The sequence below is a fragment of the Microcoleus sp. F10-B2 genome (assembly GCF_036704965.1).
In the GTDB taxonomy this organism is placed as follows: Bacteria; Cyanobacteriota; Cyanobacteriia; order Cyanobacteriales; family Microcoleaceae; genus Microcoleus.
In genome coordinates, this window is record NZ_JAUBTB010000006.1 from 57,672 (window position 1) to 115,342 (window position 57,671).

Genomic DNA, 57,671 nt, shown 5'->3' on the forward strand with positions numbered 1-57,671 from the left:
AGATCGCACTCTCCGCATAACAATCAGGCTAGAAACCCCAAGTGCGATCGCGCGCCGGTAATTTTGAAGTATTCGGTAGGGCGATCGAGTGTGGGAAACTACAATTCATCAAATGAATGATTGCATATTACTTTGTAGTTTGGGGCAACAATTGATTTAGTGCGCCGCACAAGTATCCCTTCACCGTGTCTTTACTTGCACCCACCCCACTCGGAAGGGTAAAGATCATTTCAACATTTAATAGATTGCCCTCCATTGAGGCAAATACGTCAATTGGCAAAGCACGCTGAAATGCTGTTGCGGGATTTTCGGCTTTCATTACACCTAAGTTCACATCCGTGCTGAGAGTCTTGATGCCCTCGCGCGCCAAAATTGGTCGTAATTGGGAAAATGCTCTCTCTATCGATAACCCCTCAACCTGAACACGTGCAGAAAAGGCGGCACCATTCAAAAAGTCCCCCTTTTTTTGAAAGCTTTCCTCGCAGGTTGTGGCAAAAGCGGGGGTGGCTAAACACATGAGACCTAGACTCAAGACAAGCGATCGCATATTAACTGAGTTATAAGAATGAAACAATCATCAAGATCATGATGAACAATCATAGGATTATTTGGCAAGTGATGCAAATGCCTTCGACGGTTTTTAGTATGAGTTGCAGTCCGGTTAGTATTCGATTTTATTCTAGCAAGTATAGAAACTATAAAAATTAAGGGTAAAGACTAAAAGGGCGATCGCACCGAATAGAATAGCGATCGCTCTACTGGTATTTTTAAAGTATTCGGTATTGCGATCGCGATCGCTAGCTAACGGCACATTAAACAAAGTGAAAAGACTCTATTGAGTCCGTTTCAACTGAGATATTGCACTTTTCTCGCTTAACAGGCTTTTCGACCTGTTCTACAAAAAGTAAGTGAATTTTATTGTGGGGTGGACAGGAGCGCCCTTCGAGTGAAAGGCTGATTGCAACTGGTGCAAGATATCAGTTCCAACGAGTTGTTTTGCTCAAGAGTGCGATCGCTAATAACCTCAACTGATTGCGCCTCAATCTTCCACCGCTACATTAGATCGAGCTGAAACTTTTCATCCCTAGAAGGAAACACTAGGTATTTGTTCTTTTTCTTGATTGTGGCAATTACACTTGGATCACAATAAGATTACTCCTATCTGCTTGTTATGGAAATAGATCGCGTGCCATTTCTGAATCGCCTCCGGCGCACCATGTCCTCTGCGGAAGCTTGGGGGTTTAGTGTGGTTGGATATCTGATGTGGTTTACCTTAGCGCCGTCGATGCAAGCAGAAATTGGCTCCGCATCGCTGTTGGTCTGGATTCCTGGTGCGATCGTCGGAATTCTGTTTAACCTTCAAGTTCAGAGTTTGGGTGAGAAATATCCAGATGTATCTGGGGGAACACCAAATTACATCACGCGACTGCTGCATCGTTACCCTGCCCTTTCCCGTTACTTGGGGATTGCCTACTACTTGGGGTGGGTTTCTTTTCCGGCCATTAATGCGATCGTCATCACAGATTTGATCCAATTCCATTTAGAACCGATGGGGCTGAATGTTCCAGAAAAAGTGTTTGAGATCGGTTTTACAGCGATCGCTTACTTTGTAGCATTCAGTGGCACCCGCGCCGTCGCCATTCTGCACCTGTTTTTTGTCTTTCCTTCGATCGGCTTTTTACTCCTCTTCTGCGTTCAGGGTTTAGGCTGGCTTGCCTTGGAGCCCCAAAGCCCCGGACTCTTGCCCAGCAGCATTGATGCCATCAGTGTCCGGGACTGGCTGAAATGGTACTTGTTTGCCGCTTATAGCTTCTGTGGCTGCGACACAGCTTCATCCTTTGTCGCAGACAGTCTCCACCCAAAAAACACCATCAAGGCGCTGTCTTGGGTTGCCTGGTTCATGCCTCTGGTGTTTGTCGGTGGCAGTTTAGTGTTGTTGCAGTTGGCAACAGATCCCGGTTTAGAAGGCAATTTGTACGGCAATTTCCTGGCGGCTGCCAAGCCTTTCTGGGGAGACGCGGCCCCTGTCACAGTCACATTGCTGGTTGCCGCTAGCTGTTTGTTGGGATCTGCGACTAGCGTTTGCAATACGCCCCGCATCCTTTTCCAACTCGCGCAGGATGGGCTGTTGTCTCCAGTGTTTGGCGCAGCGTCCCGTCGGGGTTCCCTAGAACCCGCGCTGCTGCTAACCTTTATCTGTAGTTTAGGATTTTTAGTCTGGGGCAACACCACTCGAATTGTCGTGGTGTCAGGGGTGAGTTTTTTCATTTCTATCATGGGGTTGCACTTGGGGCTGTGGATGCAGCGCCACGATCCAGTCGTGCGTTGGGGGCGACTATCCTTAGCATTGCTGGTGGTGGAGTTCATTTCCCTGGTGGTGGGTGGTGTTGCCTGGGGATGGATGGATTTTGGCCTCGGGTTGCTGTTGCCGTTAGCAGCGATCGCGATCGACGCTGCAATTCGGCGGATTCCTTGGGCACCTTTGCACTTACCGTGGTGGGATCGACTCCATGCCAAGCCGCTGAACCATCCTGAAAACGAAGATTTTGTAGTGCTTCAGATCGGAGTTTTGATTGCGCTGATTTGCAGTGCAGCGACAATCAGTTGGCTGATCAGATCCTGGCTGCGGGTAGAAGTCGGAACCAACAATCCCTATCTGATGATTATTGTGTTGATGACGCTGGCATTTGTGGGAGTAGCGATTGCTTGCTGGACAACTCTGCCCCAGGTTGCTGCGATCGAAGAACTAGCAATTTCCTCAACCGCGCAAGCTAAAGAATTGGAGAGGACTCTAAACGAACTGCAAAAAGCCCAGATGCAAGTTATCCAAAGCGAAAAAATGTCTAGCTTGGGACAGTTGGTGGCGGGAATTGCCCATGAAATCAATAACCCGGTCAACTTCATCCACGGTAATCTCACGCACCTGGACGAATACACCCAAAATCTGCTGCGGATGATCGAACTCTATCAACAGCGCCATCCCAGCAACGATCCAGACGTGCAAGCAATGGCAGAGGAAATCGACTTGGAATTCCTCACTGAAGATATCCAAAAAATCGTGTCCTCTATGAAGGTAGGCACCGATCGAATTCGCGATATTGTCGTCTCGTTGCGAAATTTTTCTCGCATGGATGAAGCAGACTTCAAAGATGTTGATATCCATGAGGGAATTGAGAGCACTTTGCTGATTTTGCAACACCGGCTCAAAGATCGATCGGATTGTCCAGCCGTGGTAGTAATCAAAGACTATGACACATTGCCCAAGGTGGAATGTTTCCCCGGACAACTCAATCAGGTATTCATGAATATTTTGGTCAATGCTTTGGATGCCCTGGACGATATGAATGCCAAACGCTCCTATCAGGAGCTTAAAGCCACCCCGAACCAGATTACGATTCGGACTTCTGCGATCGACGATCGATGGGTGGAGGTGGCGATCGCTGACAACGGAATTGGTATGCCAGACACAGTGAAGCAGCGCATTTTTGACCCCTTTTTCACCACCAAACCCATCGGTAAAGGTACGGGTTTGGGGATGTCAATTAGTTATCAAATCATCACTGAAAAACATGGCGGTAAAATTAAGTGTTTTTCTACACCTGGCTCAGGTACTGAGTTTGTGATTCAGATCCCCATTCGGCAACAAACAATTTCAGCATTCCCCATCGCTGCTGAATCTTAACCACTTCGCGTTCAGTGCAGCCCTCAAACAATCTGAGGCGGTACAAGAATCGATCGGAGTGTCAATTACCCCCAACTGCTCGATCTGAAGCCGTAAGAATCTTAGAAGCGCGATCGCCCGAGTCCAAAGATCGCACTCTCCGTATAACAATAAGGATAGAAACCCGCAAGTGCGATCGCCATACCGAAATGAAGAGCGATCGACCCACGGTAATAGCGTACCTACGTGCCAAAGTGGATAATGGCTGCGCGGATCGCGATGAACCACACCGCGAGCGTGGCAAATAGGTAGAGGTAGAACCGAAGTATGATGAGATTGAATGTGCAATGAACAGCACTATGCAATGTACGAAACACCACGAAGACCCACGCGGCGTTCACATACACTGTATCCACCTGCTTTGTGATGAACAGATATAGGACAAGCGCATAGAAAAGTATCGGAATCTCGAACAGGTTCTTGAGGTTGTCCGATGGATTGGATACGCTTGGTGGCGAGATTTGCGCCAGTGTACCCGGTACAGCAAGTTCATTCGGGCTGAGCTTTATACTGGTGATAAAACTGATACGGCGGATGTACATATACGCCCAGACTAAGAATGTTAGAAACACTGTTGCAAAGAAGGGACTGAAGATTGCATCTTGCGTCATTTCTACCTCTCAAATTTGATTATTTTGATAGTTGCTGGACGATAAAGTACGCGATATGTGATGTACAAGGCTGGAAGAAACATAGAGCAACGCAAATCCAATCAGAGGATGAAGTACCTCTAAGTGAAGAGGAGTTTTGAGATGAATGCTGGAAAATTGTAGTCCAAGCAGCACTGGCAAACTTGTGGCGAGATGTCGTATTCTGCGTGAGAATGGGGCGAGAAACGACCATCCCAGTAATACTAATGACAGCCCACTGTACCCTCGCACTAGCCAAACATGAATATCCCACCATGCAGGATTATTGAAGTAAGCAACTCCAACAGTTAATAACTGAGCAATCAAGCAGACATTAAAGATGATTGAAGTCACATAAAAGCCGCTCGGCATCCAAGGTGTAGGATCGCTGTCGAGTTCCAAATCTGTGGTCATGTCAAGTTGTTGTTGAGATTATAAGGGTAATATAAACTGAGTATTGCAATGCTTCCAGACCTCGATCGGGTACTCTTTTTGACAATCAAGCAATTTGGTTACAAGGCCCCGGATTGATCCGTGGGGTCAATTCTAAAATCTAAAATCTAAAATCTAAAATCTAAAATCGGTTGACACCATGACCATGACAAGTCCCTTGCAGCTTTTATTTGAAGCGATCGACCAGGTGAAGGACGAACAAGAGCTGCGATCGCAAATCGTGCCCAAAATCGGTGAGTATTTTGCAGCTAAACGATCGGGAATCTTTTTCTTCGATCGACTTCCTTTAGCAGATAGCAATTTTCAGAAAACATTGAAAGTTGCGCTATCGATCGAACACAATCCTGTTGCACGTTATTTAGTGGAGCGCCATGCTCCTGTCCATGAAGCATTAGTGACATCATCACCCAAGGTTTGGACAATAATTTGTCCCCGACCCGATCATTGGCACGTGATGGCGGGGCCGATCGTCAGTCGCGGTCAATTAATGGGTGTAGTGGGTTGCACCCGCGATCAGTCAATGCCCGCCTTCGATACAGAAAATCTAGCCGATTTGAGTGCGATCTGTTTGCATTTGTCTGTTTGGGCTGCAACAGTACGCGCAGCGAAGCTATCCCGTAGGGAATCGCAGCACCAACCTTTCAATACCTCACGCCTAACGCCTCGTGAATTGCAAATTGCCGAATTGGTTGCTTTGGGGCGAACCAACGCAGGAATCGGGAGGGAACTTTGGATTACTGAGAATTCGGTGAAGCAAGCTTTGAAGCGAATGTTCCGTAAGCTTGAGGTTTCGTCTCGTGCAGAAATGGTTGCACAGCTTTCGGCGACCAAATATAATTTGCCAAGTGTAAAAATGTCTCCATCCAACTTGATGCAGAATACCCACCAATAAACTTAACGCTAGAAACCCCAAGAGCGATCCTCTTCGAGGGCAACGCTTACGCACCGAATTGAAGGGCGATCGACCAAATGGTAATTTTGAAGTATTGAGTAGGGCGATCGCTTACCGTCGCAACTCCTTCAGTCAATCAAGGCTCGTTTACAAACATCAACTCCTTGAGTTAAGCATTGTTCTCGCCATTTTCGAGATATGGGTGCAAACATTTCTACCAACTGGTCTTTTGTCCATTCATATTTCTGATGTGACTTACCCCACCAGTAAGCACGATTCTCCGCCCGCAATGCCTTCAAGACTTGAATCGTCGAGTAAGTACCGAATTCTGCTGTTAGTAAATCATAGCGACACTTTGGTAGAAGAGCTTGGCACCAAGTTTTTAATCCACCGCGAATGGGATATGACACACCTTCTGTGCTGTTCGCTTCTATTGTTTCCGCTCCAAATCGTTGAGCTAGTCTTGAACAAGATTCTGATGTTGCAGATGCGTCAAGCAAAAGCTTATAAGTTCCCGATCGTCCTAAACCTGTGTGGAAATCAATATGCAGTACCTCTGAAGCATTAGCAATCCATTGGGGCAAATTGCTAGCTAGAATCTCTTGAGTTTTGGATGCAGCATGACCACCAAAAAAAAGTCCCTTTGGAAAATCGTATTGCCCTACAGGAAAAGTGTTTCTCAAACTGGTCATTCCATATCTCAATATTAGCCATATAGCTTGAATAATATAAGGTTCAAAGCGTGATGGAGGTGAAGTTGGATTGAGAAAGTAATTGAATTTAGGATAATCCTTTGGGCTGCCATCAAAAACTTCTTCAGACAATAAAAAGTTACGGTTTAAGTCTATGTTATTTTCATTCCAACGTCGTCGCCATGCAAAACCATAAGGATTCAGAGCATGAATAAGTACAACCTTAATATCCGGTGACAACGATGTGAGAAGTTGCTGCTTTTCTAACAACGTAAGTTGGATTGCCGAACCCAAAAAGCCTTCTACTCCATGCAAGCCACTAGAAATGACTACACATCGTCGTGGGTTGGAAGAACCACCGATAGCCACATCAATAGTTAATTCTTCACCAGTTGGACTAACCTGATCAATTGGATAGGCTGTGTGCTGATAACCCAAAGATGAAGATGCTGCTCGAAATCGCTCTCGTGCAGTAATGTAGTTGGGTGAAAATGCTTCTGAATCGCTCATAAATATTCGTTACCCACCAGCAATCTTACAACTATGCCTCAAAAGACAACTCACACGGCATAACGATTCATTATACTGTAGTTGCTTGCGGTCTAACACTTCGATCGCCCTTGACAAATATCGCACTTTCCGTAGAACAATAACGCTCAACTACCTCGAAAACGGCCACCATTGCTTAGATTTTAGATCTTGAGCCTTCTGTGCTTGGCTGAATTTATTGATTAACTCTTGCAATTTTAACTCGGATTCGCGATCGCCAATATCTCGATAAATATCTAAAGCTTGTTGAATATTTTCAAGAACGCGATTGTATTCATTCATCGCAACATAGTACATCCCAAGGTTATATAAACAATTCGCTTCACCTCTCCGTTCTCCTAACGAGCGATAAATCGGTAGTGCTTTTTGATAGCACTCATAGGCTTGAGCAGACTGGTTGAGGCGTGAGTAACTTACACCGAGAGACAGAAACATTCCTGCCTCTGATTGTAAATTTCCTTCCGTCTGGGCAAAACTGAGTAACTGTTGGTAAATCTCGATCGCCTTTGGGTATTGTGCTGCTGCAAAGTATGCTTCTGCTAGGCGATACGAGCAATCCAATTGAGCCTGATGATTCCCATTCTCCTGGGCAATCGCTATTGCCTGTTGAAAAACTGCGATCGCCTGTGAGTGTTGTCCCAGTTGAGTATAAGCCGTACCCAAATCTGCCAGTATGGTGGTTTCTGGAGCTTGCTCACCTGACTCACGCCAGACTGCAAGAGCTTGCTGAAAAAAATTAACACTCAACTGAATTTGATTGTGTTTGTAGTGTAATTCCCCCAGCGCATAAAGCGTTTTGGCTTCCTCTCGCAAATTACCGATTTGCCTAGCCAACATCAAAGCCTGCTCACAAGACGCATTGGCTTGAGGATAATCTCCTTGATTACTGTAAATAGCTGCTAAATTTCTGAGTGGCATGAGTTGCGCATCTGCGCTGCCAAGTTTTTTAGCCACTTCAATTGCCCGTTCATAATTCAAGGCTGCTTCTTCCAGTTTACCGGACATCACATACGTCACACCCAGACGGTTGAGAACATTGCATTCTCGATCTGCATCAAACACGTGATACACATCAGCAGCCTGAGTCAGGTACTCAATTGCTTGCTGATATTGCTGTAAGTCTGAATGGAGTGAGGCTAGGGTTTCCAGTGATTTTGCTTCATCTTCCCGATGATGAATTTCTTGGTAGATGGCGATCGCCTCTTGTATGTAAGCGATCGCATCTTGATGCTGTCCTAATCTTTGATATGAAAAGTGAAGATTATACAGAGCATCTGCTTCACCTTTGCGACTTTCCTGGGGAAATTCCTTGCGAACATCTACCTCCCGATAAAGCATTAATGCTCGTTGTAAAGAATTGAGGCTATGTTGCGTTGAGCTTGTGGACTGAAATGAACGAAAAAATGGGCTAGAACTGAAAAACCCCTGTGAGAGCAACTTATCTGCCTCGGTTTTTTTCGCTGCCGTTTTATCAGACATGACACTTCCTCTCGCTGATAGAAGTATGGATTTGCAGTAATATCTTTATTCTACTTCCTTGACCGCATACCCGCTTTGTCGATCAAACCCAACTCCAGATTACTTGAGAACCCAAGTTTCCCGGATTTGTCTATCAACAAAAACAGAAAACCCCCAAACCCTATTTCTAAAATGGTTTGGGGGTTTTCTTCCTAAATCCAGTTCAAATTACAACTTACTCGGCTCGATCGCCGGAGCACGCAGAGACACAGTTTTATCCGCAGCAGCCTTCGCCACAAGCGACGGCACAGAATCGCGCAACTTTGCAGTCAACTGTAGAGTAGTCGCATCATAAACCTGAGTCAGCATCTTCGGATACAAACCAATGCCAATAATCGGCACTAATAGAGCCGCAATAATAAACACTTCTCGCGGTTCCGCATCCACCAATTCTTCGTGTTCCGCCAATTCCTTATTCTCAGGGCCGTAGAAGATTTCACGCAGCATAGACAGCAGGTAAATCGGAGTCAAAATCACCCCGACAGCAGCTAGAAATACCACGCAAACCTTAAACACGGGATTGTAAGCATCGCTCGTTGCAAAACCCACAAACACCATCAATTCTGCTACAAAACCGCTCATTCCCGGCAAAGCTAAGGAAGCCATAGAACAAGCAGTCCACATTGCAAAAACCTTACGCATTTTCTTCCCGACACCGCCCATTTCGTCCAGCATGAGCGTGTGAGTGCGATCGTAAGTGCATCCTACCATGAAGAACAAACTCGCCCCGATTAAACCGTGCGAAACCATTTGCAGCATTGCACCGCTAATTCCCAAATCGGTAAACGAAGCTATCCCGATCAGCACAAACCCCATGTGCGAAATCGAAGAATAAGCAATTTTCCGCTTCAAATTGCGCTGAGCAAAAGAAGTTAAGGCGGCGTAAACAATATTTACCACACCCAAAATTACCAAGATGGGTGCAAAGACAGCGTGAGCATCGGGGAGCATTCCCGCATTCATCCGCAGCAAAGCATAGCCGCCCATTTTCAGGAGAATTCCTGCTAGCAACATGTGGGCGGGTGCGGTTGCTTCGCCGTGAGCGTCAGGGAGCCAAGTGTGCAGTGGAAAAATTGGCAGCTTGACGCCGTAAGCTATTAAGAAACCTGTGTACAGTAGCAATTGTATATTGGTGCTGTAATCTTTAGCTGCGATCGCCCGCATATCGAAAGTCACAGTATCGCCGTAAAACGCCATCGTCAGCCCGCCCAGCAAAATAAACAGCGAACCGCCTGCGGTGTATAAGATAAACTTAGTTGCTGCGTAGAGGCGCTTCTTGCCGCCCCAGATTGACAAAATCAGATAAATCGGGACTAATTCCAGTTCCCAAACCAGGAAAAAGAGCAACATATCCTGCACGGCAAAAACTGCGATTTGGCCGCCGTACATTACCAACATCAAAAAGTAAAAAAGCTTCGGTTTAAATGTGACCGGCCAAGCTGCTAAAGTAGCCAGCGTAGTAATAAAACCTGTCAGCAAAATCAGGGGCATCGATAAACCGTCAGCACCCACCGACCACTTCAAATCGAGTTGCTGCACCCAAGTATAGCTTTCTACCAGTTGCAAATCTGGATTGCTGAAGTCGTAATGAGTGTAAAAAGCGTAAACAAGTAGGGCAAAATCGATCAAACCCACAATTAGGGCATACCACCGCACCGTCTTGCCATCCTTATCGGGAATTAAAGGAATCAGCAAGGACGCAGCAATGGGAAACAGAATTGTTGTTGTTAACCAAGGAAAGTTAGCTGTATCCATTGCGTTTTAAAATGATCCATCAGTTATTAGGTTTAAACACCTTTTTGCAATTTTAGCCTAAATTTTATACTTTCTTTATACGGAACAAATTTTTTTGCTATTCTTTGGACAAATTATCCGATCGCAACAGTGAATTTTAATAAAAGATTTATTTCTATTTGCTAATTGTCTAGGGTGAGTTATTGAGCTAATACCATTTCTTCAAATATCTCCTAGTGGGGATACGGCAATGCCCAAAGCGTGTAAAATTGATCCCAACATCTGCAAGTCCGCCAGTCCGCCAGAGGTTGAAACCCCTGGCTAATAGCGAAAGTCCTCTCAACAGGACTAATAGATATCTCCAAAAAAGCCAGTATTGAACAGGCTTTCGGGCCTGTTCCACAATCAGAGGTTTAAGGAGTTCTTCAGTCCTCATAGCGAGGACTTTAGCTTTGAGACAGGGAATGAATTTCCTGTCGGACTATGGGTTTTACCTGTTTGTTGACACTAAAAGACACTCCCGTTTCCCTACAGATTTAACCGACTCCAGAAACGATCGCAAAACCCAGAACAGCCACAAACACAATCAGGGCATAAAATTGAGCGCGACCGCTCTCAAAGTATTTCAAACCTTCGCCGGTAATTAGCGTGACCAAACCGGTCAGGTTGACTGCACCATCGACAACCCGCAAATCAACTTCCATGACTTGCCGCGCCAAACGGCGGCTGCCTTTGACGAAGAGAAAATCGTTGATATCGTCGAGATACCACTTGTTGAGGGAGAACTCGTAAAGCGGTTTGATTTTTTGGGCGATCGCACTTGCGTCAATTTTACGGCTCAAATACATCAGAGAAGCCAAAGTAATGCCCAGCAAAGCAATACCTACAGAGCTCCCGCCCATGATTAGAAATTCCGTCAAATTGAACTCAGCAGCGTGTTCCAAAACTTCTTCGAGAGACTCGCCCGGAGCGCGAACAAACTGCTCGAAATAATTGGCAAACGGCGTACCGAGAAAACCGATAAACACAGAAGGTACTGCCAGCAACACTAACGGCAGAGCCATTGTCAGAGGAGATTCGTGAGGCAAATGGTCGTGCTCATCGTGACTGTCGCCAGTTGATGCCAATTCCTTAACGTTCATCGCTCCCGGGCCAAAAACAACCCCGGGTTGCAGGAGTTGCCGCTTGATGGCGCTGTCATTGCCCCGGAATTCGCCCTCAAAGGTGCTGAAATACATTCGGAACATATAAAACGCGGTCATCCCGGCCGTCAGCCAGCTAACAGCCCACAAAGCGGGATTTGCTGCGAAGGCGCTGGCGAGGATTTCGTCTTTTGACCAAAAACCGGCAAACGGCGGAATTCCGCAGATTGCCAAATTTCCGATTAAGAAGCAAGAAGCGGTAATCGGCATATATTTCCGCAACCCGCCCATGACTCGCATATCTTGAGCGAGTGCGGGGTTGTGGCCTACAACTGCTTCCATCCCGTGAATGACTGAACCTGAACACAGGAACAGCATCGCTTTGAAATAAGCGTGAGTCATCAAGTGGAAAAGTCCGGCACTGTAAGCGCCGACGCCCATTGCCATCACCATGTAGCCGAGTTGGGAGATGGTTGAGTAGGCGAGGCCTTTTTTGATGTCATTTTGGGTAATCGCGATCGAAGCACCCATAAATGCCGTAAAACAGCCGGTGCAGGCGATCAAATTCATGACTGCCGGCAGCCCTTCAAACACTGGGTACATCCGAGCGATCAGAAATACGCCGGCGGCTACCATTGTCGCGGCGTGGATTAAGGCCGAAATCGGTGTCGGGCCTTCCATGGCGTCTGGCAGCCAGACATGGAGGGGGAATTGAGCGGATTTGGCTGCTGGCCCTAAAAATATGAGGACGCCGAAGATTGTCGCCAGAGTTGCGCTGAGGGCGCCGGATTCGACTAAGGAGTGCAGGCGTTCGCCCATCACGCTAAATTCAAAGCTGCCCGTGGCCCAGTAAATGCCGAGGATGCCCAGCAGCAGGCCGAAGTCGCCGACGCGGTTGGTGACAAAAGCTTTTTGGCAAGCGTCAGCAGCGGGTTTGCGATCGTACCAAAATCCGACTAGCAGGTACGAACACATACCTACGAGTTCCCAAAAAATGTAAATCTGAACGATGTTCGGACTGACTACGAGACCCAACATCGAGGCGCTGAAGATGCTCAGGTAGGCGTAAAAGCGCACGTACCCGTCATCGTGAGCCATGTAGCCGTCGGTGTAAATCATCACCAAAAAGGCGACCGTGGTGACGATCGCCAGCATTACCGCCGTCAGCGGGTCGATAATATAGCCCATATTCAGCGAGAAGTCGCCTGCAGAAGCCCACTGAATAGTGCGGGTGTAGGGTGCGTGGCCCTGTAGTTGACTCCACAGCAATGCGAAAGAGAGTACCATTGACCCTCCGAGCGCGGAGACGATTAATATCGCATTCGCTTGTCGGAGTTTGTTGGTTGCCTGGTTAAAGGTGATCAAGCCTAGACCTACTAGCATTGCGCCTGCCAGCGGCAGGACTGGAATCAGCCAAGCGTATTGATAAAGCAGTTCCATGACTGATAGGTAGTTTAAAGTTTCTACTAGATATTGCCAAAACTGTAAACAATTGTGACACACGCCTGCGCGACTGGGCAGAAATACTTGTTGTAATTCTCAAGCATTGTCGATCGACAATGCTTGAGACCTACTGAATATTTTCCCGATCGAGCCGATCGATCTAGTTCCCCTTAAATTTCTACCAAAATATAGATTCACAAATCCAGACTGTCTTGGACGGACAGGAATCAAGAAACCGGGTTTTTTAACCTATACTCTCGCGCTGCACCTAATATTTTTGTAAAAAACTGTTTCTGCGTTCAGGACTGCGAGATTTGGCCCTGGTGGTGGCCGATCGACAAATCAGGAATTGCTTCTGCTTTCTACCTAAAAGCCGAATAACTTGCAGCCGTTACCTGTTAACTGCTTCCGGTTGCAGGCGTTGAGCTCGGGAAGAAAGTTGAGTCACCAGCATCCAGGAATCGAGAGTCCGCCGCAGTTCCTCGCGTCCTTGGTAGTCTTCCAATCTAAATCGAACTTTATCGCCTTCAAACAAAATCAGTGTGGGCAGACTTGTCAGCCGATAAGTGTGGGCCAACTTGAAACATTGATCGGCATTCACCCCAACCAGCTTGACTTTTTCTGCCCACTGTGCCTCAAAAGTCTTAAGCGTGGGGTCGATCGCGCGGCACAAACCGCACCAAGGAGCCGAAAAGTGGACTAAAACGGGGGTAGAGGCTTGAAACACCTCTTGTGCAAAAGTGCGTTCGCTAACCGACAACACCATGATCCCTCAAAATTTAATAATTTTTTTTCTATCCTAGGGATCATGCTACCAGTATATGTTCTTAGTTACACGCATCAAAAAAGGATGAATTTCCCACAGCAGGCCCGTAAAAATGACTACACCTACGTAGGAAGGGCGCAAAAACTCAAGCAAATCAAGGGTTTGACGCTTTTGTAGGATTGCCGAAAATGGAATTATTGAGGTTCGAGATTTGATGGTTTCAAAGGATTCTCCAAAACGAGCTTGAAGTCGTCTGTCGCCGTGCCACACTCCGAACAGGTGGTGAAGTACCAAACCGATGGAAGTGACGAGGGTAAAGCTAGTGCCAATCCACAGGGTGTGGGCAATGCACCAAATCACCTGTCCCACCATTTGCGGGTGACGGGTGATGCGAATGATGCCAGTTTCGTAGAGGTGAACTTGGGGCTTTTGGACGGCGGCAATTTCTAGGAGGTTGAAAGTTGCTGGGTACAGAAACAGGAAGGAAATTGCCGAAAGTATCCAAACTGCGGGTTTAACTCCGGGTACTCCCTGTACTTGCCAAAGCTGCAGGCCGTCGTAGCGGTGGTTGAAAAAGTAGACAATCAGAATGACGGCTAGCGGCAAACTGACAAGGGCAAACAAAACCCGGTAAAGTCTCGGCCCGATCAGCTTTTCACCTTTGGGCCGGAGGGCTGCTAAACCGCTGTGGGCGATCGCAAAAACCAGTAACAGGCCCAGAATAACTAAGTGGGAGTCGAGCGCCAAATCGATCGTCATTGCAAATATTAAGAAAAGTTATTGATTCTCGGCCAATTTGTGTCACAAAGTATCTATGGGAGCATTCAGCGGTTATCAGTCAGTTAACTGTTCACTGTTCGCTGTTGACTGTTGACTGTTCGCTGTTCGCTGTTGACTGTTCGCTGTTGACTGTTCGCTGTTTGCTGTTCGCTGCCTACAGTCAACAGTCAACAGTCAACTGACAACTGACAACTGACAACTGACAACTGAAAATTTAGATATATGTCTGACCTTCCTTTCACTTTAGACCAGTTACGCATTCTCAAGGCGATCGCCTCTGAAGGAAGCTTCAAACGCGCCGCGGACAGCCTCTATGTATCCCAGCCAGCAGTTAGCTTGCAGGTGCAAAACTTAGAGAGACAGTTGGACGTGCCGCTGTTTGACCGGGGGGGGCGGCGGGCGCAACTGACCGAAGCCGGACACCTGCTGCTGAGTTACGGCGAGAAAATTTTATCGCTTTGCCAGGAAACTTGTCGAGCTCTAGAAGACTTGCAAAATCTCCAAGGCGGTACTTTGATTGTCGGCGCTTCTCAAACAACCGGGACGTATTTGCTGCCCCGGATGATCGGGATGTTTCGGCAAAAGTACCCGGATGTAGCAGTACAGCTTCACGTTCACTCGACTCGCCGCACGGCGTGGAGTGTGGCCAACGGGCAAATCGATTTGGCAATTGTTGGCGGAGAAATTCCTACCGAACTTGTAGAAGCTTTAGAAATTGTTCCTTACGCTGAGGACGAACTGGCTCTGATTCTCCCTCCATCTCACCCGATGGTAGAACAAGAAACTATCCAAAAAGAAGACCTTTACAAATTGCAGTTTATATCCCTCGATTCGCAGTCTACTATCCGTAAAGTAATCGATCAGGTACTGACTCGCTGCGGCATTGACACGCGCCGCTTGAAAATCGAGATGGAACTAAATTCGATCGAAGCAATTAAAAATGCCGTTCAGTCGGGGCTGGGAGCTGCTTTTGTCTCGGTTTCGGCGATCGAAAAAGAGTTGCTCATGGGTGTTTTGCACAAATCTCAAATGGATGAAGTTGTAGTAACTCGGATTTTGTCGCTAATTTACAACCCCAACCGCTACCGTTCTAAAGCTGCCGAGGCTTTCAGTAATGAAATTTTGCCTTCCTTTGCTACTTATTCCACCATTATGGAGAAGAAAGAACCTCCGGCGCTCGATTTGGGATTCATAGAAATAGCAACTCCCAACTCGGCGGGAAATTAATCTATTAGGTCGCCTGTTGTTAGCAGTTCGCGGTTAGTTGAGAAATTGGAATCTGATTTAACAATCGCTTTTTCTTCCCTCTTCCCTCTTCCCTCTTCCCTCTTCCCTCTTCCCTCTTCTTAGCAAACAAAAATGGAAGTTTACTGCACCCGCCCGGGCTGCCCGCGCCCTCAAAATTATTTTCCCGACCTCGATGACAGTTCGCTGCTCAAAACGGTGCAGCAAAAATTTTGCACGACTTGCGGGATGCCCCTGATTTTGAGCGGGCGCTATTTGCCCGTGAGGTTGTTGGGTCAAGGCGGTTTTGGGGCGGCATTTTTGGCTAGAGACCGTTATACTCCGGCGATGCGGCAGTGCGTTGCTAAACTTTTGCAGCCGTCGGCAAGTCTGACTCCGCCACAGCTAAAAATCGCTCAAACTCTGTTTGAACGGGAAGCGGCGGTGCTGGAAGAACTGGGAAACGAACATTCGCAAATTCCGAGTTTGCTGGCTTTTTTTGAGCTGACTGTTGCGAGTTTGCAGCCGGGAAAAAACGATCAGTTGTTCTATTTGGTTCAAGAATTTATTGACGGTGAAAATTTGGAGGATGAACTAGCTGTTAAAGGCAAGTTTTCGGAGACCCAGACGGTGGAGGTGCTGCGGGAAATTTTGAAGGTTCTCGATTTTGTGCACTCTCGCGGTTCGATTCACCGGGATATTAAACCTGCTAATATTATGCGGGGTAAAAACGGTCGGCTTTATTTATTAGATTTTGGGGCTGTTAAACAAGTAACACAAAGTGTTGGGAGTGCAAAAGCTTCGACTGGGATTTATTCTTTGGGTTATGCTCCGCCAGAACAGATGAGCGGGCAAGAAGTTTATCCGGCAACGGATTTGTATGCTTTGGCTGTGACTTGCATTACTTTGCTCAGCGGTTTGCAGCCGGCGGAGTTGTTTGATAGTTACAGAAATGAGTGGAATTGGCATTCGCGGGTGCAGGTAAGTTCGCGTTTGGCTCACGTTCTCGATCGAATGTTATTATCCGCTCCCAGCCAGCGCTTTCAATCGGCAGCGGAGGTGGAAGCGGCTCTGAAATACAATTCTCAACAGCCTACGAGGGTCGTGACACCGCCGACAGTCAGGACTCCGACTCCCCTACCGACTCAGCAGCTACCGCCGACTCAGCAGCCTCCTGTGCCTGTTCCTGCAACTCCTCCGTCTGGCCTGCAACCTTCGCCGAGAAGGGCTTTTTCTATTTGGGAGGTTTTGGGAGGGGCGGCGTTTACGGGTTTTGAGGGTGGGTTGCTGGCGATCGCCCTGACGAGTTTGCTGCCGTCTCCAGGCTTGAGTGTGGGATTGTTGGGTACGATCGTGGCGGGTTTGATTTACGGCCAGTACCGCAGGGCGATCGAACAAACTGAGATGTTGATTATTGGTGCAGGTACTCTGGCTTTGCTGTGGTTTTTCCCGGCTTTGCAGACGGCGGCAGTTGCGATTTATCCTAATTCTCCGATCACTGGCGTGTTGTTTGTGGGATGGTTGGGTGCTTTGGGGGCGATCGCTGCAACAGCTATTTTTCGGTTGATTTATAAGTTACTTTATAATATTTTTTAAGCCGATAGTTAATGACTAATAACCACATTTATGGAGTCAGAACCCGTATTACAGCGTATTCCACGTTTGTGAAGTGTAGGGACTAAGGCCAAGCCGTGTCCCTACCACAATTAATTGTAGGGACTAAGGCACTCGCCGTGTCCTGACTGTGGGTAATATTAATTCCGATGCTACCGGAGTTGATATGACCGATGACTAATGGCTTTTTCAGTCTTGCTGGGTGGTAAACTGGCGGGCACCGATTAAAGAAAAGGCGATCGCAGCCACTAACAAAATGGGGATGCTGTACCAAGGAAACTTGGCCAGATCGTAAGCAGCGGCTCTCAATCCAATGCTGGCATAAGTCAGCGGCAACAGATAAACTATTCCTTTTAGGGCTACCGGCAGCGTTGTTGGGTCGAAAAATGTTGCTCCTAAAAATGACATCGGAGTTATCAGAAAATTGTTGTACAATCCGACTGATTCGATAGATTTTACGGTTAAACCTACTATCACTCCCATGCCCGCAAATACAGCAGAGTTGAGAATTATTACTAACAAAAATAGTGGATTCAGAAAGACTAGCTTTTGAGTAAACAAAACTGCTACTAAAATTACCGAAACAGAAGTCAGCATTCCCCGCAATATTCCTGCTAGCATTTTGCCCGCGTGCAAAGCGAGGGGGTGTACTGGCAGCAGCAGCAATTCCTCAAATGTTTTAGTATAAAGGCGTTCGCCGCAAATCGAAAATACTGTGCCGGTAAAACTTACTGTCATCGATGAGAGTGCTACCATTCCCGGCAGCATAAATTCTAGATAATTGCCGCCAATTGCAGGTTTAGGCAAGGAACTTCCCAACCCGAAACCAAAAGCTAAAATGTAAATTATTGGGGATACTAAACCAGCGGCGGCAACTGGCACGATTCTGACTCGCAAATCTAACCATTCTCCCCAAAACACGGTGATTGTGTCTGTTAATATAGTTGTCAGCGATGTTTTTTTCATGGTTGGGCGAGGTAATTTGAATAATTGATATCAAATCCTGTCAATTAACCATCCGGTTTGGGGCAGGGCGGGTTTACAAATATCCAGGATGTGAATCATAGATATTGGTGAACCCGCCCCTACAGGAATTACAGTCAATCATTACGGTGAATTTACGGGACTTAATATGACATCTTTATAATTATCAAGTTAAAAGGTTAAATAATCAAGGCTGCTGCACTGTTCTATTTTCGTTTCAGTTAAAGGCAATTTACCTAATTCTACTTTTTCCGGTTCTCGGTTCAACCAAATTGCTTTTAATCCAGCGGCTTTAGCGCCGCAATAATCTGCTTTGAAGCTGTCGCCGATATGCAACACATTCTCTGCAAGGCAGTTGTGCTTTTGCAAAGCAGCGGTAAAAATTTGAGAGTCGGGTTTTGCTGCACCAACTTCGGTGGAAATTGTCACTGATGTGAAATATTCAGCTAAATTTAGTGCTTTTAATACTGGATAAATTCTGGAATCGAAATTCGATACTACTGCTAATTCAATTCCTTGTTGCTGCCACTTATTTAATGCTGGGAATACGTCGGGATAGACGAACCAAGGTTCGGCGCTGGCAAAATGAGCGTAGAGTTCGGCAAAGAATTTGGGAAAGTCTGAAAATTGGTTGAAAACGCCTGCTATTTGAAAAGCTTTGGCGGCAACTGCTTGCCACCATTCAAATTCTAGCTGGGGAATTTTTGCTAATTCTATCCCTGGAAATGCCATCGGAATTGCTGAAGCAAAGCTTTGGGAAAATGCTGCATTTAACTCTTGACTATTAACTGTTACTCCAAAACTATTGGCTAATTGTCGGTAAACTTCGCCGACGCTGCAGCGAACGTCAAACAGTGTACCGGCGGCATCTAAAAAAATAATTTTGGTCATTGTCAGTTGTTAGTTGTTGGCGGATTTATCACACCGGAATGATTGGCAATATTGCCCGCAGGTTCAAATCGACCGCCTAAATATTTGGCGAGGAATTCTTCGGCGATCGCATAAAAATGCAGGCGATTTTCCGGCCGCGCAAATCCGTGTCCTTCGTCTGTATACAGCACGTATTCTACAGGTTTGCCGGCTTGCTTCATGGCATTGACAATTTGCTCGCTTTCTGCTAATTTAACTCGCGGGTCGTTAGCACCTTGGGCGATGAGTAAAGGTTTCTGAATTCGATCGACAAAAGATAAGGGCGAGATCGATTTCAGAAACTCTGGTTCTGTTTCCAAATTGCCCACGCGGTGATACAGACTTGCTTTTCTCGGTTCCCAGTAAGGGGGAATAGTTTGCAGCAGCGTAATCAAATTGCTTGGCCCGACAATATCGACGGCGCAGGCAAAAACATCGGGACTAAAAGTCAATCCCACTAAGGCGGCATAACCGCCGTAGGAACCGCCCATAATCGCAATTTTATTCTGTTGGGAAATTCCTGTTTCTACCAGCCAATTAACCCCATCTAGCAAGTCGTCGTGCATCTTAGCGGCCCATTCGCGATTGCCGGCATTGAGAAAGGCTTTGCCGTAGCCGGTGGAACCGCGAAAATTGATTTGCAAAACGGCGTAACCTCGGTTTGCCAGCCATTGGGCTTGTGAGTTGTAACCCCAGGTATCGCGCGACCAGGGGCCGCCGTGAACCAGCAAGACTGTAGCTACGGGTGTTGAGACACCAACCGGTTTTGTCAGGTAGCCGTGAATGGTTAAACCATCTCTTGCGGTGTAAGAAATGGCTTCCATTGATGATAGTTGTAGCCCTTCGAGTTTGGGTTGGTTGCTGAACAGAAAGGTGAAAGTTTTGGAAGCGCGATCGTAGGTATAGTAGTAGACTGGGCCGTCGTCTGTCCTGTAAGCAATTAGCCAAGTAGTGTCGGCGAGGTTGCGGCTGGTGAGGTCGAATTCGCCGGGACGGAATTTGCCGATCGCCTCAAAATCCTCTGCTATGCTTTGATCTAAAATTTGCCACTCTTGCTTGTCTTTGTAGAAAGAAACCGCCTGAATCTCTCGCTTGGTGGGGTGTATCAAAATATCGCCGACATCGTATTCTGGGTCCGAGGCGATCAAACTTTCTTGCTTGGTTTCCAAGTCGAGTGCGATCGAACGTTTGGCGTTAGCATCGTGATTGCCGATGATGTAAAGAATTTTGCCGTTTTCTGAGAACATGACGGCACCGCCTTCGTCGTCTGGGCCCCAGCTTCGCAGGCTTTCCCAAGACTTGTCCGCAGTTTCTCGAAATAGCAATTCTGTACTGCCGTCGGCATTTGTGGCTGTCGCCGCCCGCACTTGAAATTGGGCGTCAGCAATCCAAGTCCAACCCATGATGTTACCGGGGTTGTCGGTGTCGAGTTCAACGGCACCGTTTTGCAGGTTGATGCGGTAAACATCGTGTTTGCGTCGATCGCTGATGTTCATTTCCACTAAAATTTCATTAGGGAAGTTGCGGTCAAGGGCGATCGGATGAGCTCGAACACCTTGAAATGGTGTCAAGTCGCGAACCAGATTTGACTGGATATTGACAGAGAATAAATGCCATTTTTCATCACCATCAATATCTTGCTGATAAATGAGTTCTTCGCCGCTGTAAGTCCAGAAAAAAATGCGGATGCCCCGTTTTTTATCGGCTGTCAGTTGGCGATCGTCTGCTTGACCGACGGTACGCAATTGCACTTGCAAGACGTTGTTTTCGTCGGGTGCAATGTAGGCGATATACTTGCCGTCTGGTGAAAGTTTGGGGCTAGTTTTTTCGGGGTTGCCGAACAGAATTTCCCGCTGAATTAGGGGCGGAAGTTCGGTTTTTGGCTGTTGAAATGTTAAATTTTGCATTTTTTATTTGGGCTAAGATTCTCTAGCTGATGGACTCGCCCGCCAGTCCGCCAGTCCGCCAGGGAATGAATTCCCTGTCTAATAGCTAAAGTCCTCTAAAAGAGGACTGAATAATTCATTAGACATCTCCCAAAATGAGGTTTTTGTCTACATACGGCAAGGCTTCCCAAATTTTCTTAGGAGATGTCTATTAGTCCTCTTTTAGAGGACTTCAGCTTTGAGGCAGGGGTTTCAACCCCTGCCGGACTGACGGACTGAGGGAAACAGCCTTAAATTGACACGCCTTGGGTTTTTGGAGTGCCCCTACGGGTATCGATCGGGGGTGTACTTCATAAAAGTGGAATCTGCTGTATCTATTTGAAGAAGCATCGATTAGCTTTTAAGCAACTCTTGAATCGGCTTGCTAATCCAATTGAAACCAACTTTTAGTTGATGCTCAAATGTTGGCATCCGATAGAGATAGGCTAGGCGGCGAGCAATGTGTGCTAGTTGTCCGTCGAGTTTAATTCCTAAACCTGCGAGGGTCGCGTTGTCTATTCCTAATGTCATCATTTCTCCTAGCGGCTGATAGCGGAAAGGAAGTAATGGGCGGCCGGTGAGGGAGGCCCAAATGTTCCAGGCGGTGTAGTCAGCTTGCTGGAAGGCTGTTTGGGCTGTTCCGGGGACTTTTTGATTAGTTGCATCGTGACATTCCGCTAAGTCTCCCAAGGCAAATATGTCTGGATGGTCGATAATTTGCATTTGCGAATTGACTGTTAATTGACCGCGGCGGTTTTGTTTTAGGGGTAGCGATCGCACTGCTTGACTAACTTGAGTTCCTACTGTCCACAATACTATGTCTACAGGGAGAACATCTACTTGTCCTTTGTAAAGTAAGGAGATTGTGTCCGATCCGATCGCCTCTACTTCTGTTTCTAGGTCGATCCACACTTGCCGTTTTTCTAAAGCTTTGCTGGCGGCTTCGCGATTAAACTCCGGTGATGTCTGCAGAATCCTGTCGCTTTGCTCGACTAACCGCACGCGACCTTTGTCTCCGAGTCGATCGGCTAATTTACAAGCTAATTCTACTCCCGAATAACCGGCCCCGACGATCGCCACCCGAATTTTGTCGGTGTTGCTGGCTTCTAAAAATCGCAGTCTTTCTTCTAAGCGGTAGGCGTCGTCGAGGGTGCGAAACGAGTAAGCGTATTCAACGGCACCCTTAACCATATCTAGAGGGGTTTCGCCGCCTAAAGCTAAAACCAGGCGATCGCACGGAATTTCTGGCCCGTCGTGCAACTGCACTCGTTTTTGCTCCACATCAATGCCGGAGACAGTACCTTGACAAAAGCGCACACCTGTGTTTTGCAAGAGTTCCGCAAACGGCGGGGCAATTTCCCAGGTTTGGAGCTCGCCCGTCAGCAGTTCGTACAGCAGGGGAACGAACAAAAATCGATCGCGGCGGTCAACTAGAACAATTTCGGGTTTTTCGGTTGTGGAGAAGGGTAACTGACTCAAGCGCAGGGCTGTGTAGAGTCCGCCGAAGCCTCCGCCGAGAATGCAAATCCGGGGTTGTTGTTGAGTCATGATGTTTTGTTTGAGGGGCTGGTCGGTAGCAAGGCAACTTATCTTATTGTAACGAGACGGCGAGTAGGAGAGGGGGAGAGTCGGAGAGTCGGAGAGTAGGAGAGGGGGAGAGTCGGAAAATGTTCCCTCGAACCTCCAACCTCAACATCCCTGGGTTAAATTCGTTAACTCCGTTGAAGCTGTTACAGAATCCGTTGCCGAACTTCCCTCTTCCCTCTACATCTCTAGCTTTGATTAGCTCTACCTATTAGCCGCCATCAAATTTTCTGAATGTTCGGAGAACTAATTTTGTACTATATTAATTAATAACGCATAATTATGCAAATTAAATTCACTTTTTATACGGTCATCTACTCTAACACTTGCCACCGCACTCACAAGTGAAAAAATCATGCAAATTTCCTCCAATTCTTCTAAAGTTAAGAACGGCGATCGCAATAACGGAGACGGCCCATGTTTGTTAAATAGCGAAGAACGATATAAAAATTTAGTAGCTAATATTCCCGGTGCTGTCTACCGCTGTACCTGCGACTTTACTGCCGACGGGGGATTAACACGGACAATGGCGTTTTTGAGCGAGGCTGTTCAAGAAATATCAGGCTATCCATCTTCTGATTTTATCAACGATCGCGTCCGTTCTTTTGCCAGCATTATCCATCCTCAAGACTGCAAAAATGTGGATGCTACTGTCAAAAAAAGTGTAGCAACCAGAAATCCGTACATCCTTGAATACCGGATTGTCCGGGCTGACGGCGAAATTAGCTGGGTTTACGAAAAAGGCAAAGCTGTTTGCTGCGAGGCGGAAGAGGCTAGAGGAAAACAAGAGGAACAAGGGGAAATTGAGGGCTTTTTGTCGGCTGTGGTTTCGCCGGTATCGCCGGTGGCAAATTCTCTGTCTCGGGTTGTTTATCTCGACGGAGTGATTTTGGATATTACTGAACGAAAGCGAGCTGAAGAAAACCTGCGAAACACTCAAGATTTTCTGAATGCGGTACTGCAAAATCTGCCGATTAGCGTCTTTATTAAAGATGCTGTAGAGCAAAAATTTATTTATTGGAATACTGCTAGCGAAGAATTGTTTGGCTATTCCAGCGATGAAGTTATCTTAAACAATGCCGCTGATTTGTTGGAATCAGAGCAGGCAAATTACTTGCAAGCACAAGATTTAGAAGTGTTTGCAACGAGAAAAGGTATTGATTTGCCAGAAGAAACTATCCAACTTCCGCGCCGGGGAAAGCGGATTTTGCACACTAAAAAAGTTCCTTTGTTTGACGATTCGGGCGCGCCTAAGTACATTGTGGGTATTGCTGAAGACATTACGGAAAGCAAAAAAACTGAAACAGAATTGTCGCGGTTGGCTATTGTGGCTCAAAAAACGCAAAATGGTGTGATTATTACTGATGCTCAAGGCTGCATTGAATGGGTAAATGAAGGATTTACTCGGATTAGCGGTTACGTGCTGGCAGAAATGCAGGGAAAAAAACCGGGTGATGTACTGCAAGGCCCTCAAACAGACCCGCTAACTATTGCTCAACTGCGATCGGCTTTGGCTGCAGGGGTGCCGTTTAATCAGGAAATTTACAATTACAAAAAGGATGGAAGGGGTTATTGGGTGGCGCTTTCGATCGCGCCTATTTATCAAGAAACGGGGGAACTCGAAGGTTTTATTGCGGTGCAAACTGATATTACCGATCGCAAGCAAGCAGAGGAAACACTGAGGGAGAGGGAGAATTATTACCGCTGCATTGTCGAGACGGCTTCGGAGGGCGTTTGGATGTTTGACAGCGAAAGTATCACGACTTTTGCTAACTCTCGGATGGCCGAAATGCTGGGGTATACTGTAGAGGAAATGCTGGGGCGATCGCTATTTGAGTTTATCGACTGCGACTGTATAAAAATAGCTGAAAGTTACGTGAACCGCAGGCGGCAAGGCATTCGCGAACGCCACGATTTTAAGTTTACTCGCAAAGACGGATCTCACTTGTGGGCGATCGTCTCGGCGACGCCGATGTTCGACGGTGAGGGCGAATTTTCAGGTGTTTTGCGGATGATTACCGATATTAGCGATCGCAAACAAGCCGAAGCAGAATTGCGCCAAACTCTCAAAGAGTTGGAATTTGAAAAATTTGCTTTGGATCAATCGGCAATTGTCTCGAATACCGACGAATTCGGAGCCATTACCTATGTCAACGATCAATTTTGCGAACTATTTCAATATTCCCGAGAAGAACTGATCGGCAAAACCCACAGACTTGTTAATTCTGGTTATCACCCAGCCGATTTTTTCAAGCAGCTTTGGTCAACCATCCGCCAGGGAAAGGTTTGGCGGGGAGAAATGAAAAATCAAGCTAAAGACGGTACATTATTCTGGTTGGATACTACGATTGTACCTTGCTTAAATACCAGCGGAGAACCCCATCAATATGTAGCAATTCGCAAAGATATTACCAAGCGCAAACACGCCGAAGAAGCGGTGCAGCTTTCCGAAAGTCAATTGAGGAGTAAGAATCAAGAATTGGCAAAAGCCCTGCGGGACGTGCATAAAACTCAAAGCATGATGGTTCAAAATGAAAAAATGGTAAGTTTGGGGCAATTAGTCGCTGGCGTTGCTCACGAAATCAACAATCCCGTTAGCTTTATTTACGGCAACGTCATGCACGCTGACGATTACTTTAAAGACTTGCTAAAAATGCTGCAACTTTACCAGCAGGAATACCCGCATCCAACACCGGCAATTCAAGAAGAGATAAATGATGCTGATTTTAATTTTCTGCTCCAAGATTTGCCGAAACTGTTAAATTCGATGAAAATGGGAGCCGAGCGAATTCGCCAAATTGTGCTGTCACTGAAGAATTTCTCGCGCTTGGATGAAGCGGAACAAAAACAGGTTGACATTCACGAAGGGATTGAAAGCACTTTGTTGATTTTGCAACACAGGTTGAAAGAAACCGCAGGGCATCCTAAAATTGTGCTGCTCAAAGAGTTCGGTAATTTGCCGCGCGTACAGTGTTATGCGGGACAGTTGAATCAGGTTTTTATGAATATTATCGGCAATGCAATTGATGCTTTGGAAGAGGCAATGGAAACCGGAAAGTGGGCTGAGGGGGAACTGGCACCTATTCCTTATTGTCCTTCGCCTACGCTGCGGATTTGTACGGATGTAAAGTACGAACAGGATGCTTTGATGCAGGGAGATCCTGCTATTTCTGATGTTTCGAGGCGGCATCCTTCTCATATTGTGATTCGGATTGCTGACAACGGGCCGGGGATTCCGATAGATGTTCACGAAAGGTTGTTCGATCCGTTTTTTACTACGAAAGAACCGGGTAAAGGTACTGGTTTGGGGCTGTCTATCAGCTATCAAATTGTGGTGGAAAAGCACGGCGGGCAGCTTAAATGCCATTCCGCACCGGGTCAAGGCACGGAATTTGCGATCGAGATTCCTGTAAGGAAAAGAGTTAGTTAGTCAGGTGCATTTTGCACCTGACAGTTAGCTCATCAGGTGCAAATCGTGGAATAGTTAGTGAATAAATTAGGAAGTGATCACATGAATTACAACGTAATTTACGACGGAAATTGCAATCTCTGCGTTACCTTGGTGCAGTTACTCGAAAACTTAGATAAAGGCCAAAATTTTGAGTATATTTCGATGCAAGATTTAGAGCAATTAAAGCGCTTTGGGATAACTTCTGCTGACTGCGAAATGGGGATGATTTTGATAGATGCGGAGAATCCAGAACGCCGCTGGCAAGGCAGCGATGCGGCGGAGGAAATCGGACGGATATTGCCTGCTGGCGAGGTGTTTGTGGCTGCTTACCGGGCAATGCCGGGGATGAAGTGGATGGGCGATCGCGTGTACGAACAAGTCCGCGATAACCGCTATACTTTGTTTGGCAAGCGATCGACAACTTACAAATCTGTTTATCCGGTTGGCTGTAGGTCGATCGACAATTGCGATAGTTTGAAATAACTCACACTCAAGCACCATTGTCAAGAACAGGCATGATGCCTGCTCCACAAAAATTAAATTTTATTGTGGGCTGTTGCTCCGACGCCGCCTCTCAAGGGATTATTAGAAATGGTGCCAGATCGTTGATATCAATTTACTTAGGATGTGGCGTCAAATCCCTGCTACAATCCCTGGAACTTAACTATTAAACAAACCGAATATCTCGCGGCAAAAGTGTTTGAGCTTTTCGGCAGACTCCGCAGCGGGTTCGGTTGCACCGACAAAACCCCAATTTTCCACGGTAGAAAAGCGCCACTGCTGACCAGTATGATCGTAACCGGCTGCCTCAACCCCGATCGCCCGCCGATATCCTTCCACCGGATCTTGGTAAAATCGGATTTGAATCAAGATGCTGCGGCTTTGCAACAAGCGGCTTCTACCGGGAAAATGGAAGCCAATGTCGATCGAATCTGGATCGACAAGTTCTCTGGTATCCTCGTCATTCATCCAAGGTTTCAAATCGACTTTTGCATCCGGGAATTCGGACTTGAATAAATTAACAACAGCAGCAATTTTGCTGGCAACTTCTATATTTCTGGCTTGTTCGGCAGCGTTCACTCGCAAAACTCCTATCAAATACAGTTATTACATGATTTAGATAACAATGTAACTGCATATTTACAATACTGCCGAATGTAGACTGTGAACAGCGGACTTTTTAAGACACAATTAGGCATTGACAACTTTCAAAATTTGTGTTACGGCTTCTGAGTCCGTGCTATCAACCGAAAAAACCCGGTTTCTCGCAACCATCCTAAAATCATGAAATTACCAAAAGAAACCGGGTTTTTGCCCCCACGACTATCAACCGAAAAAACACCGTTTCAACCGCCGAGTCCCTTAATTCCAAGGAAGTGCGATCGCAAATTCCGAACCTTCTCCCAGCACCGATTCGCAAGTCAGTTTACCGCCGTGGGTTTCTTCCACAATTTGCCTGCTGATAGACAGCCCCAAACCCGTACCTTTTCCTACTCCTTTGGTAGTAAATAAATGGTCAAATATTTTCGACTTCACCTCCGATGACATCCCTTGACCGTTATCTTTGATTTTAATCACCACGCTGTTGCTATCCTCGGAGACATGAGTGATAATGGCGATCGTATTCGGTAAAGCTTCAATTTCCGCGTAAGTGCGACCCTGATTGAATTCGTCAAAACACTCGATCGCATTTGCCAGCAAATTCATAAATACCTGATTCAGTTGCCCAAAATAACATTTAACGGGCGGGATATCTCCGTATTCTTTGATAACCTTAATCGCGGGGCGAGTATCTTTAGCTTTCAGACGATACTGTAAAATCATCAAAGTGCTGTCGATGCCCTCATGAATATTTGCTGACACTTTATTGGCACTGTCAGCGCGGGAAAAAGTGCGCAAAGACTTGCTAATATTGCGGATGCGCTCTGTACCTGATTTCATAGATAAAAGCATTTTAGGCAAATCTTCGATCAAATATTCTAAATCAATCTCCGACACTTTATCCTGTAATTCATCTCCAGGATTAGGAAATTTTTCTTGGTAAAGTTGCAAGCAATCAATCAAATCTAAGCTCGCCTCAGCAGCAGCATCAAGATTGCCCGCAATAAAACCAAGCGGATTGTTAATTTCGTGAGCAACCCCTGCAATCAAGTTGCCGAGAGCCGACATTTTTTCGCTTTGAATGAGTTGCAGTTGCGCCTGTTGCAGTTCATTGAAAGATTTTTCTAACTGTTGAGATTTATCTTTTTCGCGCGCGTACAAACCAGCATTTTCTACAGCAATAGCAACTTGAGAAATTAACACTTTGAACACTTCTACTCTCTCTGCTGTAAAAGCTCCTACTGTCAAAGCATTTTCTAAATAAATTATGCCGCGCCCCTGAGATTGATAAATAATCGGCAAACAGAGAATTGATTTTGGTTGATATTTCTGAATGTAGGTATCTACATTAAAAGGTTCGGCAACAGTAGCATTGTCTAAAACCAGATGATTTTGACTGCGGTGTACGTAATTAATCACACACCGGGGTATATCTTGACAATTTTCTACGGGAATAGACGGTAAAAGTGTCACTTTATCCTCCGCATGAGTGCCAGTAGCTTCTATGCAGAGGATATCGTTTTTCAGCAGCAGCAGCACTACTTTTTGAGCTGCCGCATTTTCTAAAAGAATTTTGATTAATTTTGTCAACAATTTTTCTAGAACAATTTCACCGTTAATGGCTTGCGCCGACTTAATAAAAGTAGCTAAGTCTAAGAAATCGCCTAAACTACTACTGGTAGTATTTCCAGTGGTAGTGCGGGTGACATCGAGAGTTGGGGTTTGAATTGTGCGCGTCTGTGCTGCTAAGAAAGGATGTGTTGATTCTAAGTGTTTAACTTTAGCTATGGCTCCCCAATGGATATATCCATAATAGGCTTTAGTCAGATATGCTTGAGAAACTATCTCTTTACCCAAAGCTTGATAAAATTCTCCTGCTAATTCATAGGCTAATGCTTCCTCTTGAATGTAACCGTTTTTGGCTGCTCCATCAATTGCGCGATCGTACAAATCCATTGCTTCGGTATTTTGTCCCAAAACTCGCGCTGTTTCCGCTGCTACCAAGTCGTATTTGTGTTGATAATTCATCGGAGCATGAACAGCCCATTTTTTCATCTTCTTTTGGTTTTGCAGCACTTTTTCCAAATATTGCTTTTGTTCCCCTTTGCCCGTTGCTGGATACAAAGCTATGATACTGAGAGAGGAGTAAAAATTATTCAGAGCAACCACATCAAATCCGGCTACAGACTCCTCATGTTTCTCAAATAACCTTGAATTTTCTAATGCTTGCGCGTAGTTTCTGAAGATAAAATTAAGCTGAGTTTTGGCCTGATAAACCAAACCAACTAAAAAAAAGTTTTTACATTCTATTAAAATGGGGAGCGTTTTTACTTCATTAAATCTCTCACCGACTAAATGACAGGGATCGACAGCTTGACCGCGCAAATTGAGGGCTGTCTGCCTGCCTATACTTATATACTGTACAGCCATTTCAAGTTGAGATTGCTGCATTAGTTTCATATATTTACCAGTCTCCTGATCCACCAAATCTAGAGGCTCTCCTATCGACAGTTTGTTTAAGCAATATGCACCTATAGCATAACCAGCAAATTCCAACTCTCCAGTTTCCATCCCAGTTTTAAAACCTTCTTTGAGATCGCCTAATCCTGACTTGAGAGGGGCTTTCCAGTGGTGAATAAAAGAACCAAATGTTGCATAAACTCTACTTTTGATTGAACGGGAGGGAAATTTGTCTAACAGCCTAATTGCCAGTTGACCGAATTGGTATGCCAAACTAATGTCCCCTAGCTTGCACATAACTACGCCATAATAAACGTAGGCAATACTTGCATAAGGCGAATTACCGTATTTAATACACAGCTTGACCATCCTAAATGCCAGCAGCGGTATCAGTGGGGGTTTGGCCTGAATAGCACTGCTGAGAATCCCCGATAAAATCCGCATGGCTGCTTGTTTTTCGGGATCGATCATTTCTGGCAAGTTAGCTAAATCCTCAATTCCTTTCAATCCTAAGCTCAATTTGGTATTACTCAGTCCCGCCACAATATTTAGCGCGTTGGGATTTTGAGGAAAAGAAATGCCTAATAGTTTCAGCACTTCCAGTCCTGTATTGAGTGCTTCTACCACTCTATTTTGAGCGTTATAAGACTGGATTTGAAGTTCATAAACATTCACTTTTTCCAGTAAGCTTTTAGATTTTTGCAGTACAATATCAACCATATTTTTTGAATCTTCATAGTTGATGTTTAAGTATTCAGCTTCTGCAGTTGACTCGTAAATTGCTAAAGTTAAGTCATAGTGGCTTTGCCAAGAATCTGCAGGCAATAATTCCATAGCAACCCGCAAATACCTAACAGCAGCTTCATACGCAGCAGCCGCTTTTGCCTTGCGTCCAGCAGTTAAATTTAATTGTGCCAACTGAGTTTTTTCTGACTGTTGGCTAATCGTGTCAATTCCGACATTCAATTGATTGACGATATCAAAGATGTTTTCTTCTAGCTTGTCTGGTGGAGTATTGTTTAACAGTAATTGACCGATTTTTAAATGAGTGGATTGCTTTTGGTCTTCGGGAATTAGCGAATATGCGGCTTGCTGAACGCGATCGTGCAAAAATCTGTAACTAACCCGCGAAGTGTCTAACTTGAGATTGATTGATTCGGCTCGATCGAAAACTAAAGGAATGCGATAGGCATCGCTCAAGGGCAGAATTAACCCTGCTTGCAAAGCTGAATAAAGTTCAGTAGCTGTAGTATTAGCTGACTTTTCGCTAACAAGTGACAGCACATCTAGAGCAAATTTATCTCCCACGCAAGCTGCTAGCTTCAACACTTCTTGCGTGGGTGCGGGCAGCTTTTCAATGCGAGAAGCTACCAGTTCCACCACACTTTTATCGGTGATTCCAATGGCTTGGATTTCATCTATACTCCAATACCAGCCATTTTGACTTCCCTCATTTGTAATTTGATTAAATTCAAAGTTTAAAAGAGAGTCTTGATAAAGTGCTTGGAGTAGTTGCGTCAAGAAAAAAGGATTGCCACCCGTTTTATTCCAGATTAACTCGGCTAGATTTGTTACTTTTTCTGTGCAAGTGTTAAGTGTTTCAGTGACTAATTCCGTCACATTTGCTAAATCCAGCGGTTGCAACACGATATTGTTGACTATTGTACCAGTTTTTTCAATTTCTTCTACAGTCTGAATTAAGGGGTGGGTCGGACTAACTTCATTGTCTCGATAGGCACCGATTAGCAACAAATATTCTTGGTCGGGGTCAGTTATCAGTATTTGCATCAACTTTAATGTTGCTGAATCTGCCCACTGCAAATCGTCTAAAAAGATAACTAGGGGGTGTTCTTTTTGGGCGAAAACGCGAATAAATTCTTTGAATACCCGATTGAAGCGATTTTGCGATTCTACAGGGGCGAGTTCTGGGACTTCTGGCTGTTTGCCGATAATTAATTCAACTTTGGGAATTACGTCGGCAATTACTTGGCCGTCTGTTCCCACGGCTGTTAAAATTTTAGTGCGCCATATTTCTAATGAAAGTGTACTTTCTGTTAGCAATTGCTGCAGCAAGGAGTTAAATGCTTGGATTAATGAGGCATAAGGAATGTTGCGTTTTAATTGGTCAAATTTGCCGCTGATGAAGTAACCTTTTGACCTGGTAATTGGTTTGCTAACTTCGTTGACTACGGCTGATTTACCGATACCTGAGTAGCCTGATACTAGCATTAATTCGCTTTGATAATTGGCGAATTCTTCTGTATTTTGGTTGGGTGGGAAAGATGCGGGTGAAAAAGTTTCTGCATAGGGGCGGGCGGGTTTTTCTGTATTTCGGTTGGGTGGCAAAGATTCGGGTGAACCCGCCCCTACACGTTCAAATGCTGCTAATATTTCGTTGACTTGTTGTTCTCTACCGTACAATTTTTGAGGGATTAACAATTGGCTGAGAATATCTAAGCGTCCGGGGATGAAGTCGGCAATTTGTCCGGTGGCTTCTAACTGATGCAAACAAATTTCTAAGTCTGCTAACAATCCGGCCGCACTTTGATATCTATCTTCGGCATTTTTTGCCACCAATTTCATCACTATCTCAGAGATGGCGACAGGTATTTCTGAATTGATTTGATGGGGATGTATTGCTTGAACTGCGATGTGGCTGTAAACTATTTCTAAGGGGTCGTTGCTGCGGAAAGGCAATTTTCCTGTCAGCATTTCATATAATGTGATACCAAGGGAATAAAAGTCTGTGCGGTAGTCGAGGGTGCGGTTCATTCTCCCGGTTTGTTCGGGTGACATATAGGCTAATGTGCCTTCGACTGAGTTGGGATTGTTAAATTGCGGGTTTTCTTTGTTGAGTTTTGTAGCAATGCCGAAGTCGGTGATTTTTACTTGTTTTGTTTGCGAGTTAATTATGATGTTGCTGGGCTTGATGTCTTTGTGAATAATGTGCTGAAAATGCAGGTATTGTAACGCTTTGACTATTTGGATGGCGATGTTTAAATTTGCTTGCAGGCTTAAGGTTTCTCTTTCCAGCAGTTTTGCGAGGGATTCGCCGCCAAAGTCTTCTAAAACGATTCCTAATCGGTGGTCAAATGTTTCAATACTGATGGCTTTGACGATTTGTTCGCTGTCTAAATTTTGGCGGATTTGATATTCGTGTTTGAGCCTGGTAATGGCTTCGAGGGTGGGATATTCGGCTTTGAGGACTTTCAGAATTGCTGCTGGCCCGTCTGTCGGTGTTTGTCCGCGATAGATGATTGTTTCGACGCCTTCGTGCAGAGTAATATTGATTTGGTATTTGGAGAATTTCAACATAACTTGAATTATTAATTACAGGCTCTAATTTTTATTAGATTAACACTACTTGAGCTTGATTAGCTGTGATTCAGATCGTGTATTTTTCGCTCCCAAATCACACCGAAGATACACTAAGTGACAACGCGGCAGTGTTCGCGGGTGTCAACAAAAATCTTAAATATGTAATATCGGTCTTGTGTGTGAGTCCAGAATGATTTCGCTCCGCCCTTTTTAAGGGGATTGGAGCGATCGCACTGGGCCTAAAACAGGCAATTGAACGGGTTCTCAATCGATAACAACCGTAACTTCACAGATAGTTGAAAGTGATTCTGGATCTGGTAAAATGCGGACGCGGGCGAATTTTAAACCGCTGACTCCTTGCAGCGATTCTACCATGCCAGTCTGAACTTTTGGTTCAACCCAACCTTCGCGAGACAAGTAGCGCAAGTATTGTTGGTACTCTTCCCATTCGTCTTCAGTTGAATAAACGACTGTCAACATCCCCGACTGGGTAATTCGCTCTTGTGCGTCCTTATCCACGGCTTTTTCGATGCGCTTTTTGACGAGTTCGTAGCGGATGTCGCGGGTGCCTTTTACGTCAAACATTTTTTCATTATTTTCGTTGTGAAAAATGTCGATCGTGGTATTCTGCACTAAGACTAAATGTGCGAGTTCCATGTCAATTTGAGACTCGGCTTGCAGGCGAAAAACTGTGCGGCCGCAGTCGCAAATTGCTCGCAGTTGTTCGTACCGCAAACTGTGCAGGTGAAATGGGCTGAATTTGGGGTCGATCGATTTTCCTACATAAATCATGTGATCGATGCCGTCGGTGCATTCGATGTCGCAGTAGTGGGGAAGAATTTGCTGCATTTTTTCTTGCCAGCGGGCCCAGGTTTCTTGGAGTTTGGTGCTGATTAGGTTCAGCATTTGGTCGTAGCGGCTGCGATCGCTGTAAACGCATTTGTGTTCGTTTTCGCAGGCTGCTCGGTAAGCTTCAACGGCTACCTGAACTCTGGGGCTGCACTGCACAAAATAGTCAAAATATATTTCTAAACGCTCGTTTAAATACTCGGCTGCTCGCACCTCCATATCGACTGTTACTTTTTCTTTTAAATGCTGGATGTAGTCAAGCAAGTCGAGCCGCAGTTGCTCGCCGAGGTGGGTAGTTTGTGTTTCGCAAACGGCATCAGCTATGACTAAAGCTAAGCGGAATTGTTCGAGCAAATCAGTTTGAATGGCTCGGTTTCTTTCGTCGCTAGAACCGCGAATGTCCGAAATTCCGTACAGCGGATGAACGTCAGCAAATACGATTGTTTCTGGGGGCAGTCCCCAACTTCGCCTTTCTGCTTCTTGGGCGAACCGCCACTCTACTGCGGGGTGGATGTTGTGAATGTGAGTAAACCGCTCTTGGATGGCTTGCCGCAGGCCTGCAATGAAGGCGGGAATGAGTTCTTGGGCGTGTTGAGCGTCAATGCCGTTGAAGTGGTTGGGCCGATCGCACAACAGCCCCACGACACCCAAAATCCGCTGCCCGCACCCCTCGCGGGTGACAGATTTGACTACCAGCGGTATCAGCAGCATCGATCGAGTCCCCATTTTCCGCAAAGTTCGATCGCACTCGGTTTCGCACTCCCTGCGCAAGTCTGGCACGTTCCAAACTTGATTTGCTGCTGTGGCCTTCAAAAAGTGAGAAGCTTCTAGGGAGTGCATTGAATAAACAATCGGCTGCAAATGTTCGCCGTCTTTTGCAACTAATAGCTGTACGTGGTCGCCGTCTGGGCGCAGCAGCAAAGTGCCGTCAGCATTGAAGAGCGCTCGCAAACACCGATCGATTTTCTCAAATTTGTCTGGCCCCAGCATCGAATCTCGATCGATCAATAACTGAGTCAGCCGCCGAATTTGCTCCTGCACGGTGACATTAAAACCTTCTAGCAGCAGCAAACCTTCTACGCGGTAATTATCCAACTGCAATCGAGCGGCTAAATTTTCCAGTTGATTCGGCTGCATCAGCCAAGCTTCCCGTTCCGCAACAGGCATTAATCTTAAAGAAATATCCGCAAATTCATCTATTTTTGAGTCAATTCGAGTAATTTTTAACTGTTCCGAACCCAGCCAAAATTCAATGAATCTGGGTTCTCGGTGTTTGGGGTTTTTTACACTCGCCGTGACGGGTTCGTCTAGCACCCGCAAAGTGTCGAGGTCAATTTGATAATATTGCTTCAATACCCAGTGCAAAAGGTGGCGGCGGTACAATTGTTCTGCTGTTTTGCCGCCCCAATCCTCGAACAGTTCCAGCAGAGTGATGCTGGTTTCTGCAAACCAACCGTTGGTAGATTGAGTTGCCAAGGACGTTCCCTCCCAACCGGCCAAGCGACAAAATGCCGCGTTAGCGTAACGCAGGGCAAAAGTTCCCGGTTCCATTACTGCGATTAAAACGCGGCGGTCGCCGAGAAATTGAAACAGTCGCTTTAAATCTTGTTTCCACGTTTTCAAGGGTTCAATTTCAGCAGATTGACTGGGTACTTGGCCCGCCAAAGCTTCCAGTAGCTGTTCTATACTTGGTTCGCTGGGCAGATTGTTACTGTCTTGCTTTGTTGGGACTATATCTGTCGCTGGCAGTGATTTTACGGAGTTGTTGTTTTGATGGGAAGACGATTTAGGAGTAGACATGAGTAAAACACCTGAAAGCAGTGAATTTGGCCAAAGAATATCAGCGATCGGCGATTATGGCTTTGTCAAGAACTTAGATCCTGTTTGTAAAGTTGGTGTGTGGGTATCGGAAACTGGGTTTTTTCTCTGATCGTGGGCTCGCGGGACTTTGACTTTTATTCACAAACAACCTCTCAGTCTCGACGTTATAGGTGATATTAACGTGTTTACCACCTGGTGGGTAACACCCATTATAAGCGGTAGACAGTAGCGGATAGTGTCAGCAACTAATGCTATTTGACTCAGAATCGAGATATAGAGCAGCTTTGGGTTGAATGAGGCACAGCCGTGGTAATTGGGAATTGGGAATTGGTAATTAATAATTGGTAATTGGCAATTGACAAGCAGGTTAGTTGCCACTAATAAGCGAACAGAATTGCGATCTAAATCAAAATATACTTGCTATTTGCCTCGACAAGAATTAACATATGTAAGACAGCTAACATGATTTTTGGAAGAACATAGTTATGGTTTTAACGATTAACAATCTCATCGGGGATTTGACGGGATTTCCTGTATTTGCTGGGGGCGGGCCGCGTTTTTTGGGATTCGCTACACCAGATGAAATTGATGTAGAGGATGGAAATTTAGCGTCTTTTCCCTGGGGAGTTTGGGGACTCGACGGCAACGATACTATAGGAGGTTCGTCGGATTCCAACGAACGTCTTTTAGGAAATAACGGCAATGATATTATCGGCGGTGGTGGCGGAAATGACATAATTTACGGCGGGAAAGATGACGATCGCCTGGATGGAAATGATGGCAACGACGTAGTTAGGGGGGACGCCGGAAATGACCTGATCTTCGGAGGGTTGGGGAACGATATCCTCCGGGGAGGCCAAGGAGACGACGATTTAGACGGCAATGACGGCAACGATTTCTTAGCGGGCGATCGAGGAGTTGACGTGCTCACGGGAGGCTCCGGTGGTGATATCTTTGTGCTCAGAAGCAATGATGAACAATTTGGAGTCAATGGAGCCGATGTCATTACAGATTTTAGGTTTGAGGAAGGCGATCGCATCGGTTTGACTGACGGTTTAACAGAACTAGACCTCCTCTTCACTGACAACAATCTGATCGCTTACGACAACGACGGAATTATTGATGATATGGTGATTATCAACCAAAGAGATGGACGGATTTTGGGGATAGTTTTAAACACCAACAGCTTTGAAATTACTGGTTCATTTGAACAAGCTAGTCCGTTTGCATTGGCAGTTAACGGTTCTCAATTCCAGTTTTTGGCTTAGTTATTTGTAGCGAATTAGACTGGCGATATATCTAGTTCCTGGTAGGAGACACGGCAGTTTTGCGTAGGACACGGCAGTGCCGTGTCCCTACAGATAGCGGGCAATCTATCTGTATGCCACCGGAATTTTGCAGAATTGATCTTAAAACATTTATCCCTTTAGATATTTTTTCTCTTAATCTCAAAGTATAAATTAAAACTCGGGAAAGTATATATGACTCACCCCAAATTAACTGCACTCCCGGAACAGCGGTTGATTTTGCCGCTATCAATGACTTGGGAACAGTTCAAAGCTTTGGATTCCTTGCTAGAGTATACTCGCAGTGTTCGCTTGTCTTACCTCGACGGATATGTGGAAATTATGACACGTTCGTCGAAAAATGAAACCATTAAATGCCTGCTGGCAGGAATATTAGGTCAGTTTTTTTTAGAAAAAGATATTAGTTTTACACCGACGGGCAGCGCTACACTCCAAGGGGAAACAAAAGGCAGCAGCAAGGAACCAGATTTATCTTACTACTTTGGCGAAGACAGACGGCAGCGAGAAACACCCGATTTGGCGATCGAAGTTGTTTTTACTAGCGGAACTATTAATAAACTGGAATACTACCGCAGATTTAACGTAACGGAAGTTTGGTTTTGGGAAGACGGAGTGTTTGCTATTTACCAACTGAACTCAGAGGGTTACGATCGCGTTTCTCGGAGTATGCTGTTGCCGGATTTGGATCTAGAATTGCTGGGGAGATGCCTGCAAATGTCGGAAGAAAAAGAAGCTTTGAAAGTGTTTCGGGATACAGTTAGAGCTGGTTAACCTAGAAGATATACAAATAAAATATGGCAGAGTAATGCCGGCAATGGTGGAAATATACGAAATGTACGAAATGTCATAAAAAGCGAAATTATCTGCAAACATCCAGGGTTTCTGGTTTTCATAAATTTTATTTTAATCTATACTATTCGGAGTATAAAAAATCTTACTCTTCAGCAATCACCTATGAATAGGGATTATTCGCGCTTGGATTCCCTCACCAGCATCCTAGCCGGAACAGTAACGGTAGCAGGAATAGTTGTTTTTGCATCAGCACCCGTTTTCGCAAAAACTCCCCAAGAAATTGCCAAATTCGCTGAATCTGTCACCGTTCAAATTAATGGAACAACTGGTCTAGGTACAGGATTTATTATTGCTAAACAAGGTACAACCTACACTGTCCTGACAGCTAACCATGTTGTAGATGATACCAAAGCTACCTATACGATTCGCAGTTATAGGGGAAAAGACTATCCAGTAACCCGTAGTGTATTATTACAGAAAGGCCAGAATGCTCCCGATTTAGCAGTCGTAACATTTAAGAGTACGGAATCTTATCCTGTTGTAACTTTAGGCGATTCCGAACAAGCGACAGTTGGAACAGAAATCTTTGTGTTTGGTTATCCAGGTATTCCAGATAGCAGAAACTACCAAAAAGAGCGCAATTTTGAGTTTGTACCAGGTTTTGTTACCAGCCGGATTTCAAGTCATCCCCAAGGGTATAATTTGCGCTACAATACTGTTACGAAAGGGGGGATGAGTGGCGGGCCTGTATTTGATGCTGAAGGGCGTGTTGTTGGGATTCACGGAGAAGGCGATCGCGATTACGATTATGTCTTAGATACCGACAGCCGAAAAAGTGTCACGGGTTTAGGCTATAATAAAACAGGGTTTAATTCAGCAATTCCTATTAACACTTTTCTAGCTAAATTATCGGAGGCGGGCTTAAATCGATCGGCTCTTTTGATAAATACCTCTCCAACTGCTACTGCACCTCTGAAACTGAACAATCCGCAAGATGCTAAGACTTATTATGTTCGAGGTTTAAGTCGGTTTGACAAGGGAGATTTGTCAGGGGCTATTGCCGATTTTAACCAAGCAATTCAAACTCAATCAGATTATTCTGAAGCTTATTTCTATCGAGCCCTCGCTTATTTCGATTTGAGACAACTGCCCCAGAGTATCGCTGATTATAGCAAGGCGATCGCCCTCAATGCCGGTTATGTTGACGCTTACTACAATCGGGGGCTGGTTTTATCAGCATTGGGAGATAAACCGGGGGCGATCGCAGATTATACTCAAGTCATCCGCTTGGATAGAAACTTTGCAGCAGCTTACAACAACCGAGGATTGGCGCTTTCGGACTTGGGCGATCAAAAAGGGGCGATCGACGATTTCAATCAAGCGCTGCAAATTAATCCCGGTCGCGCTAACACTTATTTTAACAGAGGATTAGCGCTGTTTCGTATTAATAACGATCGCTCTGCCTTAGCTGATTACACTCAAGCGATTCAGCTCAATTCCAATTATGCTAAGGCTTATGCTAACCGAGGCATTACTTTAGCGAGAATGAGAGATACAAAAGGGGCGATCGCAGATTTGCAGCAAGCTGCCCGTTTATTTAGGGCTCAAGGAATGAACGATGATGCTCAAAAAGCATTAGATTTGATTGGTCAACTGCAAAGGTAGTAACCTTGATGATATAATAGACTATAATATTGCAATTAATCCTGTAGGGGCGGGTTTACCAACAATATTTGACACAAACAAACACGTAAAATAAACCCACCCCGCCCCATCCATAAGGTAGGGGCGGGTTCACCAACAATATTTGACAGAAACAAACAGGCCAAATAAACCCGCCCCGGCCCTATTCGTGGGTGGGGGCGGGTTTATAAATACCTTGGATGTGAATTAGAAATCTTGGCGAACCCGCCCCTACAGGATTTTCGTAATGCTGATTTCTCCCTAAAACCTCACCGTTACCAAAATCACCCGCCGAGGCTGATCTTCCGCTTCAATAGTAAACTCAACACGCCCAAAACCTTTCGGCCCCGGTTCAACTAAATCGTAGCGAGATGTCACCGTACCCCCGGCTGTATTGTATTGAGCAAAAACAGCACCGGGATTCCTCCCAGCAGACGCATCCGCATCTCCTCCCCAAGAACTCAAATCATCCAATCGCGATCGCGTTGGCAATACAGAAGCCGCGATTTCTGGAGGTGTAAGTCTTTGATCGGCTAAGACTTGTTGAGCGTTATGAATAGCGCACATTGTCGGCCCGGAAATTTTGGCATCGCTATACTGATCTTCCCACTTTTGTACGAAGCCAAAGCCAACATTTGGGCCGACTCGATCCTGTCTTTGCCGCCCCCACAGCCGACTGGTATCTGATGCAAAATTAGAACCGCTGCCTGTCTCGGCTAATTCGGTTCTTTTGCTAGTAAAATTGCGGTTGACAAATTCTTTGTCGGCGGTGCGAATAGCATTGGCTGCCGCTGGTTCTATTTTAGTGCTAACATTAGTATTGCCTTGTAAGATTGGTGATAGAACACCGGGGATGGGCTGTGCTCCACAATATTTTTGAATACCGTTAAAAACGCGATCGGCTGATAAGGAACTAATCGGAAATTCCAGGGAATAAGCTTCGGCAGGTTTGGGGAAAAAGATGCCGGATGTTGCGGAAGCAGCAAAAGAAGCGCCACCCCAGATGACGATCCGATTAAATTGACGGCGGCTGATGCTCATAAATTTATCTTCTCCCTGGAGAGCTAGCACCTGGTATAATGTGGAACCAGAAAAAGTAGTACCATCCATCTCGACAATTTGTTGCTCTCGAACAATTGATATCAATAGCTAGGCTTTTACCATTACTAACATCGACCAGCATTGTATTTATCTGCCCAGCTTTCCCTACCTGGGAAGCTACTTGATTTCCATCCACATAAACATCTATTTTCGCAGGGGGGGCGCTATCCTGATCCCTAACTCCATACTCTATTCGGAGAGAGGCGGGCCCCCCAGGCAGTCGGCATGTGATACCTAAAGGTACTGTTTTCAAAATGCTGGTGTATATTTGTCGGGCTATGGAAACATCTGTACTTTCGGTATAATAAAGATACCCCCATCTCTTAATACAGTTCAGGTCGAGTATATAAATTTCGCGCTGGGCCTGTGCCACTTGTGCGCCAACTGTCGCTAAACTAAAAGACAACACCCCAGCCGAGAACAAACCGCTGAGCCACCGCACTCGCTTCATATAAATATCCTGCTAATACCTTAATCAATTAATATAAAGGATGAGCTGTGTAGGAAAAGTCCTAACTTTAGATAGATGACAACATCAAAAATGTCACAATTGTACGAAATGTCAGGTATAATGAATGGCGTAAACTCCAGCTTCTCCCTAATCTATGGATATTGCCGAAGTTTTGACACTGGCAGATGAGCTAATTTTTGCTAAGACGGGAAAGCATTTAGATTACGTGCAAGAAGCTATCCTGCGGGGAACCTTACAAGACACAACTTACACGCAAATTGCTCAAGAAGTTTACTCAAGTCCAAGTCATGTCAGAAATGTCGGATCACAACTTTGGAAAATACTTTCTAAACAATTAGGAAAAAATATTACTAAAGCAAATTTTAGGACTGTATTAGAGAAGGGTATAGTTTATAATTATCAATCAACTATTGTTGAAAATATAACAGGTGAGAATGTAACAGTTAATAAAAACCTTAACGTTTGTCGTGAAAAAGTGCGATCGCCCACTTCACCCCAAAACCCCCAACCAACAGCAAAACAGCCCCGCATCGACTTAGGCGACGCACCAGAAATCTCGACATTTTTCGATCGCACATCCGAACTTTCCACCCTAGAAAACTGGATTTTAGACCGCACCCGTCTCATCACCATCCTAGGCTTATCCGGTATTGGCAAAACCGCCCTGACACTCCAACTAATCCCACAAATTCAACAGGAATTCGATTGCATCATCTGGCGAAGCCTCCACAACACGCCACCGCTGGCATCACTCCAAACCGACATAATTCAATTCTGTAGGGGCGGTGCCCCCGTGCCCGCCCCCTCCGTGCCCGCCCCCGAAGAAAGGGCAACCACGGGGGGATTGCCCCTACAATATTTACGATCGCACCGCTGTCTGATCGTCCTCGATGATGTGCAAACCATCTTTAGCAGCGGACAACTAGCAGGAAACTACAAACCAGGCTATGAAAACTATGGCGCATTCTTCAAACAAATCATAGAATCATGCCACAACAGTTGCCTAATTTTGCTCAGTTGGGAAAAACCCAGAGAAATTGCAGCATTAGAAAGCCATCAGAAAAATTGTCAAACATTGCAACTCAATGGTTTAGGCGAAGCAGCGCGAGAAATATTCACAGAAAAAGGCTTAGCAGAATCAGAAAAATGGTCATACTTGATAGACCTTTACCGAGGCAATCCCTTGTGGTTAAATATAGTAGCCGCTGCAATTCAAGACTTATTTAGCGGCAATATTTCGGAATTTTTATCGTATGATAGCCTAGTTTTAGGAGACTTAGAATATTTATTGCACCAACATTTTCAGCGCTTGTCAGACACCGAAAAACAAGTAATGTCCTGGTTGGCAAATCAAATCAAAGCAGTCGAAATATCCAAAAAGCCAGCCCTGCTGGAATTATCTCCTTCAGAATTCCTGAAATCCGTCGAATCCTTGAGACGGAGGTCATTAATTGAAAAAGTCCAAAAGGGCGATCGCACCCTCTTCACAGTCCAACCAGCGATCGCAGAATACATAAAAACTCACATCTTATAGCAGTTTTAAGAACAGGCAAGATGCCTGTTCCACAATAGATGAATTTTAGGGCAGCAGTTTTAAGAACAGGCAAGATGTCTGTTTCACAATATATGAATTTTGGGGCAGCAGTTTTAATAGCAAGCAAGATGCCTGTTCCACAATATATGAATTTTCTTGTGGACCGTTGCTTCTAGCCCGCCCTGAAAGGATTATTCAAAAATTAGCAAAACATTAATCCAAACATCCGCATTTAGCCTTAAAATTAAAAAGACTGACTAGCCAACAATGCCCTATGTTTGAAGCCCTTGCCGATCGACTCGAATCCACCTGGAAAAAACTGCGCGGACAAAATAAAATCTCCGAGTCCAACATCCAAGACGCCCTCAAAGAAGTCCGCCGCGCCCTCCTGGAAGCCGATGTCAACCTCCAAGTCGTCAAAAACTTCATCTCAGAGGTAGCGGCAAAAGCACAAGGCGCAGAAGTCGTTTCAGGCGTCCGTCCCGACCAACAATTCATTAAAATAGTCCACGACGAACTCGTGCGCGTCATGGGGGAAACTAACGTACCCCTGGCCACCGCCGACTCCGGGCCGACAGTCGTGCTCATGGCCGGTCTGCAAGGAACCGGGAAAACCACAGCTACCGCCAAACTAGCGCTGCACCTCCGCAAGCAAAATCGTACCGCACTGCTAGTCGCAACCGACATTTATCGACCAGCCGCGATCGACCAATTGCTGACCCTCGGCAAACAAATCGACGTACCAGTATTTGAATTAGGCAAAGACATTGACCCCGTAGAAATTGCCCGCCAAGGCATCGAACACGGCAAACAAATTGGCATTGATACCATCATCGTCGATACAGCAGGCCGCCTGCAAATCGACCAAGACATGATGGCAGAATTGGGCCGCATCAAACAAACAGTACAACCCCACGAAACGCTGTTAGTTGTTGATGCCATGACGGGCCAAGAAGCAGCAAATTTAACCCGCACCTTTCACGAACAAATCGGCATTACCGGCGCAATCTTAACCAAATTAGACGGCGACAGCCGCGGCGGTGCAGCCTTATCCGTGCGGCAAATATCCGGCGCGCCGATTAAATTTGTCGGCGTCGGGGAAAAAGTGGAAGCATTGCAACCATTTTATCCCGATCGCATGGCATCGAGAATACTCGGCATGGGCGATGTCTTGACGCTAGTAGAAAAAGCGCAAGAAGAATTCGACATCGCCGACGCCGAGAAAATGCAACAGAAAATGCTCACGGCAAAGTTTGACTTTACCGATTTTCTCAAACAAACCAGACTGTTAAAAAACATGGGTTCCCTCGGCGGCATCATGAAAATGATTCCGGGGATGAACAAACTCTCAGAAGAACAAATGCGGCAGGGAGAAGTGCAGCTAAAACGCACCGAAGCCATGATCAATTCGATGACAGTTGAAGAACGCCGCAACCCCGAACTTTTAGCAAGTTCTCCATCCCGCCGCCGCCGCATCGGCAAAGGCGCAGGCTACGCTGAAAACGACGTAACTAAGCTGGTCAGCGATTTCCAGAAAATGCGTACAATGATGCAGCAAATGAGTCAAGGCAACTTTACAGGAATGGGAGGATTGCCGGGAATGCCGGGAATGCCGGGAATGGGCGGGCCCGGAATGCAGCCCGGTTCCCGCGGCTATATGGGTGCTCAGCAGAAGAAGAAAAAGAAAAAAGATAAGCCAAAAAAAGGTTTCGGACAGTTGTAGAAAGCATCAAACTTATTGCACGATTGTCAAAAATTTGTAGGGGCGGGTTCACCGATAATAATTGCCTAAAACACACAATATCGTAAACCCGCCCCTACCCCGCGCGCGAGTCCTTTAACTCTTTTCTTGTTGCCGAGTTCAATCTAAAAAAAACTGGAATTGAATATGGTACAAATATTTACTGAACCAGAAACAATCTCTATAGAATTGCCAAATGCGATCGGTCTCTTTGTCACCCCAGAACAATTCGAGGCCCTAGCATTGGCAAATCCCGACTTGAGATTAGAGAGAACCGCACAAGGAGAATTAATAGTGAATCCACCCACAGGAGGAGAATCAGGCAATCGGAATCTCAGCATCAGCGGACAACTCGATCGCTGGTGCGAAGTAAATGAGGATTTAGGAAAAGGATTTGATTCTTCTACCGGATTCATCCTCCCTAACGGTGCTCGCCGTTCACCGGACGCTTCTTGGATAAATCGAACTCGTTGGGAAGCACTAACGGCACAAGAACGCAAAGGCTTTGTTCCACTTTGTCCCGACTTTGTAGTAGAATTGCGTGAAGCGAAGCTATCCCGTAGGGAATCGGCCTCTGACAGTCTCTCGCCCCTCCAAACAAAGATGCGAGAATATATTGACAATGGTGCGAGATTGGGCTGGTTAATTGACCCGCAAAATCGGCGCGTAGAGATTTACCGACAACAAGCAGAAGTAGAAATATTAATTAATCCAACCCAGTTATCCGGCGAAGATGTATTGCCAGGATTTGTGTTGAATTTAAGGCGAGTTTGGGGTTAAATTTACGGAGAGATTGCTATGGTACAAACAATTACTCAACCAGAAACCATATCTATAGAATTGCCAAATTCGATCGCCCTAACCGTCACCGGCGAGCAATTCGAGGCTCTAGCATTGGCAAATCCAGACTTGAGATTAGAAAGAACCGCACAAGGAGAATTAATCGTGAATCCACCCACAGGAGGAGAATCAGGCAATCGCAATCTCAGCATCAGCGCGCAACTCGGCAACTGGTGCGAAGCACACGAAGATTTAGGAGAAGGTTTTGACTCTTCTACCGGATTCATCCTCCCTAACGGTGCTCGCCGTTCTCCCGACGCTTCCTGGGTGAGTCGAACTCGCTGGGAGGCACTAACTCCAAAACAGCGAAAAGGCTTTGTTCCGCTGTGTCCAGACTTTGTAGTAGAATTGCGATCGGCATCCGACAGTCTCTCCACCCTTCAAACTAAGATGCGGGAATACACCGACAACGGCGCAAGATTGGGCTGGTTAATTGACCCGCAAAACCTGCAGGTGGAGATTTACCGACAGCAGACAGAAGTAGAAATATTAATCAATCCAGCCGAGTTGTCTGGCGAAGACGTACTGCCCGGATTTGTGCTGAATTTGAGGCGAGTGTGGCGTTAAACAGCTTCTAATTGTGATTTGTCGTTTTTCAAAACAAGCCTCTAAGAACTTTGAATCGCTTGTCTAAATTCGCGCATTGCCTGAAGGTGATTTTCAATATTGATACACCGCGCCAATAGTACAATATCTAAATCTGGCAAAACAAAAGAGCGATCGACCTCTGCATATCCATCAGCCCCCAACGAATACATACGAAGTGCGCCATTTTCCCAAAACCAAACTTCAGGAATTTCCAGGCGTTTGTAAGCTTCCAACTTGTCAATACCACCGCTAGTCACCACCACTTCCACCGCCAAATCGGGAAATTCTCGGTTAGATCCCAATCTATAAGATTTATCAGCTTCTCGCTTCACCAATCCCGATGGACTTTCCAGCGTCATCGAGCCAGTAGGCTGATAATCTATTCCCATTTGAAGCAGATAAAGATCCAGTAGAGAACCAATTCGTTCTTTAACGGTTTCATGTTTTTCTCCCGGCATACGTCTAATCTCCAACACCCCATCTAAAAACGACAGTCTCACCCCCGGGCGTGAGAGAAGTTGTTCAACCACCTTAAACTCTCTCCAACTGAGATCGTCAATTAAGATAGGTTCATCGAGCCCTTCTAACTTTTCTAAAGTTGTCGTCATCCCAACAGCTCCTTACTCAATCCAATCTTAATTATATCTGCGTTCATCAGCGCTCATCTGCCGACATCTGCGGTTGCAATCCCATCTACTGTCCCAAATTTCCCTTATACTCGTCCGGCACAAATTCCGTAACCACTTGGCCCCCGCCACCGTCACCTTTGACAGTCACAGTTTGATTTTTCAACTCTCCCGCAGCCCTCGGTCCAGTCAAATTAAACACCGGATTTAGTTGCTTGTAAACCACATTTCCTTCCGCGTCGAAAGTCTGGTTAGTTAAATACCAAGTTACTCGATCTGTATTTAATTGAGCTTGACGTTTTTCCCCAATTCCTACCACATTTCCCGTCAAATAAAAGATTTTTTTCTCTAAATCTCCGCGCCCCGTATCCCCAGTCATCGTCACCTTTTCTACGCGGTGAAAAACCTTCACAGGCCCGGGCGATATCACAGATTGCGCCGGAAAATTCCAACTCATCAAACTGCTTTCTATTTGCAGCGGCGGGTCTGATGGCATTAACTGAGCGTTTTGCGTCAGCGTCGCAATCTTAGTTTTTAAGTCTACATCTACTTTGTCGGCAAAACCGCTGTCTGTTACTATTTTATCTTTGTATCTATCAATTTGAGTCGGTTTGTCGCTGTTTACCTTTTGTTGCTCCACAAACCACACTAAGTGCTCGGTTCGCAATTGCAAAACCGGATCTTTAACATTTGCCACCACAGAACCGAATAACTCCATCCTCTTAGCCCTACTGAAAACTCGCGCTTCCTTCGCTGAAGCCGTCACCTGTTTGTTCTCTCCCGTCAAATTGTTGCGGACAACTAAAACATCTTCCTTCGGCCGCCACTCTAACTCATTTCCGCGCAATACGACTCCATTTTTCAGGTCTTTAGCGACTATATTACCTTTGAGAAAAACTTGATTTCCTTCCTGAAATACCTGGCCCGTTTCTCCCTGAATGTCGTAAATTTCTTTGCCGTCTTGAAACAATTTGCCCACAGGTTTCTGAACGTTAACTATTTTTTGGTCTTTACTGTAAACGGCATTTTGCGAGTTTACTTTCCAGAACGTCTCGCCCTTTTCGTTTGCTTGTTCTAGAGTTACTTTGTTCAAAGTTAAAGTGCTGTTTGACTGTTGAGCAGTTTTGAGATCCTCAGCTAATTTGTTCTTTTGAGTTTCTTGCGGCACCGCACAAGCACCAATCCCCAAAATCAGTGCTGGTAAAAATAGCAGCACCAATTTTGGGGATTTGAGATTGGGAATTTGGGATTTGAGGTTAATCATTGGCAATTGGTAATTGGGAATGGGAAATGCGAAATTGGTAATAGATAATTCGGTATTGAAAAACACTTAATCAAAAATTAAAAATGTGTCATGCTTTGTCTAAATTTTTAACTTCTAATTTTCAATGATTCAACCCATTAACAATCACCCATTACCTACTACCCATTACCCATTACCAAATCCCTATCTGTCGTCGTGTTCCTCCATCAAGCTCAGACCCGACAAAGGGCGGTAAGCATAATTAGGGCGCGATGTTTTTTGGATGTCGTCCTTAATCATTTCCAAATCGATATAGCGATCGGCTACATTAATCAAACTGTCGCTCGTCATCGATCGCAAACTCACCACCTCAACCCGCACGCCGCGATAGCTCACAGCGTCTACAGCATAAGCCAAATCGCCGTCACCGCTGACCAGAACCGCCGTATCGTAAGACCCCACTAAAGCCATCATATCCACAGCGATTTCTACATCTAAATTCGCCTTCTTAGAACCGTCCGGCAACTGTACCAAATCCTTAGAAATCACCCGGTAGCCGTTGCGGCGCATCCACAGCAAAAACCCTTGCTGTTTCTCGTTAGTGCGATCGACACCAGTGTAGAAAAAAGAGCGCAGCAGCCGCGAACCCGCAGTTAAACGGCACAGCAGCTTAGTGTAATCTATCTCAATCCCTAACTGCAAAGCCGCGTAAAAAAGGTTAGAACCGTCAATAAAAATTGCCACTCGACCCCGGTTTTCGAGAACCTGTTCCGGCGTAAAAAGGTCGTTGCTTTCTATTCTATTCAACATGATTGTTATGCCTCAATTTTTATGAAAGATTGGTAAGGAAATAACTGCTAATTCGTCGTAGTCGGTCATAGCATCCAGAGCGCTGGCTGCCAACTATGAAGGTACTGTTTCCAGGAGTTCGAGCCGCTTAAAAACAGGTAGGGGTTCCCCCAGAGTTTGGTTTGCCGGCAAAGCGCCCCAGGCAGCATGAGCTTCAAAATGCGCTAAACTGTTAACTGTAACCCGATCGTTAAAGTCAATTGAAAAACCTAGCTGTTGATAGATAGCGTTGCTGATATTGGGAATAATCGGCGATAAAAGGTAAGATGCTAGTCTAACAGATTCCAGAACAGAATATAGCACTTGTTCAACACTTTCTATCTGTCCCTGCTTGTACAAACTCCAAGGTGCTTGCACGTCAATAAACTTGTTCCCGGCTCGAACTAATGCCAGCACGGCTTCGCAAGCCTTGCTAAAAGCTAACTCTTCGTAAAAACCCGCTACTCGATCGCCCAAATTCAGGCTCATACCCTTAAGAAGGTTGTCGCCATCCAAGTTTTCTCCCAACACATTTGGCACGCAGCCACCGCAATATTTGCGAGCCATGTTTAGGGTACGATTAAGCAAATTTCCCAAATCATTTGCTAGCTCAGCATTCAATATATTGATAAACCGAGTTTCGTTAAAATCGCCGTCCTCTCCGAACTCAATTTCTTTAAGGAAATAGTAACGCACTGCGTCAGCGCCGTATTTGTTGACCAATTCGACTGGGTTTAAAGTATTGCCCTCCGTTTTTCCCATTTTTTTGCCGTCTTTGGTCAAAAACCCGTGAGCGAAAACGCGGCCCGGCAGCGGCAGACCCGCAGACAACAGCATTGCCGGCCAGTAAACTGCGTGGAAGCGGAGAATATCTTTGCCGATCAAGTGCAGGTCAATGGGCCACCATTTAGATAAAGCATTCTCCAACGTCGGGTCGCTGTCCGGATCTAGCAAAGCTGTGACGTATCCCAGCAAAGCGTCAAACCAGACGTAAATGCTGTGACTGGGGTCAACCGGCACCGGCAGACCCCATGCCAGATTCACTCTCGAAATCGAAAAGTCTTGCAGTCCAGAGTTGACAAAGCTGAGCAGTTCGTTGCGCCGACTTTCCGGCGCGATGAAGCCGGGACGTTCTGCGTACAAGGTCAGCAGTTGGTCTTGATACCGCGACAGGCGGAAAAAGTAGTTTTCTTCGTCGCGCCACTCAACTTCTTTGCTGGTATGGATGGAACACCGATTTCCCGGCAACAATTCCCGTTCATCCTTGAATTCTTCACAGGAGACGCAGTACCAGCCTTGTTGCTGGTTCAAGTAGATGTCGCCGGAGTTCCAGACCCGCTGGAAAAATTCTTTGACAATGTACTCGTGGCGCCGCGAAGTTGTGCGGATGAAGCGATCGTAATGGATAGAGAGTTGCTTCCAAAGCGCCTCAAACGCCGGAACCACTGAATCGCAGTGAGCTTGGGGCGATCGTCCCAAACTCTCGGCTGTCCGCTGAATTTTCTGCCCGTGTTCGTCCGTCCCCGTAACCAGCAAAACAGATTTGCCCCGCAGCCGCTCAAATCGGGCTAGGGCATCCGCAGCCATAGTCGTGTAAGCACTGCCAACGTGAGGTAAATCGTTTACATAATACAGGGGCGTTGTTATCGCAAAGGTATTCTTAGTTTTATCAGTCGATTTCATTGAATGCTAAAAGAAAATTCCCTAAATTTCGTTTCGATCTTAACTCAGCGCTTAACTTTTTTATGAAGTGGCAATCAAGCCAAATTTACTCCAAGTTATTTGCAATTGTCTAACCCGGCTTATCCCCAAAAGAAATATCGCTTTCATATCCACACTAATCTTTTTTACATGTTTTTGACGAACTCTCTAAAATGTCTTAATATTTTGACATTCTGCTGGCTTCAGGAACCCCGAGATCGTCGCTCCCCCATCCTCAATTCCTTTTTTGCAGTCGTGCTCCCTAGAGCCGGCGAACCCCACCCAGTTTGCACCAAAACCCCTCGGTTGGGCTTCTAAACCTGTCACTCGACTGGCACGGTGCGACCACTTTCTGTGAAGGCGCGATCGCTCGCCAGCGCTATCTCAAACCCCCATCGCCGGAAAGTCCGTCGGCAACTCCTGCCAGTTTCCGAGGCGCTTTTGGAGGCAGCAACCGGGTTTTTGACTAAAATCTCTTGTGAAGCGCCATCGCCCGGGATATCAAGAGCCTCTTTCTTTAGTATTTGTGCCTAAGTTGCCAGTTCGTTTCCAACAGCATCGGTATGATTCTCCAACACAAGTAGTCCCGGACGCACAAGGTGTCATCACCTTAGTTTGTTGCCTCAGGAAGAGCGTGAAAGCGTAGCTTTTTTGCCAAGAAACCCGGTTTCTTCATGTTGCCAGTGCGGCCGGGACAGACAATAAAACCCCAAGCCAGTTAAGCTTGGGGCTATCAAATTAGGGTGCATCTAACAAGGGATTATCCGATCGCCCTCGATCCCCATCAGGAAAACTAACTCGATTTCCGCCAATAGCTTCTGACAAATAATCAGCCGCAGCTTCCACCACCGCGATCGCATTTTCATAAACCATCCGCGTCGGCCCCAAAACCCCTACACTACCCACCGGCACCGATCCCCGGCGGTAAGTCGCAGAAATCAGAGTACAGCCGCGAATTGGTTCTAAAGAATTTTCCGAACCAATACGCACCGTTACCCGCTTCCCGGGGGTGTCCAACTCAGGCGATTCAAAAATCAAAGGCCAAAGCAGTTCCTGTTCTTGTTCGAGCAGTTGCACCAGGGTTTGAACTTGCTGCAACTGCGAAAACTCAGGCAAGCGCAGCGCCTCTGCCAAACCGCCGATCAGAATCCGCGTGTAGGTTGGATTCTTTTGGCGGCTGCTCAAAGCAGCCAGCATGGTTCCCATCCACTCAGCGTAGACTTCAAAGTCCCGGTCTAACTCGCTCCAGTCTACAGCCGAGAGTTCCAAGAGCGATCGTCCCCGCAACTTGCTGTTCAAAAAATTCGACAAAATCTGCAATTGTCGATCGACGATTTCGGCATCAGGCGTGTTACCTTCTGAGTCCCTCGGCAACTGCACCAAAACCGACTGAGTTTCGTAGGCATCCGTCACCACGATCAGCATCACCTTTCCCGGCTCTAGCTGCACCAGTTGCAAGTGGCGCAAGCAAGCCATATTGGTTTGCGGTATGGTGATCATGGCTATGTAACCGCTGATAGTGGCCAGGATTTGAGCAGCGCCGCGGAGAGCCGCGTCCATGCGACCGTCCGACCAATTGAGCTGGTCTAGTACCTGTTCCACCTTGCGCGCCAGCGTATCAGACGGCTGAATCAACTGGTCTACATAAATCCGGTAGCCGGAGTCAGAGGGGACTCGTCCGGCCGAAGTGTGGGGCTGATAGAGCAATCCAGCTTTTTCAAGAGTCCCCATCGCATTGCGAATTGTAGCGGGGCTGACGCTGAGGTTGAATTCGTCAGCCAAAGCTTTTGAGCCAACGGGTTCGGCTGTAGCTATGTAGTGGCGAACCGTTGCCCAAAGGATGTGTTGTTGCCGATCGGTGAGGTTAACGCGCACAGATATTTAAGCAGAATTAGAATTGAGAGTTGAAAGCCACTATTAAATGAAAACCTCTGTCCTCTAGGGCGATCGGGCAGAGTTATTTATTTAACATAACAGATTTAGGTGAAGGAAGAAGGAACACCGAAGAAGGCACAGGGAAGAAGGTTTTAACTTTTAACTTGTATAGCAAGCGTCCTGACGGTTAGGAGGTTCTTGATTGCACTTTCTTGATGGGGTCAATTGTTTCTTCACATAGATCTTCTGCTATAAATTTCTATTGGGGAGCTTCGCTTCCCCGAACCGGAGTTGGGCAAAATACCCCATGCCTCGGCTTCGCTTTGCCCAATTCCCTTTAAGTGTGTTCGTGAAGAATATTTTGCAGGTAACTAGCCACTGCATCCGGCTGTTCTACCATTGCCAAATGGCCGCAATCGGGAATCTCGAGGACATTCTCGCCGCAACCTTGGAACATCCAGTGAAAGCTAGCCAAATGCAGCACGTATTTTGGTTCCATAATTTTGTCTTTAGTGCCGGCAATAAAATAAACAGGCTGCTTGAGTCGGGACACAATTTGTGGCAAGAGGTGAATCTCCGCTTCTGTGGTGGAGTCTAATAAAGCCCCCAAAGCTGCCTCTGGATGAGCCGCCACGAAATCTCTTAAACGCTGCCGTCCCCAGGAGGGGCCGATCGAGCGGGCCACAGCATCGCGGGCAAACACAAAATCTGCTAACGGCAAGCGAGACAGCCAGCGGGGACGCATTTTCACTAGCTGCTTGCCGACGGCTCGAAACCGCTCGAATTCTTCCTTAAGATAGATGCCACCGCCTGCATTGATGCAGATGACACCTTTAACGCGATCGGAGAGTTGGCTGGCTCCCCAAAGAGCGATCGTACCGCCTAGAGAGTGTCCCACCAGCCAAGCACAAGATATATCGAGTTTTTCGAGTAAAATTTCCAAATCGCGAGCGTAAGCTGCGGGAGTGTAGCAGGAATTTAGCGGTTCGGAACCTGGGCGATCGCCGCCGTCAGATTGAGAATCGCCAAACCCGCGCAAATCGTAAGTCAGGCACTGATAGTTGGGTGCCAAGCGATCGGTCAAAGGTTGCCAGTAGCGGCGGCTTAACAGCCAGCCGTGGACAAATACCAGAACCGGGGAAGTTGCAGTCGGAGCCGTCAAATCGCAAGCGTGCCGAACCCCTAGGATGTCGATGGTTGCCATAATTTTATCCTATCCCGAAATCAACACACGGGTATCAGCAGTTCGATCCTCTTCGAGGGCTCCGCTAGCGGGCGATCGGCTTGGTTCACCTTTGTCAGGACTGAGGTTTGACCAAAAACCCAGTTTCACCAGCGTAACTGCTATCCCTAAAATCTCTCGCCCAGCAATCTTTGTCGCACCCCCTCAGCGATTTTCTGCCCCAGATACTCGGGAATTAAACTTTCATTGGGCCCCAACAAGTAGAGAATCAGGCGAGTTCGCCCCCGCCAAACCAGCAAATTAGCATTTACCACCAACAAATCCTCTTGCCAGATGGCATACATAACTTTGTAAAAAAGTCCAGGCTGATTATCTGCTTCAATCAGCAAAGCTGGCAAGTGGAAAACCGGATCGACGTAGAATTCAGTTGCCACATCCTCCAAACCCGCGTCTAAATTAAATTCCACCGCCAACATCTCTTCAACCTCAAAATGCCCGGCCAAGGCCTCTCGAACCGCCCTACAGACGTTTTCTGCTGTTTTATCTGCCAGTACCTTGCCACCGCGAGATACTACCAATTTGATAAATACCAGCATGGGCGGGTAAATTTGACCGTACAGACTCAGACTGTGAATTGTCAGTCCGTAAGCCGCCAGCACTCCAAAAATATCGCTCAGTAGAAAAGACTGGTTCCGGTAAGCAAAATGCAGGGCACTTTTGTTACCTTCGGCTCTGATTTCGATAACTGCTTGCCGAGTTTTGTAAAGTTGGTAAGCTAATTTGAGGTTTTGCAGTTGGATTTCGCTGCTGACAAATTGCTCGTAAAACTGCGGAAACGCTCGATTAAAGCGCTTGAGAAGTTCTAGTGTAGATGGTTTTAAACCCGAAGCCATAATTGAGGAGAAGGTGCGGGAGATATACTAGGTATTGACTCTCCCATGCCTTATGGCAATGGGATTTTTGATTTGACGATTCGACTTAAATTGTGCCCGTCTCCTCACTAAAAGCAAAAGTCAAATCTGTCTGCGTACCGATCTCGAGAATGTCACCGTTGCGCCATTCCAGCGGTATTTCGCACCAAGGGTGTAAGTTCCGGCGCGATCGGCGGCACTTAAAAGAAGCAATTCCCAAAATGCCTCCGTCCTGGTTCGGCAACAAATTTTACCTTAAAAGCGGGTTGTCCGGGCACGGGGTAGCAGAACACTCCTACCAAACTTGACGAGAATTAAAAAAGCGCAGATTGAATGTTGGACGACAAATCCCTGTTTTCGGCGTAAGATGAGTGTACCGTAAACTGTTCCTCAAGATGCTACCCGCTATTCATCCCACGCCGATCGGAGTGGTTTTATGTGTCGGGTTCTCTTTCACGTCGTCCAACTTTTACTACCTTAACCGCGCCTGCATGGGTTTTTGGAAAAACTTATTTAGTAGTTCTGAGTCTGCCTCTGTACCCCAAACAGCGGAATTTGAGGAAGATGTGGCTGTTGGGTTAGGCGATCCGCTTTCCCCAACGTTTCGCAAACCCGCCAGCGGCAACGCTCGCATCTTTTTCAGTTGCGATCGGGACATTGACCTCTACGAACTCGAAGAACTTTGTAATGCAGTGGGCTGGTCCCGCCGTCCCCTGCGTAAAGTCAAAAAAGCTATTGTGCACAGCTTCTTAGTCGTCTCTATGTGGGAGATGCGGGGCAGCCAGCGACGGCTGGTCGGTTTCGCCAGAGCGACTTCAGACCATGCTTTTAATGCCACGCTTTGGGATGTGGTAGTTCATCCTGACTACCAGGGTAAAGGCATGGGCAAGGCGCTGATGAAATACATCATTAAAAAACTCCGCAGTGAAGATATCAGCAACATTACCTTATTTGCTGACCCTCAGGTGGTGGATTTTTACCGAAATTTGGGCTTTATGTCCGATCCGGAGGGGATTAAAGGTATGTTTTGGTATCCAGATTAGACGATCGGGTGGGGGTCAGCGTTGATTGGTTGAGCTTAACTAAAGGGGCAAATATTTGACTGAACCTACCTCTTCTTAATCTAGAAAAATCCGTTCTTCTAGATAGACTACTTTAGGTTTAGGCTCTAAACTTCACCCTATAACCTTTGGCTTAAGGGGAATAACCTACTTATTTTGGGATAGCCGACTACCCAGCAGGGTAGGGAATAAACTTTAACTGACTTGAGGTAACTAAAGTTAAGCTCGATCGGGTTTTATAAACTAGGAAATGCAATATTGACGCTGCCAACACCTCCTAGGCCTGTGCCCTGCGGTTCGTTAGGTTTGGATGTATCCCGCAGTACGGCCGTGATCAAAGTGCAATTATTCTGTCCTGGACGCAGGCTAACCAAAAAACCCGATCGATCGTTGTCACGTTCGAGCGTATACGACAAAATTAGGTGCAGACACCGGGTTTTTGCGTCCAAGACTGTTATTGTCAAACCGCACAACCTGAAGACAACTTCGGCGTAGCTGCATTGATAGCTAAAATAAAAAAAAGCTTGACAAGCGAGGGGTTTTGTGAGTTAATGGTGAAAAGATAGCTAACTATCACCGGGATGTAGCGCAGCTTGGTAGCGCGCCTGCTTTGGGAGCAGGATGTCGCAGGTTCAAATCCTGTCATCCCGATCGCACAATGTTAAATAATAGACTGAAGCACAACCAGCCTTTGATGTTGAGATTTGGTCAAAATCAAAACTAATTGAGGGATTTTTTGCCGGTCGTGTGAAGACGGCAATCTTTGCGTTAATGTGTTTCAGGATCGCTCCTGGTGAAAAAAACATGAAATCATTAGTTCGTTTGGGCGCAATATTGGGAATTGTCGGCAGCACTCTGCTAGGCCCCTCCCCAATTGCCAAGATGTCTGCACTGGCACTGCCGGAGCCGCAAATTTTGGAAAAATTGCGATCGGTGCCGGTATTTACGATTACAGATGCTCAGGGTGCGCCCCTCATCGCTTCTGTTCCCAAGCAGGGTCAGGGTCAAACTGGTAATGCTTCCGTGGCGGGAATTTTCATCAGCCAGAAAGATGCTCAAGCTTTTGTAGATCAACTCAAAACCAAAAATCCTCAGTTGGCGGCGTCGGTGCGCGTGATGCCGGTGTCGCTGGGGGAAATTTATCAGATCACTCAAGCAAATAAAGGCAAGCCGGATGAGGTGCAGTTTGCTTTTGTTCCGGCTCCGCAGCAGGTGCAGTCGGCTAAAACTGTACTTCAGCAGACTGGTCAACAAGTTAACGAGTTCAACGGTGTACCTCTGTTTTTGGCAAGAGGCGGCGCGGAAAATGGTTATTTGACGATTCAGCGCGGTCAGCAAGAGGTGATTCCCTTGTTTTTTAACAAGGAGGAATTGCAGGGAATGGTCGAGCGTTTTAAGCAGCAGCAGCCGAACGTGACTGCCACAATTAAGATTGAGGTAGTCAACTTGGAGAGCGTTTTGGAAGCTTTGCGCACTGAGAACGACCCGTTTTTGACCCAAATGATTTTGATTCCCTCGCGGGAGTCGCTGGAATTTGTGCGATCGCTCCAACCTGCCGGTGCTGGTCAAAATCCACAGCTTGCTCCGAATCAAACTCGACCGGCTCCTGCCTCTCCGGCTCCTGCTCCGAGCCAACCTCGACCGGCTCGCTAATAGTTAGTCACCAGTCATCAGTCATCAGTTATCAGTCATTAAATAGTAGGTTGGGTTTCTCGACTCAACCTACTATTTAGCAATTAGCAATTACCAATTACTCATTAACAATTACCATTACTAAAAAGTCTTATGTTTGTTTCTGGTTTAGAGCTTTGGCAGTGGATGAATCAAGCTAAAACCGAGGCGATCGATTATGACATTCCCCTCGCAGAAATCGACTGGCTGCTGCAAGAGCTGGCTGGTTTGGATAGGTTGGCTCTGCGTTTGGAGTCGTTTAAAGATTTGCCAAAAATTGAATTAAAGTTGTCTTTATCTGAACTTGCTCAATTGTGGCAGCGGCGCTTGCACCAACGGGTGCCGGTGCAGTATTTAACGGGAGTCGCACATTGGCGGCATTTTTCGCTTACAGTAACGCCGGCGGTGCTAATTCCGCGCCCTGAAACCGAATTGCTGATCGATTTGGCTGTAGAAGCTGTTAAAAGCTATGGTGTCAATCCAAAATCGCATTGGGTGGATTTGGGGACGGGCAGCGGGGCGATCGCGATCGGCTTAGCTTGTGCCTTGCCAAATGCTACGGTTTATGCGGTAGATTGCAGTTCGGAAGCTTTGGCAGTTGCTCGACTGAATGCTGAGAATTTGGGCTTTGAATCGCGAGTTAAATTTTATCAAGGTTCGTGGTGGGAACCGTTAGCATTTCTCAAAGGTCAAGTCAGCGGCATGGTGTCTAACCCCCCTTACATCCCCAGCAGCACGGTGCTGACTCTGCAACCGGAAGTTTTGAAGCACGAACCTCATCTGGCCTTAGACGGCGGTTTTGACGGGTTAGAGTGCATCCGGCATTTGGTCGAAACGGCTCCCGATTATTTAGTATCGGGGGGAGTTTGGTTGGTTGAGATGATGGCGGGACAAGCTGAGGCGGTGGCTGATATGCTCGAAAGTCACGGGAGTTATGGCAAAGTTCAGATATTTT

Annotated in this window: 44 protein-coding genes and 1 tRNA gene (1 of these 45 only partly in view); 19 read left to right on the plus strand and 26 right to left on the minus strand. The window is 46.2% G+C overall.

Annotation, left to right across the window (positions count from 1 at the left end; translation table 11 throughout):
- Positions 1–127: 127 nt before the first annotated feature.
- Together QUA99_RS03930 and QUA99_RS03935 are read right to left on the minus strand one after the other, a co-directional pair.
- Complete coding sequence (locus QUA99_RS03930; RefSeq protein ID WP_333343113.1) at positions 128–451, minus strand: hypothetical protein; 324 nt, start codon at positions 449–451, stop codon at positions 128–130.
- A gap of 228 nt (positions 452–679) precedes the next feature.
- Positions 680–820 (minus strand): hypothetical protein, encoded by a 141-nt coding sequence (locus tag QUA99_RS03935; RefSeq protein ID WP_333343114.1) that lies wholly within the window; start codon positions 818–820, stop codon positions 680–682.
- 351 nt (positions 821–1,171) lie between these two features.
- On the opposite strand from QUA99_RS03935, the gene QUA99_RS03940 reads away from it, so the two are divergent.
- On the plus strand, positions 1,172–3,682 hold the full coding sequence (locus tag QUA99_RS03940; protein ID WP_333234843.1) for an ATP-binding protein: 2,511 nt from the start codon (positions 1,172–1,174) through the stop codon (positions 3,680–3,682).
- Between the two features lie 221 nt (positions 3,683–3,903).
- Here the strand turns inward: QUA99_RS03940 and QUA99_RS03945 are convergent, their stop codons facing one another.
- Positions 3,904–4,332 carry an MAPEG family protein gene (locus QUA99_RS03945; protein WP_333234844.1) on the minus strand — a complete coding sequence of 143 codons (429 nt, stop codon included), beginning with the start codon at positions 4,330–4,332 and terminating at the stop codon, positions 3,904–3,906.
- Between the two features lie 9 nt (positions 4,333–4,341).
- A complete protein-coding gene (locus QUA99_RS03950) occupies positions 4,342–4,764 on the minus strand; it encodes a DUF6220 domain-containing protein (protein WP_333234845.1) in 423 nt (140 codons plus the stop codon).
- Positions 4,765–4,948: 184 nt separating this feature from the next.
- Here QUA99_RS03950 and QUA99_RS03955 point away from each other — a divergent pair, with 184 nt between their 5' ends.
- Complete coding sequence (locus tag QUA99_RS03955; protein WP_333234846.1) at positions 4,949–5,695, plus strand: LuxR C-terminal-related transcriptional regulator; 747 nt, start codon at positions 4,949–4,951, stop codon at positions 5,693–5,695.
- A 128-nt stretch (positions 5,696–5,823) separates the two neighbouring features.
- Here the strand turns inward: QUA99_RS03955 and QUA99_RS03960 are convergent, their stop codons facing one another.
- From QUA99_RS03960 to QUA99_RS03985, 6 genes are all read right to left on the minus strand, one after another.
- On the minus strand, positions 5,824–6,897 hold the full coding sequence (locus QUA99_RS03960; RefSeq protein ID WP_333234847.1) for a M14 family metallopeptidase: 1,074 nt from the start codon (positions 6,895–6,897) through the stop codon (positions 5,824–5,826).
- Between the two features lie 150 nt (positions 6,898–7,047).
- Positions 7,048–8,274: a tetratricopeptide repeat protein gene (locus QUA99_RS03965; RefSeq protein WP_333234848.1), complete on the minus strand. Its 1,227-nt coding sequence runs from the start codon at positions 8,272–8,274 to the stop codon at positions 7,048–7,050.
- Positions 8,275–8,622: 348 nt separating this feature from the next.
- The gene (gene ndhD1, locus QUA99_RS03970) at positions 8,623–10,209 is read right to left on the minus strand and encodes a photosynthetic/respiratory NAD(P)H-quinone oxidoreductase subunit D1 (RefSeq protein WP_445250976.1); all 1,587 of its coding nucleotides are present in this window, start codon (positions 10,207–10,209) and stop codon (positions 8,623–8,625) included.
- A gap of 515 nt (positions 10,210–10,724) precedes the next feature.
- Entirely contained in the window at positions 10,725–12,770 is a 2,046-nt protein-coding gene (locus QUA99_RS03975) for an NAD(P)H-quinone oxidoreductase subunit 5 (protein WP_333234849.1), read from the minus strand.
- 394 nt (positions 12,771–13,164) lie between these two features.
- On the minus strand, positions 13,165–13,539 hold the full coding sequence (locus QUA99_RS03980) for a thioredoxin family protein (RefSeq protein WP_333234850.1): 375 nt from the start codon (positions 13,537–13,539) through the stop codon (positions 13,165–13,167).
- Positions 13,540–13,584: 45 nt separating this feature from the next.
- Positions 13,585–14,298, minus strand: a complete 714-nt coding sequence (locus QUA99_RS03985; RefSeq protein ID WP_333234851.1) for an NnrU family protein — start codon at positions 14,296–14,298, stop codon at positions 13,585–13,587.
- A 243-nt stretch (positions 14,299–14,541) separates the two neighbouring features.
- Here QUA99_RS03985 and QUA99_RS03990 point away from each other — a divergent pair, with 243 nt between their 5' ends.
- Entirely contained in the window at positions 14,542–15,546 is a 1,005-nt protein-coding gene (locus tag QUA99_RS03990) for a LysR family transcriptional regulator (protein ID WP_333234852.1), read from the plus strand.
- 132 nt (positions 15,547–15,678) lie between these two features.
- Positions 15,679–17,139: a serine/threonine-protein kinase gene (locus QUA99_RS03995; protein ID WP_333234853.1), complete on the plus strand. Its 1,461-nt coding sequence runs from the start codon at positions 15,679–15,681 to the stop codon at positions 17,137–17,139.
- A 207-nt stretch (positions 17,140–17,346) separates the two neighbouring features.
- On the opposite strand, the gene QUA99_RS04000 is transcribed toward QUA99_RS03995, so the two are convergent.
- The 4 genes from QUA99_RS04000 to QUA99_RS04015 all read right to left on the minus strand — a co-directional run bounded on the left by QUA99_RS04000 (position 17,347) and on the right by QUA99_RS04015 (position 22,523).
- The gene (locus tag QUA99_RS04000) at positions 17,347–18,123 is read right to left on the minus strand and encodes an ABC transporter permease (RefSeq protein ID WP_333234854.1); all 777 of its coding nucleotides are present in this window, start codon (positions 18,121–18,123) and stop codon (positions 17,347–17,349) included.
- Positions 18,124–18,312: 189 nt separating this feature from the next.
- The gene (locus QUA99_RS04005; protein ID WP_333234855.1) at positions 18,313–19,032 is read right to left on the minus strand and encodes an HAD-IA family hydrolase; all 720 of its coding nucleotides are present in this window, start codon (positions 19,030–19,032) and stop codon (positions 18,313–18,315) included.
- 2 nt (positions 19,033–19,034) lie between these two features.
- Complete coding sequence (locus QUA99_RS04010; protein WP_333234856.1) at positions 19,035–20,957, minus strand: S9 family peptidase; 1,923 nt, start codon at positions 20,955–20,957, stop codon at positions 19,035–19,037.
- Positions 20,958–21,329: 372 nt separating this feature from the next.
- Complete coding sequence (locus QUA99_RS04015; protein ID WP_333234857.1) at positions 21,330–22,523, minus strand: NAD(P)/FAD-dependent oxidoreductase; 1,194 nt, start codon at positions 22,521–22,523, stop codon at positions 21,330–21,332.
- A gap of 391 nt (positions 22,524–22,914) precedes the next feature.
- Here QUA99_RS04015 and QUA99_RS04020 point away from each other — a divergent pair, with 391 nt between their 5' ends.
- Positions 22,915–25,989 (plus strand): PAS domain S-box protein, encoded by a 3,075-nt coding sequence (locus QUA99_RS04020; protein ID WP_333234858.1) that lies wholly within the window; start codon positions 22,915–22,917, stop codon positions 25,987–25,989.
- A gap of 81 nt (positions 25,990–26,070) precedes the next feature.
- The gene (locus QUA99_RS04025; RefSeq protein WP_333234859.1) at positions 26,071–26,493 is read left to right on the plus strand and encodes a DCC1-like thiol-disulfide oxidoreductase family protein; all 423 of its coding nucleotides are present in this window, start codon (positions 26,071–26,073) and stop codon (positions 26,491–26,493) included.
- A 177-nt stretch (positions 26,494–26,670) separates the two neighbouring features.
- On the opposite strand, the gene QUA99_RS04030 is transcribed toward QUA99_RS04025, so the two are convergent.
- From QUA99_RS04030 to QUA99_RS04040, 3 genes are all read right to left on the minus strand, one after another.
- Positions 26,671–27,090 carry a hypothetical protein gene (locus tag QUA99_RS04030; protein ID WP_333234860.1) on the minus strand — a complete coding sequence of 140 codons (420 nt, stop codon included), beginning with the start codon at positions 27,088–27,090 and terminating at the stop codon, positions 26,671–26,673.
- Positions 27,091–27,372: 282 nt separating this feature from the next.
- The gene (locus tag QUA99_RS04035) at positions 27,373–32,886 is read right to left on the minus strand and encodes a protein kinase domain-containing protein (protein ID WP_333234861.1); all 5,514 of its coding nucleotides are present in this window, start codon (positions 32,884–32,886) and stop codon (positions 27,373–27,375) included.
- A gap of 267 nt (positions 32,887–33,153) precedes the next feature.
- Positions 33,154–35,538: a GAF domain-containing protein gene (locus QUA99_RS04040; protein WP_333234862.1), complete on the minus strand. Its 2,385-nt coding sequence runs from the start codon at positions 35,536–35,538 to the stop codon at positions 33,154–33,156.
- Here QUA99_RS04040 and QUA99_RS04045 point away from each other — a divergent pair.
- The 4 genes from QUA99_RS04045 (at position 35,537) to QUA99_RS04060 (ending at position 39,323) form a co-directional block, all read left to right on the plus strand.
- The gene (locus QUA99_RS04045; protein WP_333343117.1) at positions 35,537–35,668 is read left to right on the plus strand and encodes a hypothetical protein; all 132 of its coding nucleotides are present in this window, start codon (positions 35,537–35,539) and stop codon (positions 35,666–35,668) included. The genes QUA99_RS04040 and QUA99_RS04045 overlap by 2 nt on opposite strands.
- Before the next feature lie 376 nt (positions 35,669–36,044).
- Positions 36,045–36,827 (plus strand): calcium-binding protein, encoded by a 783-nt coding sequence (locus QUA99_RS04050; RefSeq protein ID WP_333234863.1) that lies wholly within the window; start codon positions 36,045–36,047, stop codon positions 36,825–36,827.
- Between the two features lie 213 nt (positions 36,828–37,040).
- The gene (locus QUA99_RS04055; protein ID WP_333234864.1) at positions 37,041–37,637 is read left to right on the plus strand and encodes a Uma2 family endonuclease; all 597 of its coding nucleotides are present in this window, start codon (positions 37,041–37,043) and stop codon (positions 37,635–37,637) included.
- 183 nt (positions 37,638–37,820) lie between these two features.
- Positions 37,821–39,323, plus strand: coding sequence for a tetratricopeptide repeat-containing serine protease family protein (locus tag QUA99_RS04060; protein ID WP_333234865.1), 1,503 nt, complete (start codon positions 37,821–37,823; stop codon positions 39,321–39,323).
- Between the two features lie 279 nt (positions 39,324–39,602).
- On the opposite strand, the gene QUA99_RS04065 is transcribed toward QUA99_RS04060, so the two are convergent.
- Positions 39,603–40,487 carry a Tat pathway signal protein gene (locus tag QUA99_RS04065; RefSeq protein ID WP_333234866.1) on the minus strand — a complete coding sequence of 295 codons (885 nt, stop codon included), beginning with the start codon at positions 40,485–40,487 and terminating at the stop codon, positions 39,603–39,605.
- A 560-nt stretch (positions 40,488–41,047) separates the two neighbouring features.
- On the opposite strand from QUA99_RS04065, the gene QUA99_RS04070 reads away from it, so the two are divergent.
- From QUA99_RS04070 to QUA99_RS04085, 4 genes are all read left to right on the plus strand, one after another.
- Positions 41,048–42,448: an NB-ARC domain-containing protein gene (locus tag QUA99_RS04070; RefSeq protein WP_333234867.1), complete on the plus strand. Its 1,401-nt coding sequence runs from the start codon at positions 41,048–41,050 to the stop codon at positions 42,446–42,448.
- Between the two features lie 274 nt (positions 42,449–42,722).
- Positions 42,723–44,171, plus strand: coding sequence for a signal recognition particle protein (ffh, locus tag QUA99_RS04075; RefSeq protein ID WP_333234868.1), 1,449 nt, complete (start codon positions 42,723–42,725; stop codon positions 44,169–44,171).
- A gap of 165 nt (positions 44,172–44,336) precedes the next feature.
- Positions 44,337–44,969, plus strand: a complete 633-nt coding sequence (locus tag QUA99_RS04080; protein WP_333234869.1) for a Uma2 family endonuclease — start codon at positions 44,337–44,339, stop codon at positions 44,967–44,969.
- Between the two features lie 18 nt (positions 44,970–44,987).
- Positions 44,988–45,596, plus strand: a complete 609-nt coding sequence (locus QUA99_RS04085) for a Uma2 family endonuclease (protein WP_333234870.1) — start codon at positions 44,988–44,990, stop codon at positions 45,594–45,596.
- A 41-nt stretch (positions 45,597–45,637) separates the two neighbouring features.
- Here QUA99_RS04085 and QUA99_RS04090 read toward each other — a convergent pair whose 3' ends face one another.
- From QUA99_RS04090 to metG, 4 genes are all read right to left on the minus strand, one after another.
- Positions 45,638–46,225, minus strand: a complete 588-nt coding sequence (locus QUA99_RS04090) for a Uma2 family endonuclease (protein WP_333234871.1) — start codon at positions 46,223–46,225, stop codon at positions 45,638–45,640.
- Between the two features lie 85 nt (positions 46,226–46,310).
- Complete coding sequence (gene lptC, locus QUA99_RS04095; protein WP_333234872.1) at positions 46,311–47,507, minus strand: LPS export ABC transporter periplasmic protein LptC; 1,197 nt, start codon at positions 47,505–47,507, stop codon at positions 46,311–46,313.
- A gap of 183 nt (positions 47,508–47,690) precedes the next feature.
- Positions 47,691–48,296: a LabA-like NYN domain-containing protein gene (locus QUA99_RS04100; RefSeq protein WP_006631885.1), complete on the minus strand. Its 606-nt coding sequence runs from the start codon at positions 48,294–48,296 to the stop codon at positions 47,691–47,693.
- Positions 48,297–48,389: 93 nt separating this feature from the next.
- Positions 48,390–49,997: a methionine--tRNA ligase gene (metG, locus tag QUA99_RS04105; RefSeq protein ID WP_333234873.1), complete on the minus strand. Its 1,608-nt coding sequence runs from the start codon at positions 49,995–49,997 to the stop codon at positions 48,390–48,392.
- A gap of 305 nt (positions 49,998–50,302) precedes the next feature.
- Between metG and QUA99_RS04110 the strand changes: the two genes are divergently transcribed.
- Positions 50,303–50,485 (plus strand): hypothetical protein, encoded by a 183-nt coding sequence (locus QUA99_RS04110; protein WP_333234874.1) that lies wholly within the window; start codon positions 50,303–50,305, stop codon positions 50,483–50,485.
- A gap of 268 nt (positions 50,486–50,753) precedes the next feature.
- Here the strand turns inward: QUA99_RS04110 and hrcA are convergent, their stop codons facing one another.
- From hrcA to QUA99_RS04130, 4 genes are all read right to left on the minus strand, one after another.
- A complete protein-coding gene (gene hrcA / locus QUA99_RS04115; protein WP_445250977.1) occupies positions 50,754–51,896 on the minus strand; it encodes a heat-inducible transcriptional repressor HrcA in 1,143 nt (380 codons plus the stop codon).
- 331 nt (positions 51,897–52,227) lie between these two features.
- Entirely contained in the window at positions 52,228–53,094 is an 867-nt protein-coding gene (locus tag QUA99_RS04120) for an alpha/beta hydrolase (RefSeq protein WP_333234876.1), read from the minus strand.
- A 146-nt stretch (positions 53,095–53,240) separates the two neighbouring features.
- A complete protein-coding gene (locus tag QUA99_RS04125) occupies positions 53,241–53,966 on the minus strand; it encodes a hypothetical protein (RefSeq protein WP_006631881.1) in 726 nt (241 codons plus the stop codon).
- Between the two features lie 85 nt (positions 53,967–54,051).
- Complete coding sequence (locus tag QUA99_RS04130; RefSeq protein ID WP_333234877.1) at positions 54,052–54,228, minus strand: hypothetical protein; 177 nt, start codon at positions 54,226–54,228, stop codon at positions 54,052–54,054.
- 247 nt (positions 54,229–54,475) lie between these two features.
- Between QUA99_RS04130 and QUA99_RS04135 the strand changes: the two genes are divergently transcribed.
- The 4 genes from QUA99_RS04135 to prmC form a co-directional block, all read left to right on the plus strand.
- Positions 54,476–55,027 carry a GNAT family N-acetyltransferase gene (locus QUA99_RS04135; RefSeq protein WP_333234890.1) on the plus strand — a complete coding sequence of 184 codons (552 nt, stop codon included), beginning with the start codon at positions 54,476–54,478 and terminating at the stop codon, positions 55,025–55,027.
- 595 nt (positions 55,028–55,622) lie between these two features.
- Positions 55,623–55,696: transfer RNA gene (locus tag QUA99_RS04140), tRNA-Pro, on the plus strand.
- Positions 55,697–55,849: 153 nt separating this feature from the next.
- Positions 55,850–56,698 (plus strand): Tic22 family protein, encoded by an 849-nt coding sequence (locus QUA99_RS04145; RefSeq protein ID WP_333234878.1) that lies wholly within the window; start codon positions 55,850–55,852, stop codon positions 56,696–56,698.
- 132 nt (positions 56,699–56,830) lie between these two features.
- Positions 56,831–57,671, plus strand: the 5' portion of a protein-coding gene (gene prmC / locus QUA99_RS04150) for a peptide chain release factor N(5)-glutamine methyltransferase (protein WP_333234879.1). The gene runs 47 nt beyond the window's last position; the window shows 841 of its 888 coding nt (coding positions 1–841); the start codon lies at positions 56,831–56,833; its stop codon lies beyond the right edge, outside the window.

Coding starts and splice junctions, on each gene's coding strand:
- QUA99_RS03940 (WP_333234843.1), top strand. CDS start 1,172: ATGGAAATAGATCGCGTGCCATTTCTGAATCGCCTCCGGCGCACCATG.
- QUA99_RS03945 (WP_333234844.1), bottom strand. CDS start 4,332: ATGACGCAAGATGCAATCTTCAGTCCCTTCTTTGCAACAGTGTTTCTA.
- QUA99_RS03950 (WP_333234845.1), bottom strand. CDS start 4,764: ATGACCACAGATTTGGAACTCGACAGCGATCCTACACCTTGGATGCCG.
- QUA99_RS03955 (WP_333234846.1), top strand. CDS start 4,949: ATGACAAGTCCCTTGCAGCTTTTATTTGAAGCGATCGACCAGGTGAAG.
- QUA99_RS03960 (WP_333234847.1), bottom strand. CDS start 6,897: ATGAGCGATTCAGAAGCATTTTCACCCAACTACATTACTGCACGAGAG.
- QUA99_RS03965 (WP_333234848.1), bottom strand. CDS start 8,274: ATGCTTTATCGGGAGGTAGATGTTCGCAAGGAATTTCCCCAGGAAAGT.
- ndhD1 (WP_445250976.1), bottom strand. CDS start 10,209: ATGGATACAGCTAACTTTCCTTGGTTAACAACAACAATTCTGTTTCCC.
- QUA99_RS03975 (WP_333234849.1), bottom strand. CDS start 12,770: ATGGAACTGCTTTATCAATACGCTTGGCTGATTCCAGTCCTGCCGCTG.
- QUA99_RS03980 (WP_333234850.1), bottom strand. CDS start 13,539: ATGGTGTTGTCGGTTAGCGAACGCACTTTTGCACAAGAGGTGTTTCAA.
- QUA99_RS03985 (WP_333234851.1), bottom strand. CDS start 14,298: ATGACGATCGATTTGGCGCTCGACTCCCACTTAGTTATTCTGGGCCTG.
- QUA99_RS03990 (WP_333234852.1), top strand. CDS start 14,542: ATGTCTGACCTTCCTTTCACTTTAGACCAGTTACGCATTCTCAAGGCG.
- QUA99_RS03995 (WP_333234853.1), top strand. CDS start 15,679: ATGGAAGTTTACTGCACCCGCCCGGGCTGCCCGCGCCCTCAAAATTAT.
- QUA99_RS04000 (WP_333234854.1), bottom strand. CDS start 18,123: ATGAAAAAAACATCGCTGACAACTATATTAACAGACACAATCACCGTG.
- QUA99_RS04005 (WP_333234855.1), bottom strand. CDS start 19,032: ATGACCAAAATTATTTTTTTAGATGCCGCCGGTACACTGTTTGACGTT.
- QUA99_RS04010 (WP_333234856.1), bottom strand. CDS start 20,957: ATGCAAAATTTAACATTTCAACAGCCAAAAACCGAACTTCCGCCCCTA.
- QUA99_RS04015 (WP_333234857.1), bottom strand. CDS start 22,523: ATGACTCAACAACAACCCCGGATTTGCATTCTCGGCGGAGGCTTCGGC.
- QUA99_RS04020 (WP_333234858.1), top strand. CDS start 22,915: ATGCAAATTTCCTCCAATTCTTCTAAAGTTAAGAACGGCGATCGCAAT.
- QUA99_RS04025 (WP_333234859.1), top strand. CDS start 26,071: ATGAATTACAACGTAATTTACGACGGAAATTGCAATCTCTGCGTTACC.
- QUA99_RS04035 (WP_333234861.1), bottom strand. CDS start 32,886: ATGTTGAAATTCTCCAAATACCAAATCAATATTACTCTGCACGAAGGC.
- QUA99_RS04045 (WP_333343117.1), top strand. CDS start 35,537: ATGAGTAAAACACCTGAAAGCAGTGAATTTGGCCAAAGAATATCAGCG.
- QUA99_RS04040 (WP_333234862.1), bottom strand. CDS start 35,538: ATGTCTACTCCTAAATCGTCTTCCCATCAAAACAACAACTCCGTAAAA.
- QUA99_RS04050 (WP_333234863.1), top strand. CDS start 36,045: ATGGTTTTAACGATTAACAATCTCATCGGGGATTTGACGGGATTTCCT.
- QUA99_RS04055 (WP_333234864.1), top strand. CDS start 37,041: ATGACTCACCCCAAATTAACTGCACTCCCGGAACAGCGGTTGATTTTG.
- QUA99_RS04060 (WP_333234865.1), top strand. CDS start 37,821: ATGAATAGGGATTATTCGCGCTTGGATTCCCTCACCAGCATCCTAGCC.
- QUA99_RS04070 (WP_333234867.1), top strand. CDS start 41,048: ATGGATATTGCCGAAGTTTTGACACTGGCAGATGAGCTAATTTTTGCT.
- ffh (WP_333234868.1), top strand. CDS start 42,723: ATGTTTGAAGCCCTTGCCGATCGACTCGAATCCACCTGGAAAAAACTG.
- QUA99_RS04080 (WP_333234869.1), top strand. CDS start 44,337: ATGGTACAAATATTTACTGAACCAGAAACAATCTCTATAGAATTGCCA.
- QUA99_RS04085 (WP_333234870.1), top strand. CDS start 44,988: ATGGTACAAACAATTACTCAACCAGAAACCATATCTATAGAATTGCCA.
- QUA99_RS04090 (WP_333234871.1), bottom strand. CDS start 46,225: ATGACGACAACTTTAGAAAAGTTAGAAGGGCTCGATGAACCTATCTTA.
- lptC (WP_333234872.1), bottom strand. CDS start 47,507: ATGATTAACCTCAAATCCCAAATTCCCAATCTCAAATCCCCAAAATTG.
- QUA99_RS04100 (WP_006631885.1), bottom strand. CDS start 48,296: ATGTTGAATAGAATAGAAAGCAACGACCTTTTTACGCCGGAACAGGTT.
- metG (WP_333234873.1), bottom strand. CDS start 49,997: ATGAAATCGACTGATAAAACTAAGAATACCTTTGCGATAACAACGCCC.
- QUA99_RS04120 (WP_333234876.1), bottom strand. CDS start 53,094: ATGGCAACCATCGACATCCTAGGGGTTCGGCACGCTTGCGATTTGACG.
- QUA99_RS04125 (WP_006631881.1), bottom strand. CDS start 53,966: ATGGCTTCGGGTTTAAAACCATCTACACTAGAACTTCTCAAGCGCTTT.
- QUA99_RS04135 (WP_333234890.1), top strand. CDS start 54,476: ATGGGTTTTTGGAAAAACTTATTTAGTAGTTCTGAGTCTGCCTCTGTA.
- QUA99_RS04145 (WP_333234878.1), top strand. CDS start 55,850: ATGAAATCATTAGTTCGTTTGGGCGCAATATTGGGAATTGTCGGCAGC.